Here is a 57,671-nt window from a genome sequence, read left to right on the forward strand (position 1 = left end):
GCCATTTGCAGACGCTCCCAGCCATAATCGGAAAGGATTACTCCCCGTGATCGTTTCGTGCTTTGAACCTGTTGAGCCATTGGTATAGAGTAGCCGAGTGCTGATTGCTAGTTACCGTACACACATACTTATGGTATACGTTCAATCAATTTTTACCGCTCTCCTGACTGCCAAAATGGGCTGTGCTTAATCTTTGTTCAAGTTATACAAATCTCAGACAACTGCCTGCCTGTAAACTCATCTCAGAGCCGTGTGGCGTAAGTTGGGAACTTGCATGCTGATTTCTGAGTATGGTTCATCAACTTGTGAATAGTATGGCTAGCTTAGCGATTCAGGATTGGTTTTACCGAGTGTTTCTACTGTATTCTTCTAGGTGACTAGTACTACACTCGTCTAACCGTATTTTCGGAACCGCCAACTTAAAAGATAGAAAAGTTAACGCTTAGCTCGGTTTAGCCTTTTAGATGCTGTAACAGCGCTCGGTAACGCCGCAGTAACGGTTTATCAACGCTCGGTTGTTTAGATTCAATTTAGGTTGAACAACTCACCTACGCCAACACAATTCAAGGAGAAATTTTTCCCATGGCAATCCAAGAACGTGAACCCAACAATACAATGGCAACCGCCCAAAATCTTTTCGGTTTACTGCCCACGGGCGGTACAAGATCCGTCACCAAAACCATTGAAGGCAGCGTCAGTGGTTCTGATACCGATTTTTTCCGGTTTCTCCCTGGTAATCAAGCCACCTCCAAAATTACCATTACGCTGACTGGAACAAATAGCAATTTCTTCCTGTACCGCGATGCCAATCACAATGGTCAAATTGATCCAGGTGAATTTATTGATGGCACCTTTGGCCGAACATCAAAAACCATTACGTTAGACGGATCTGGTGATAATATCTATCACGTGCAGGTATCTAAAAGCGGCAGCGCTGCTAATTATAAACTTGACATCACTGCCACTCCGGGTCTGGGATCTGAAAGAGAACCCAATAATAGCCCCAGTCAAGCTCAAGATATCGGTCGTTTGAATGGTTTCCGCAACTTTGGTGGTTCAGTCAGTTCTAGCGATCGGATTGATTACTACCGCTTCCGTCTAGATACAAATCGTGATGTCTCGCTTAGCTTGAATGTTAAGTCAAGCACAACGAATGCGGGTCTAAAACTGTATCGAGATGCCAACAGCAACGGCAGACTAGAAGCCAATGAACTGGTTGCCACTGGAACAGGAAGCAACGACTTAATTAGAAAACAGCTTGGCACTGGTGACTATTTTGTTGAAGTAGCCCAGGTGAGTGGCAGCGTTGATTACCGCCTTAATATGTCAGCCCTCGCTTAACCAATTGGTTCTCCTGAGTTGATCCGAGTGGGATTTGGATTAAATCCCTGAATCCCACTTTACTGATCTTCCCACTGAGGCTGAAGGGTACATCTCTACAAACGCTATACAAACCGCGACAAAGTTTGATTTCTAGTTTTACAGAAAAATTTACTTTTTCATCCACCAGAATCTTTGAGAGTCATATGCTTACGCTTTGCCAACCCGATGTTCAGGCGATGACCATTACAGAAATGCTGGCCCGCTTGAAGCAGTACCAACTGTTGCCGCAATTTCAGCAAGAGCTGATTATCGATGCTGCAATTGCCGAGATCGACTGCACCCCCGATGAGATCGCAGCTGCTCATCAGCAGTTGATCGCCAAATACCAATTAACCTCAGATGCCGCCAAGGATCAGTTCTGTCAACAGCGTGGTTTAACGGCTGAAGATTTAGATGCGCTGCTAACTCGTCTCTGTCGAATCGAGAAGTTCAAGCAACAAACCTGGGGCCACAAACTCGAATCCTATTTCCTACAGCGCAAACCAACGCTAGACCGCGTCATTTATTCGATCCTCCAGGTAGAAGATGCCGACCTCGCCCAAGAGCTATATTTCCGGCTGCAAGATGACGAGCAATCCTTTGCTGAACTGGCTCGTCACTACGCTCCCGAAACTGCGAACAGCTTGGTGGGTCCGGTTGAGCTAGGGGCAATCCATCCCGACCTCGCCTATCTACTCAGCCTCAGCTATCCTGGTCAGCTCTGGCACCCGATCCCGATTGGCGAAACGCTCGTAATTCTCCGCCTAGAGCAGTTGCTGCCTGCCCGTCTCGATCAAGCAATGCGGCAGCGGTTACTGCAAGAGTTGTTCGACCAGTGGGTGGGGAGTGGGGGTGAGGGGTGGGGGGTGGGGAGTGAGGGGGTGAGGGGGTGAGGGGTGGAGGGGTGAGATTGTCACTGCGACTATCTAGAGCGGCTTAATCCCACTGTTTACTGTTTACAAACTCTGATAACGAACAAAATTTCGGTAGAATTTTCTCCGAGTCTGTTCAGAGCTTTGTGTCAATTCCCACCCGCGAATCAATTGTTAATCGGGGAAGTCTGCTTACACAGACTCAGCAAGAGGTTTAGCGCACTACCCTGCGGGAACGCCAGTGTATAGTGGACTTACTTCATTAGCCCGCGATGCATCTGCGGGCAGGTCAGGCAACAAAGCAACACAGAACCATTTACAGATCCTTTTCTCCACCCCCTCACTCCCCACCCCCCACTCCCCACCCCCTCACCCCTTCACCTCTATGTCTCAACAAATAGGGCGACTCGCCGAAACCCTGGTTGCTAACTGGTTGAAACAACAAAATTGGCAAATCTTGGCGCAGCGGTGGCATTGTCGTTGGGGTGAATTGGATCTAGTAGCGTTCACAGAAACGCCCCAGCCCTGGATTGCCTTTGTTGAGGTCAAGGCGCGGAGTTCCGGCAACTGGGATGCAGATGGCCTCTTAGCTATTACTCCGGCCAAACAAGAAAAACTGCTGCGGGCGGCGCAATTGTTTCTGTCTACCTACCCAGAGCAGGCCGAACTGCCCTGTCGGTTTGATGTTGCGATTGTGCATTACCAACAGGTCTATGACCAACCGCAATCCTCTCCTATGACTTCACCTCCCACAGTTGAGCTAGGGCAACCTCTGCCAATGGGTCAGTACTGCCTGATGCTCCAGGATTACATTGTGGCGGCCTTTGAGTGACTGGAGAAAAGCGAATCATGATCAGAATGAAAAATCAGCATGAGAAAAGGGCGCGATAATTGCGCCCTCCGTTCACCACCCAAACTTAAAAATCTTCTAGACTAGCATCCTAGGCCAGCGTTTCGGGGCAATAGCCCAAGCCTTGGACAAACTGTTTGCGGAATTCCTCGATTTCGGTGCGATCGGGAGTTCCGTGGGAAACGACTGCCACCTGATATCGACGCATCACTTCCACAGGAGACTGTCCGGTTTCCAAGCCCCACAGCGCCATCTGAACTCGAACTTCAGGCTCGTAAGGAATTCCCAGCTCATTCAGGAAGGCTCGAAAATCCCCAGCTTCTTGAGGATCAAGAGCACGGTTAAATTTCACCTTCACAACCCAACCATCAATTTGGTGGATAACTGTAATGAAGCGGACCGGAAGCCAGGGCATTGCATGGAAGTGCTCAACAATCCTCAACGTCAGACTGGCATTCGCGAGGTAATACAAATACTCCATGGGATAAACAATCCTGGCAAATGCTACACTTTCATCTTCGCGGGATTCCCCAGTTTCTACTAGGGGAAATGCCCCCGACCTGATATGGGGAATATACCCAATTTGGCCCAACTCTTGGATTAAGCCAACCCAGCAGAATCCAGCAGAATCAGGTCGAGATTAATGCTTTGCAGCGCCTACCCTAGGTCTAGTAGATTAAAAGCTGGTTTCCTCACTCATTCGCATGACTCGACCCGACTTCCTGCCTGCTCCACCCACCGTTAACCCCGATCTGCTGCTAGAGTCCTACGACTACAGCCTGCCAGAGGACCGAATTGCCCAAAACCCTGTGGTCCCCAGGGACAGTTCCCGCCTGCTCGTGGTCAAAGCCGCACCAGACTACGAGCATCGCATTTTCCGCGAGCTGCCTGAGTTACTGCATCCAGGCGATTTGCTGGTGATGAACGACACGCGGGTCATTCCGGCTCGACTGTATGGCCGCAAATCCAACGGCACGCCCGTAGAAGTGTTGCTGCTGGAAGAACAAACACCGAATCAATGGCTGGGGCTGGTGAAACCCGGAAAGCGCCTGAAGCCCGGAGCCACCATCGAGTTTGGTACAGCAGATCGCCCTCTCCTGACGGCTACAGTAATCGCTGTTGATCAATCCACAGGCGGACGGCTGCTCCAGTTTGATTTGCCAGCCGAGCAGTCGATTTTGCCGCTGCTGTCCCAATTCGGCCAGGTGCCGCTACCGCCCTACATCACCGAATCAGAAGCCGACCCAGAGCAATATCAAACCGTGTATGCCAATCGGCCTGGGTCAGCCGCCGCTCCTACCGCTGGCCTCCACTTTACGCCCGACTTGCTAGAGCGCCTGAGGCAGCAAGGGATTCAGCAGACGTTTGTCACCCTGCATGTGGGCGTGGGCACCTTTCGCCCCGTAGAAGCCACCGATATCACCCAACACCAAATGCATGGCGAATGGGTGGAAGTACCCGCCGCAACCGTAGATCAGATTAATCAAACCAAAGCGCAGGGCGGACGCATCATTGCTGTCGGCACCACATCAGTTCGTTCGCTGGAAGGAACCGCTGCAATTCACGGCACGCTCCAACCCTACTGCGGCAAAACCAACCTCTACATCTATCCCGGCTACCAATGGCAAGTTGTGGATGGCCTGATCACCAATTTTCACCTACCCAAATCCAGCCTGATGATGCTAGTGAGTGCCCTAATCGGACGACAGCGGCTGCTAGATTTGTACCAGATTGCGATCCAGGACCAGTACCGCTTTTACTCATTCGGCGACGCGATGCTGATTCTGCCAGAAGCAGTTCAATAACCGACATTAGGTATGACCATTACGGGCAAACGATTTGGCAGTCAATCAACCCCCAACCCCCAACCCCCAACTCCTGACCACTATCGCTTCAGCCAAATCGCCCGCATTCCAGCCGTCTTTGCGCCCTCATAGTCTTCCTGCAAACTGTCGCCAATATGCCAAGCTTGGTCTGGGGAACAGTTGTGCTTCGACAGGGCCACCTGAAAAATCAGCGGATCGGGTTTGGCGGCTCCTACTTCGGTCGAGATGGTGATCGAAGCAAAGTAGGGGGTGAGGCCCAATGCTTTTAAGACCGCGTGAATGCGCGTGTCGAAGTTGGAGAGTACACCCAAATCAACACCTTGATTACACCAATAATTTAAAAACGGAATTGTATCGGGATAGATAAACCAAGGTTCGGGACTAGCGAAATAGGCATAGAGTTCAGCAAAGAAGGCGGAAAAGTCGCTGAATTGATCGTAGATGCCAGCGCGCTGAAACGTGTCACGGGCAATTGCTTCCCACCATTCGTATTCCTTGCGGGGAATCTGCTCGACGGGCACACCGGGAAACGCCATCGGAAACGGCATACTTTTGAAGCTTTGGTAGAATGCCCGATCCAGCGCCTTGGCATCTGCGTCTACCCCAAACCGGCGCGTCACATTCAGGTACATTGCGCCGACGCTTTGCTGCACGCCGAACAAGGTACCAACAGCGTCAAGAAAAATCACCTGGGGAACAGTCCGGCTCATGACGAAAGCAATTCACGAATCGGTTGGGCAATCCAGTTTAGCCCAACTTTGATCTGGTGGTCGAGGGTCGGCATGCGGTAGAGGTAGATCAGGCGACGGGCAATATGGGCAGCCGGTCCTTCGAGCTTGAGACCAAAGCCAGCCAGAGTGGCGTTATCGGTACCCAGGGTCATCATTTCGCCCAATGCCTGATAGCGGAAGGGCAGCAGGGGACGGCCGGTAATCGCAGCCCAGAGGTTCCAACCGGCATACTCGGCTTGCTGAAAGGCGGCTTGAGCAGTGGCCGGTACGCGCTGACCTTCGGCATCCTGACATTCGGCCAGATCGCCCACGGCAAACAGCTCAGGGTGATCCACGACTTGCAGCATCGGGTTGACCAGCACCTGACCGCGGGCATTATGGGGCAACGGCAGTTCTTGCACCACTTTCGCCACTTGGGTTCCTACGGTCCACAGCACAATCTCCACCGGAATTGTATCCACCTGGTTGCGATAGTCGAGCGAAATCGAATCGGCGGTGATGGCCTGCACCTTGGTTTCTAGATCGATCCAGACCTTACGGTCGCTCAGAGCCTTGGCAGCCGTCGTGCGGTTGAATTCTGGCGAGTTGCGCAAAATCTGGTCGGTAGCTTCCACGATCCGGATTCGGCCCCGTTCGCCCAAGCGGTCGGCCAGTTTGCAGGCCAGCTCCACGCCGCTATAGCCGCCGCCCACAATTGCAACGCGGATTTTGTCGGCATTACCAGCTTCCAGCGTCCGCAGTTTTTCTTCGAGTCGGTAGGCATCAGCAATCGTGCGAAACGGAATCGCGTAGTCGGCTACACCGGGAACCGTATCCAGTGGCGTCTCACCACCCATTGCCAGCACCAAATAGTCGTAGGACAGGGCGGGCTGGTCTTTTAACTGCACCTGCTTGGCCTCTAGCTCAATGCTTGCCACCTCGGCCTGACAAAACCGAATGCTGGTATTGGCTAACAGCTCGGTGTAGGGCGGCGCAATTTCCCAGGTTTCCAGTTCGCCGGTCAGCAGTTCGTAGAGCAAAGGCGAAAACAAAAACCGATCGCGCTGATCCACCAGAGTGATTTCTGGTTGGGACTGCTCCCACGGAAATTGGATCAACTTCAGAGCCGTGTAGAGACCTCCAAAGCCGCCACCAAGAATACAGATACGGGGGTGTTGAGTCATTGTTCTGAGTGCGTTCTGAATGGTTGTTAAGAAGCGGCAACACTTTACAGAATAACAAGCAGGTTGAGAGTTGGGGGCAGCGTTCGGCAGCGAGGAAAGTGATGACAGTTTTGAGTTTTGAGTTTTGGTGGTGTAGCCTGTGCGCTTGGCGATAGCTTGCCGTTAGGCATAGCACGTAGTTTTGAGGAGGCAGAGGCTATTTGAGCGTCTTGCTTACCTCTCCAATCATCCTCTTACTAATTCAAAACTTAAAACTCAAAACTCAAAACTCAAAATTTATAAACTTCCCGCATAATAGGGGGGCAAATTAGTGATTGGCGACCATGCTTTTGCAAGAACAACCGCAACTGGCATCGGTATTGGGCCTGCCGGTGCATTTACTCAATAGCTACAGCGATTGGCTGCTTGACCGAGTCCAACAGCAACAGGGTGTTCATGTAGTAACGCTGAATGCCGAAATGGCGATGCAGGCTGAGCAAAATCCAGCTCTCGCCACCGTGATCCGCAATGCGGAATTGGTGATTCCCGATGGCGCGGGAGTGGCGCTCTATCTAAAACTGCGGGGGGTACCTGTGCAGCGCTGTCCGGGCATCGAGCTAGCTGAAGCTTTGCTAAAAAAGGCATCTACGCTGTCTCCGCCCTGCTCTGTCTTTTTCTATGGAGCTAAACCAGAAGTGATTGAAGCTGCCGCTGCCGCGTGGCAGAAGCGCCTACCCGGATTAAAAATCGTTGGAATGCAGCACGGCTACATCTCTGCCCAAGAGCAACTCCAACTCCGCCAACGGTTGAGCGCCCTGCAGCCGCAAATTATCCTAGTCGGGCTGGGTGTGCCGCGCCAGGAGCTGTGGATCGCCGAGCATCGCCACCTCTGCCCTCAGGCGAGCTGGATTGGCGTGGGCGGCAGTTTCGACATTTGGGCTGGCACTAAAACTCGTGCTCCGGGCTGGTTGCGCAACAATAATTTGGAATGGGTTTACCGTCTGTATCAAGAACCCTGGCGCTGGCGACGCATGTTAGCCCTGCCCAAGTTTGCTTGGCGTTCGCTGATCTCCTGGAACCATTAGATTCCCAAGCGGTTGCTGGACTGCCAATGGTTTTCTTCTCGGCAGGTTTAATTTTTCATCAATGGATATTCTAGAAGAGAGCGAGTACAATAAGCCTGCATAACAAAGCTCTGATAACGATCTGCTGGCTATCCAGTCACATGGGCCGGACTTGCGCCCGTTCATAGATTCCCTTGATTGAGATTCCCTTAATTCACTATGCGCCCTGTTACGCCAGATCGGTCTTCCATTCCTCCGTTCGGTCACCCTGCTTCCCACCTCGGTGCAACTGAAGCGACATCGGCTCATGTTGCTAATCCTGTCTCAGCTAGCGTCATGGTTGAGCTAGAGCAGGTGAGTAAGGTGTATCCCAATGGCTGCCGTGCCCTCAATCAGGTGAATTTGCGCGTGCAGGAAGGGGACTTTTTATTTGTCACTGGGCCTTCTGGGTCAGGTAAATCGACGCTGCTGAAGCTGCTTTATGGGGAAGAACAGCCCAGCGAGGGAGAAGTCAGGGTCAACAATACCTTGGTGTCTGGTCTGAAGGGCAATGCCTTGGCCCAACTGCGGCGGCAGATCGGAATCGTATTTCAAGATTACAAGCTGATTCCCAGACGCACTGTGGCTGAGAACGTTGCCTTTGTGCTGTGGGCGCAGGGCTTTACCCGCAAGGAAATCCACCGTCGCCTGATGCCAACGCTGCGCATGGTGGGGCTGCAAAACAAAGCCAACTGTTTTCCCGATCAGCTATCGGGTGGCGAACAGCAGCGGGTCAGCATTGCCCGTGCCGTAGTCGGAACGCCGCGAATTTTGCTGGCCGACGAACCGACCGGCAACCTCGACCCCGACAACTCGATGCAGGTGATCAACATTCTGCGCCGTCTTCATACCGTTGGCATCACGGTGATTATTACCACCCATGATGAGCATCTGGTGCGTCAGTCTAGCTATCCGGTCGTGCAGATCCGCGAAGGGCGCTTGTTTCGGGTGCGCGGGTGAGCAATGCCCAACCCGTCTAAGAGGCTACCGTGTACACAGATCTCGATCGCGACGCAATGTAAGGGTTTAATCCCCCTCAATCCCCCTAAACCCCTACAGGGATGCGCCTTCGTAGGATAAGGGGGACTTCAATCCCTGGTTGGTAGGTGCTGCGCCCAGGCTTCGCCTACGGTTCCCCCCTTTTGTAAGGGAGGCTAGGGGGGATCTTCGACTTGTGTGTACACGGTAGCTAAGAGGAGGGAGTTGCGCCGCTTTCCACTGGAGTCGTTTCTTCGGGAAGGGCCAGTAGGGGTGGCACTGTTTTAGAAGTCCGGATACGGTCAGCCGTGCCTTTGATGAAGCTGGCGATGGGTACGGCAATGAACAGACCGAGGGCACCCTTCAGCTTAAAGCCGATAAACACCGAGATGAGCATCCAGACTGGGTTGAGTCCCGTCATTTCACCCACAATTCGGGGACCAATCACATTCTCGCTAATCTGATTCACGATCAGGCATACAACTAAGACCTTGGCCCCCAGCCAAACGCTTTGCAGCGACGCCAGCAGACTCACGGTGATGATGCCAAGGGTACCGCCAAAGGGAACCAAACTCGCTGCGCCAATCGTAAACCCAAATAGCAGCGCCAAGGGCACACCCATAATAAACAGAGCAATCGTCTGCACGCTAGCTAGAATGGCTGCAAGCGTCGCCTGCCCAGCAATGTAGCGCTCAAAGTTATCCGGCAAATATTCCCGCACTTGCAGATTCCAGGACGCCGGGAGCCAACCTAACACACCGTTCCACAACTCCTGCCCCCGCAGCACTAGAAACACCGACAGCACCACGGTCAAAAACACATTCACAATGCTGCCAATCGTATTGAAAATCAGATTGACTAACTGGCGCGTAAACGAACGCAGGGCAATCGTCAGCCGGTCTACCGATTGGGTAATGGCGCTGCTGACATCAATCGGCAACTGCTGCGCCTTTGCCCAGGTCTCCACCGTTTTTACCTGCTGTTTACCGGATTCGATCCAGTCTGGCAGTCGGGTCAGCAGTTCATTAGCCTGTTGGATAATCAGCGGCCCCAGCACCAAGACCAGCAGCACTAGTAGCAGCAGAAACAAGAGGAACACGAGTCCTATGGCAATGCCGCGCTTGGCACCGAGCTGCTCTAGAAACCGAATCGGATAGTCGAGTAGAAACGCAATCAGCGTCGCGGTGATCAAAATACTGACCAGCGGCTCTAGCTTGTCAACCAACAGCAGCAGCAGCCAGCCGTTGAGAAAAATCAGTGGAAACGCCAAACCAACGCCATACCAGCGGGGCAGCTTGTTAGCAAACTGGAACATAGGCACCCAAGCGCACGAGCAGAATTATGCCCCTAGGATGCCACAGACCAGCCAATTCTGGTAGGGGTGAAGCATTTGATGCAAAGGCTTCCCTGGAGGCGGATTGGATTGGCGCAAATGCCTGGATGTACGGGTGAAGCATTTGATTCAAAGCTTTTCCTGCATGCGGGGTTGATTGGTACAAATGCCTGGATGTACGGGTGAAGCATTTGATTCAAAGCTTTTCCTGCATGCGGGGTTGATTGGTACAAATGCCTGGATGTACGGGTGAAGCATTTGATTCAAAGCTTTTCCTGCATGCGGGGTTGATTGGTACAAATGCCTGGATGTACGGGTGAAGCATTTGATTCAAAGCTTTTCCTGCATGCGGGGTTGATTGGTACAAATGCTTCACCCCTACTCGATTTCATCAATGGCGGCCTCGGCTTTTTGGACGCCTTCCTGATTGTTTTGTTGCTGATACAGCTCGCGGGCTTGTTGATAGGATTTCAGCGCTTCCCGGTTCCGCTCACGAGATTGTAAAGCGACACCAAGCTGGAAATGGGCATCGGCATCTTGGGGGTCCAGTTCCACCAGCTTGCGGTAGGCGACGATGGCCCGCAGGTAATCTTGCTCTTCCAGGTAAAGTTCACCTAACTCCAAGTGGGCTTCCCTCAGACTGGGCTGTACGGCTACGGCTTTTTCGTATTGCGCCCGGGCGGCGGCGGCATTACCCTGCGCTCGATAGACATCGCCAATTTGCAGGTGAATCGTGCCATTGCGGGGTTCTAGTTCAGCCGCTCGCTTGAGAGCATCCATGCCGGCGGCCACATCGCCTAAGTTCAGTAAGGCCACCCCCAGGTTTAACTGCACTGTGCTGCGGCGCGGCTCTAGCTGGTTGGCTCGCTGCAAGGCTTCTAGCGCTTCTTGATACTGTCCTTGCTGGAGGTAGGCGGAACCAATCGATTCGTAAATTCGCCCATTGTTGGGGCTAGAGGCCAGCACCTGACGATAGGCAGCAATTGCGCCATCGTAATCGCCTAATCGGGACAGCACGATGCCCAACCCCAGATAGGCTTCCACATCGTTGCGGCGTAGTTGGGTGGTGCGGCGGTAGGCGTCAGCAGCTCCTTGATAGTCGCCCAAGTTGGCTTTGCAGAATCCCAGCGCGTAGTAAAAATCCGGATTGCTAGCATCGATGGCAATCGCCTGCTGGTAGGCTTCAACTGCCGCCTCGAAGTTGTTCTGCCGAGCCTGCAAAAACCCTAAAGCCGAATAGATACGGGCATTGTCTGGCGCGAGCCGAACTGCTTCTTGGTAAACCGCAATTGCATCGGGGACTTTACCAGCCTGAACCAGATCGCGGCCTTGTTCCAGCAGCTGATTCAGCCGGTCGTCATTCGTGGCGGGAAGTTGTTGCGGCGGTAAGGTTTGGGCAGAGACAACCGGGGCCACAAACAGCGTTCCGGCCCAAATCAAGCTGGCTGCTAATACAATGTTTTTACCCACGGTCAGTCGTAGGAATGCTAATCTCATTGAGTATTTTGGCGCGTGTGAGAACAATAGATGATTCTAGCAACAACCGATGTCATTCAAGGCGCAATTGTGGAAGCTCACCTCGGAGTGGTGACGGCTGAAGTCGTTTACGGTTCCAATGCTCTGCGGGATTTCTTTGCCGGAATTCGCGACATTATCGGCGGACGCACGGGCAGCTATGAGCGCGTGTTTGAACGGGGCCATCGGGATGCTCTGGCCGAACTGGAACAGCGAGCCAAATCTCTGGGAGCCAATGCCGTGGTCGGTATCAAAATGGATACGGGCAGCATCAATGTGGGCGACACGGGCACCCTACTGCTGATCACAGCCACCGGCACCGCAGTCCGCTTACGTAGTTAACCGCAGTGGGGCTGACTTGAGCGGGATTTGACTGGAAATGTTACCCACATCACCAGCCGCTACGACCCTAATTTGCGATTCCATCTCAATTTGTCAGCAAGGATCTGTCTTTAGCAAGACTAAGGAAGGGGGGGGACTTAGGCAAGATGAAGCCAGTAACCCTTACTCCAGAGACGCCCTCGGTGCAAAGCCGGGGGTTTTTTTATATACAGCACCCCTATTTGATCAGCTGCCTACATCAAGCCCATCACGTCTCGATAGCGGGGTTCTACAGCCTGCATGGTCTGCGAATGGCGCGAAGTTTGCCATTGACTGCGCTCGAACAGTTCCTGCTTCAACTGAGCCACATCGATTGTGGTCACCTCCCCATTGGCAACGACTTGCCGCCCATCCACCCAGACGCTATCTACGGCTTGGGCCGGTCGCCCCAAAATCAACAGCCCAATCGGATCGGTGCGGGGCAACAGCGACAAGCTGGTCAAGTCATAAAGCACCAGATCGGCCTTTTTCCCTACCGTTAAGGTTCCTAATTCGTCAGCCCGGTTGAGGCCAGTGGCTCCGCCCAACGAGGCCATTTCCACCGCTTGGCGAGGCGTGATCCAGTGGCGGTAGTCGAAATCGGTGACGTTGTGCAGAATTGAGCCAATTTTGATCGCTTCTAGCAGATCCTGTGAGTCGTTACTGGCCGAACCATCACAGCCAAAGGCCACATTCACCCCCGCCTGCCGATACTTCAGAAGCGGAGCAATCCCACTGCCCAGCCGCAAGTTGCTGAGGGGATTGTGCACCACCGTCGATTGGGTTTCGGCCAGAATTGCGATATCGGCATCCTCTAGCCAAACGCAATGAGCCAAGGAAGTACGAGGGCCGAGGAAGCCAAGCCGCTTTAGATGTTCGACTCCAGAGCAGCCGTATTTTTCCTGGGCCACTAATTGCTGTGCTTTGGTTTCCAGCAGATGGGCGTGGCGGCAGAGGTTATAGCGGTCGCTCAGCTCAATGCAGCCAGTAAACAGGGCATCGGAGCACAACTGAATGCCGGTCGGAGCCACCAGGATGTTGATTCGCTCATCGGGGCGGTGAAACTGCTCGACGCTGGCCTCTACCAGATCAAGCGTGGCCTGGGTAGTACGAAAATAGGTTTCGTGGTTCGTCTCGTCTCGGTCTGGCAGCCCAGCAGTAAAGGCTTCATCCTGAATCAGGGGTGCGACAAAGGCTCGAATTCCAACCTCCTGGTAGGCTCGTACTGCCGCCGCAATCGTTTCCGTTTCTTTGCCAGGAATCAGCACTAGATGATCTACGACACTAGTTCCACCCGTCAGCAAGGTTTCAACCGCCGTTCCCAGAGCGCTCAGGTAAATCTGCTCTGGTTCGAGGGGCGTAAAATCGTAGAGTTCGGCCAGCCACAGTTCTAATGGCACCGGTGGAATCATGCCGCGCTGCCACATTTCCGAGGAGTGGGTATGGGCATTGACAAACCCAGGCAACAGCAGCTTATTGTGACCATCTACAAGTTTGCCAATCGGTTCTAGGTGGTCCGCAATTGCCCGGATCCGATTGGCTTCGATTTGCACATCAACCGTTGCATAGCCTTGTTCAACCGGAATCAGTACGTTTTGAATGGTGTAGTTCATGAAGTTTTGAGTTTTGAGTTTTAAGTTTTGAGTTCTGAATTTTGAGTTCTACAGCAGCTAGCTACAAAACTTCTCTCAAAGACGCCACGCCCCAGCATAAGCACAAGACTGTCCCGAACTGACTAAACTCAAAACTTAGAACTTAGAATTTAGAATTTAGAACTTATATCGAGCCGTAGCGTTGACTACTGAAGCAAATAGCTGATGCCGCAACAGTGGACTTGGCGCAGAATCACAGAACAGAATCACATTACAACCGAAGATTACAACAAAAGAAGATCGATTGAGTACCAGCCTTTTTTTCCTATGAACGTACCCCTAAAACCGCTCGGAGTCTCCCCCAACGCTTGGGCTGTGAATGCCGAGATGGCTGACATCACCCGTCCGTCGCTGCCACCCCGCCCGATTTTGCTGCCTACCGAAACCAAAACCCTCCGGCTCGACTTGGCTAAGGCCGCCTTAGTTATCATTGACATGCAGAATGACTTTTGCCATCCCGATGGTTGGCTGGCCCATATCGGCGTCGATGTCACCCCAGCCCGCGCCCCGATCGAACCCCTGAAAACGCTGCTGCCAGTTTTGCGAGCCGTTGACCTGCCGATTATTTGGCTCAACTGGGGCAACCGGCCAGATTTGCTCAACATTGGAGCAGGCTTGCGGCATGTCTACAATTCTACGGGTGACGGAGTTGGGTTAGGCGATCCGCTGCCCAAAAATGGTGCTCCGGTACTGATCAAAGGTAGCTGGGCTGCTGCCGTAGTGGATGAATTGACGATCGAACCCAGCGATATCCGGGTCGATAAGTACCGCATGAGTGGCTTTTGGGACACGCCCCTAGACAGCATCTTGCGCAACCTGGGCAGAACCACACTGTTCTTCGCTGGCGTCAATGCCGATCAATGCGTGATGACAACACTGCAAGACGCCAACTTTCTCGGCTACGACTGCATCTTACTGAGCGACTGCACCGCCACCACCTCCCCCGACTATTGCCTCAAAGCCACCTTCTACAACGTCAACCAATGCTTTGGCTTTGTCAGCCGCTCTCAAAATTTAATTCAACAGTTGAATTAAATTTTGAGTTTTGAGTTTTGAGTTTTAAGTTTTGAGTTGAAATACAAAATTCAGGATGGTTGTCACCATACCATGGCTCTACCTACAACCTAACTCAGACTTCACTCACCAACTCAAAACTCAAAACTCAAAACTCAAAACTTGATTAAACCTGGAGTATGCTATGAACCCCACTTGTGTGATTCCGGTGGTTAAAACCCCTAAAGATTATCAAGCTTATCGGATTAGTCCTCACGATACGAATCGGTTAGCGATTGTGTTTGATCCAAATACGGCAAACATCTCGTTAACGTACTGTGTAGAAATTTTTGATGTGGGCGGCAAAACTCCGCCGAATCGGCACCAGTTGGCGGTGGAAATGTTTTTTGTGCTTAAAGGCGAAGGCTTGGCTACCTGTGACGGTAAGACGGTCCCGATTCAGGCTGGAGACAGCATTTTGGTACCGGCGACGGGCACCCACGTGATCGAGAATACGGGCAAGAATCGCCTTTATGCGCTGTGCATCATGGTGCCGAACGAAGACTTTGCCGAACTGATCCGGAGTGGCACTCCGGTGGAGCTAGACGAAGAAGACCTGGCCGTGCTGCGGCGCTCGGATGGTTTGCTGGCGAAATGAAATGATCAAGTTTGGTCTTGGCCCTTCGGTTAACGTTTGATAAGGGGTTTTGTCCCGTCTGCCGTTTGCCGGTTTCAAGCGCTTAGAATTGAGGCGCACAAATTTGGTTGGCCGGTTATGGTAACATCCCCTCCGCAATTTTCGGATATCAGCAATCACTGGGCAGAAATCCCGATTCGTCGGCTAGCGTTGCGCAATTTGATCAGCGGCTATCCAGACCAGACCTTTCGCCCGGATGGTACCATTACCCGCGCCGAATTTGCCGTGCTGATGGCGAATGCCTTTCCCAACGCCAAACCGGTCCGACCGGCAGTGAGCTTTGTCGATGTACCCAGCAGCTATTGGGCCTATAAGCCTGTGACCTGGGCCTATGAGCGTGGCTTCTTTTCCGGCTATCCAGACGGCACCTTTCAGCCCATCCAGCCGATTTCGCGGGTGCAGGCGATTATCGTGTTGGCAACAGCTCTGAGCCTCCAGCCTGCCAGCAACACCGAAGAAATCCTGAGGACCTATTTTGACGACCAAGCCCAAATCCCCGACTGGACGCGCTGGGCAGTGGCAGCGGCAGTGGTTTCCGATCGGATGATTATCAACTATCCGACGGTGCGCTTGCTCCGACCCACCCAAAATATTACTCGCGGTGAAGTCGCGGCGATGCTCTGTCGGGTGCTGCAAATTACGGATGCGATCCCAGCCCAATACGCCACCTGGTATACCGGCATTTATGATATCAAGGGCACGGTGACTGTTCCGTTTGAGCGTTGGCGGGGGTCGGGACGGCTGATGCGCGATATTCAGGTGCTGCTCACGCCGTTTCGCCTGTTTCCACCGGGCAACTGGGTCAGTGGCCGCTACGATTGGCAAACCGAACAGGCATTGATTCAGTTTTGCGCCTTCTACGGGCTGAACACGATGAATGTCGGCGTGTTTGACGAGCCGTTTGCCTCGGCGCTGCTGAATGCCGATCCGGTCGAGTTTCTGCTAGCCCAAGCCACGGACCGCCAAAAAGTCTACAACGATTACCTGGCTAGAGAAGCCGGGTTTGATGCCAGCAAATTAGCTTTTCTGGATCGGGGCTATACCTCGTCGCCCTATGCGGGTGAGATCGGTCAGTTTCCGGCTCGACTCCAGCAAAAGCCGGACGGACAAAACACGGCTTCTTTGGGCGCGACGGCGGTGCAAACCGGCACCAACCAAACCGTTAGTTTCAAAGCATTTCCGGCCCTGGCTACGATTCCCGCCATCGACGCTAACGGCCTCAGCTTTTTGCATTCGGACATTCAGCAAGCTTGCGTCTGTGTCGGTAGCGTTGTGAATGGCGACATCTGGACTCGCTGGTTCGGCAAAAATGCCCTTAAACCGGCTCAGCAGTGGAGCGCTACCAAGATCATTCAACTGCTGACGCTAGTCGCCAAAGCCAATGGGAGAGCGCCTGCTGCTAATATCCGCGATTGCTTGGTGACACCCAGAGGCAGCTTAAACGGCAATGGTTTTTACGATCTGGCGGTCGATCTGGTCAGCTATCGGTCCTTGGTGGGCAGCTCGAATTCGGTAGCGGCCATGTTCAAGCAGTTCTTTACGCCCACTGAACTGGACGGTTGGCTAAAGCAGATGACGGGCAACGGAGCGCTGGAATTTCGAGGCCGCTATGGAGAAGAACCGCTGCTGTCTGCGCCTAGCCTAGTGCACCAGCCCACAAAGCAAACCCTTCTAAATTCGCCCAATATCAGCCATGTCGGCAATAACTTTGTCTCTACCTATGACCTGACGCGCATGGTGGCCATGTTAGGATGGCATCTGCATTTGCCGGCGGCTACACGGATTCCCAGCGCCCAGTGGAACAGTTTGGAAACAATTGTGCGGGCAATGGGCACCGATCCGGCACGCTACATCGATGTGGCGATTGAGACTTTGGGGCTGGCGTCTGCGATCGAAGCACCTGTGATTATCTCGAAGCTGGGGTTTGGTCGCAGCGAGACGCGCAATCGTACTGAACTCAGCTATGTGGCTTTCTTTCAGTTCATCGACAAACGCCCCCGCAGAAAAGGCAAACCGGGCATCCTGCGGACCATCAGCATGGCATTATTGGGAGCACAAGCAGCCGGTGATGCCAATGCCGAAGCTCGCCAAATCGACGCTCGCATGGCCGCTGAAGTAACCGAAATTATTCGTCGTGTCGTCACCCAAGAATTAATTTAAACGTTGGTTGATGTGATTCAGTAGGGGCGGTCGCGTAGCGGTGCTTTGCGCCCAGCATTTGCTGATCAATCTGTCTACTTGCGTTCTAGGCTATTGGGCAACTGCTTTGCTCTTACAACAATAGACCTCTTGCAAATTAAGTCAAAAGGAGTTGGAGGGAGCCGTTGATGGGCTTTAGCAGTTGTCTTTGACCTTCAAATTAGAGAAAAATCAGGACACTCACAACTACCGTTCTAATGATGAATTAGAAAATACCTCAAGACCTCCCCGCTGAACAGTTTAAGCGTCGCTTTGGAGTGCAACCAGGCGCTTTCAAGCAGCTCGTCAAAACCCTCAAACTTTTGTGTAGACCCACGGTCAAACCATTTTTTTCAGCTTGAAAGTGCGCCAGCGCATCCATAAATCCCTATTGCTGCTAAAAAACTGTTCTGCCCTAATAGCCTTTATGCCGCTGCTCACTTTGCTATTACGTAACAACATAACGAACTGCACTAATAAATTGGTTCCAATTTATTAGTGCATCTTGAAGTATGCAAATATAGTCATTTGTGTTGTAGACGATGGCAGTATCTTGAGCACTGCTACCGAACCAATTGTTATACAAAAGCGAGTAGCCCGTTATACTTCCATAGATTCCAAAAGTATCTTTTTCTGATAGTCTAAAGTCTGTAATCCTAGCGTAGCCAATTCCATAATAGTCACCATCATATAGACCAGCTTGAGGATCGTACCTGAAGTAAAACCTATCTGCGCCGCTTCCTCCAGTTAGGACATCAAACTCAGAACCAGGACCAAACCCAATTAAAGCATCATTACCATTTCCACCAATCAGCGTGTCTGTTCCACTGCCGCCAACGAGTGTGTCATTGTTGCTACCTCCTCTAAGCTGATCATTACCTAATCCGCCATTTAGATAATCACTGCCATCATAACCGAGTAAAGTGTCATTACCACTATTTCCATATAGAGTGTCATTACCCGTGTGCGGACCACTATTAGGGTTAATGATCGCTGTAATAGGAACTTTTTTTGCCGCTGCTGCTACTTCATCCCATCTATAAAGATTTAGATCTGAGGAAGGATAAATGTAAAGAGGAAGGAGAACACCCAAATTAGTTGTTGTCAATGAATCAATATAATCTACTTCTTGTTGCCAGTAGGATGGGAGGCTATCCCATGGGTTACCATCAGTTCCATCATTAGTAATATAGACATAGCCAATGTTTCGCCTAACAGCAAGGTTGATATAGCTCTGCATTGTTCCTATATCAGGCACAGAATGCATTAGGCTAGAAAATCGATTTGAACTATAGTTGATACCGTCGCCATCGGTATTGGTGACATAAGTATCTGGAGTGTAGTTCTCCCAATCTGAACGATTCTCGAAGATGACTATGTTATTGGCAGCAGACAAATATCCTTTATCGGTTCGATTACCGGGATTAAGAACAATAGTTGATAGTTTAGATCCTGCGTTGACTAAGCCAGTAATATATTGGGATAAACCTTGGTAGTAAGGTAAATTGTTGGCACTAGAGGCAGCTTCGTCGAAAAAAATCCCATTAACATTGTAGAAGTTGTTGTATAAATCGATCTCATCTCTAACCTCTTCAGCATCTCTTTGACCATACTTTGTGGAGACATAGCCGAGGACAGTAACACCAGCAGCTCGCAAGTCCTGGATACCACGCACATAGTCAGGATTGGGAGAACTGCCCCCTTTTATAAGATCATCTCCATTTGTGCCGTATAGCGTTTCATCTTTATAAGTACCAACAACAGTTGCCATAATTAGTCTCCTAGGCTCGCCAAATCGAGATTTATAGATCAATCTGATTGCAGTAAATCAAATTAGAATTTTTTCATAGCGAAACCGTAATACCTATTAGATATCAAGTATGAATATTTGCTCTCAATTGCTTTGCTATTGAGTTTGAGGATAGATTTAGCATTTAATAAAATCCACTCATAAATCTGTAATAGTCAACCATTGCCTTTAGAGAGCATCAGAAAATAAATTTCGGTGCTTAGCCATTAGCAGCTTCGCTAATTTCTAATCTGTGAGGCGAACCCTATAGAAGTCACCAAGACCACTTTTTCTAACAAAATATTCCCAACGTCCTTCGTCACAATTATGGTCGCGCAACAGCTTAAACTCTCTTCGAAGAACACAACCGCGAACATCTCCCGACCATTCACTGCCGTCTGGACTACGTCCGTAATAGTGAAAGCTGCCACCATCGTGATGAAATCTTGAGCAATTTCCTTGTTCAATGTGTCGCCAACCTTGTACCCACCAATCATTACCATCAAAGAACATATACGCAATTTCTACTCTGCCAGATGTTGAATAGTTACATAGTTCAAAAACCCTTGCATCAGCATTTTTCGCAAAGGCAACTATTGTAACCAATGAGCAAATTAATGAACTAGTAAACATGGACAGCGAGCGGACCAGTTTTGAGGACAGCATAGTAGTGTTTACCCAGCAACAGAACTACCAAGGCTTTGCAAAGATGAACTTAATTTACATTCCAATAGTTTCAACCTACGAAATGAGCTTCAGTTTAAGCCATCCGATCGACACAGAGGGTAAGAAGAAGTAACTAAATTCGGTAATAAGAGGTAATACTCCAACGCTCAAACGCTCACGTTATTTTGCTCTAATTGTCGGGTAATTTCCATTTGGACTAGGAGGTCTAACAAGATTTGGGTTAATAGGTCTGGCAAGCTCTCTAGGTCCATCTGTATGCGAACATTCCCCAGTTCTCCTATCACAATGATATTCTGAACAAACATTTCGACCATTTGCAACAGTGCATTTTGTACAGACGAAACCTCCAACTCCCAAATTTTCGCACGCATATCCGGCAGCCCGAAGCCGACTTATCGTTAAACCTGGTGCAGTTCGGGGTAGGGCTGAAACTTCTACGATTGTCAAACTAGTTATTACTAAAGTTGAAAGAAATCCAAAACTTGCAAAAGCAACAGTAGTAAAGATCTTAATCGGTGGCTGTTTGGAGTGTGTAGGTGAGTGAGAACTAGCTTGTCTTACTACATCAGTATTCATGCTAATAACCCTCTCAATGAAGAATAAAAAGCAGAATAGTGCACAACTTAGCTGCCTATGAAGGTACTTCTCTGGAATCTGTGGTTGCCAAAGTATTCGTCATAGACAGTGAATATAGAGGCTAGTTGCGGTGACAGGGACGAACTCATTTCCAGAACCCGTCATGCAATGAGCCTGCAATCGCGGCATAGCAATAGCTCTAATTTGATGGATCCTGGTATGATAGCGTTCTTCTCCGATGTTTTCTCAGTTAACTCGGACTCTCGATACTTTGCCATCCAAACCATTATTATTAGCGTAGGAGACGATGACATACTCATCATCATAGGAGCGCTCGAACGTATTGACGGTGTACTCAGAGGAACTGCGCCTCACTTCAATAACGCAAAAGTCATCTGACCTTTGCCCCTCTGGGTGATCAAAGACTTCAATGAAGCATCCTTGTCGCACATTTAAAAGCTTTACAGACCTAGCCTCGTCGTTCTGACGAAGATGGAAGTCTTGTCCTGGACTGTCATCAATAGTGTGAACGATATTTTGGCTACCGCCGTTTCCTTCGTAGAAGACGATCTGACCCATAATCTCCTTGATTACCTCCTCGTTTACCCTTCTATTTCGTAGAAGTAAATATTAGGGAACGTTTGATCTGTTAATAAGAAGCGAATTAAGCAACAGTAATGTCCAAACTTTCCATATAAGCCTCTCTTCCACAATCAAGATCTATTAACCAATTAAGTTTTAACTTGCAAGATAAGCTTTACAAGATAACCCCCAGCATAAGCTATCCGCTCGCTATCCAGGGTAAGAAAAAGTAATCAAATCTGGTAATAAAAGGTAATCAAAGAGTCAATCATGAGCTAGTAAAATATGGCAATAGTAGGTTTAACGTCTGTAAAATCGGCAAAAACCTACAAATATGACTATTCAAGAAGCCTTACTAATCCTGGATAGAGTTTTAAACCGCAGCCTGAGTAATGCTCAGGAACAAGTGTTTCGCCTTTCCTGGGAAGGAAAGACCTATGCAGAGATTGCGGCAACCACTCGCTACGATACCTACTACATTAAAAACGTCGGTGCCGAACTATGGAAATTACTTTCAGAGGCTTTTGATGAGAACGTTACGAAAAGTAACTTCCAATCTGTCTTGAAACGGTATGAGCAGCGCGTTTTCCTTCAGTTGTCTCAACAACGGGAATTAACTGCGGCAGTTGAGCCAAAACCAGCTAAAAATCTGGAGTTCAACGATCGCCAAGACTGGGGAGAAGCCGTTGACGTGTCTGATTTCTATGGACGCACTGAAGAACTGGCGACCCTAGAGCAATGGATTACAGGTGATGGCTGCCGTTTAGTGGCGCTGCTGGGCATGGGGGGCATCGGAAAGACCGCGCTAGCTGTCAAGTTAGCTGAACGAATTCAAGCGCAGTTTGAGTTTGTGGTCTGGAAATCGCTGCGAAATGCTCCGCCGATCGAAGAGCTTTTGGCAAACGTGATTCAGTTTTTGTCCCATCAGCAGGAAACCAGATTTTCCCTCACAGCTAGTGGTCTGGTTTCGCAACTGATGACCTATCTGCGTGCCTCACGCTGTTTGTTGATTCTGGATAATGTCGAGTCAATTTTGCAGGATGGAGAACGCGCAGGCAACTATCGAGCAGGCTATGAGGAATATAGCCAACTGATTCGACGGATTGCCGAAGTGCCCCACCAAAGCTGCTTGCTGCTGACGGGACGCGAACAACCCAGAGAACTTGCCATTTTGGAGGGAAGAGCCGTTCGTACTTTACAACTGCGAGGATTGAGACAAGTAGCAGCTCAAGGACTTTTACAAACAAAAGCCAACTTCTCCGGCTCAGAAGAAGAATGGAAAGCACTAATTGAACATTATGCTGGAAATCCCCTGGCATTAAAAATGGTTGCCTCAGCAATTCAAGGTTTTTTTGAAAACAACATTTCTAAATTTCTAGAATTTCTCAACCAGGGAACCTTACTGTTCGATGATATTCGGACACTGCTAGAGCGACAGTTCAATCGCCTCTCTGAATTGGAGCAGGAAGTAATGTACTGGCTGGCGATCAACCGAGAACCTGTATCCTTTTTAGAATTACAGACTGATCTCGTCAGGCCAATGGCTCGTAGCGAATTGCTAGAGAGTTTGGCTTCTTTGGAACGGCGATCGTTGATTGAACGCAATGCGATTGGCTTTACTCAACAACCCGTCATCATGGAATATATGACAGAACGGTTCATTGAAATGATTAGCGAAGAAGTTCTAAATAAAAATATTAAACTATTCATGAATTATTCGCTGATTAAAGCTACTGCAAAAGACTACATCAGAGTTAGCCAGATTCGCGTCATTCTGGAACCGATCGCAGGTAAACTCCGCACTACCTTTTCTCAGGAAAAACTCGCCACACACCTGAAGCAGATTTTATTGAAGCTGCGGCAAGAATTCTCTGATTCAGCGGGATACGGCGGTGGTAATTTGATCAATCTTTGCCATTATCTTCAAATTAACTTAGCAGATAATGACTTTTCCCATTTAGCCATTTGGCAAGCAGACCTGCGGCAAGTCAGTTTACACCATGTCAATTTTGCCTATACGCATTTGGCGAAATCGGTCTTTGCTGAAACCTTAGGCATTGTTTTCTCAGTGGCTTTCAGCCCGGATGGACAGCAGTTGGCAATCGGGGATGCAGATGGAGTCATTCACCTCCGACACGTGGTGGATGGCAAACCGCTGCTGACTATAAAAGGGCACACCAGTTGGACATTCTCTCTAGAGTGGAGTCCAGATGGTCAAACATTGGCTAGTGGCAGTGCAGATCATACGGTGAAATTGTGGGATGCTCATAGTGGTCAATGTCTGGCTATGTTTCAGGGACATACCGACCGGATCTGGTCGATCGCCTGGAGTCCAGATGGTCAGACGTTGGCTAGTGGAAGCGACGACCAAACTGTCCGCTTGTGGAACATTCAGGAAGGTCAGTGCAAGGTATTCCAAGGGCATGTCGGTCCGGTCCGGGGTGTGGCTTGGAGTCCTGACGGCAAAACCCTGGCTAGCTGTAGCCATGACTCCACTATCCGCATTTGGGATGTCCAAAGCGGCCAGTGCCTCAAGGTATTGCTGGGCCATGTGGGACAGATTCTTTCGGTCAGCTATGCGCCAAACTCAGGTCTCAGCGGATCTGCGGGTCAAACACTAGCCAGTAGTGGTTATGACCACACCGTGAGACTATGGGATGTGCGTGAAGGCCGATGCCTTAAAGTGTTACAGGGGCATATCAATGAGATCTGGTCAATCACGTGGAGTCCAGATGGTCAAATTCTGGCGAGTGGTGGTGCTGATCATACTGTCAGACTATGGGAGGTTAGTGAGGGCCAGTGTTTCAACCTATTGCGTCACATCACTCGGTTATTTTCGATCCGTTTTAGCCCGGATGGTCAAACCCTGGCTAGCGGTGGTTACGATCAAGCTGTCCGACTATGGCATGTTCATACAGGCCAATGTCTCAATGGGTTATACGGACACAGCAGCCAGTTGTTTTCAGTCAGTTTTAGTCCTAACGGTCAGATGCTAGCCGGTGGGGGCGGGGATCAAACCGTTAAGCTGTGGAACATACAGGATGGCCGCTGCTTCAACGTTTTACAGGGTCATAGCCATTGGATATTCTCGGTGGCTTGGAGTCCAGATAGTCAACAGTTAGCCATTAGCGGCCAAAACTGCACAGTCAAAGTATGGAATGTGCGCGAAGGTTACTGTCTCAAGGTATTACCTGGTCATACTGGACAAGTCTGGTCTGTGGCCTGGAGCCCAGATGGTGCGACTTTAGCGAGCAGCAGCGAAGACCAAACTATCAGAATATGGGATGCCCAAAGCAGGCAGTGCCTCAACACCTTGTCCGGTCACACTGACGAGGTCTGGTCTATTGCATGGAGTCCGGATGGTCAGACCTTAGCGAGTGGTTGTCTTGATACCACAGTGAATATTTGGAATCTTCAAACTGTACGTTGCTTGAAAGTATTGCGAGGACATACCAGTTGGGTTTGTTCCGTGAGCTTCAGTCCTGATGGTTCTACCTTAGCTAGCGGTAGTCATGACCACACGATAAGGTTATGGGATGTCCGAAGCGGGGAGTGTTTCAACGTTTTGGCAGAACACACCAGTCAAGTTTGGTCTGTGGTCTGGCATCCTAACGGAAAAACTCTGGCGAGTAGCAGTGATGATCATACGATCAGGCTCTGGAATGTTCAGGATGGTCGGTGTTGTAAGATTCTGCAAGGTCACACCAGTTGGGTATCCTCTGTTAGTTTCAGTCCGGATGGTCAAACCTTGGTGAGTAGTTCTCGCGATGAGACTATTAAGTTTTGGGATACTAAGACGGGTGAGTGTTTGAGAACACTGAGAGCCGACAGGATCTACGAAGGAATGAATATCACTGGAGTGACGGGTTTAACGGATGCCCAGAAGGTAACATTGAGAACACTGGGAGCAGTAGAAAGTTGAATCTCCAGCAGCTAGATGCACGAGAGCGATCGGTTGTAGTCTTTGTTTAGCAAAGCGGAATCAGTAATCCACCCCGAAGCAGGGACAGTAGAGTTACTGGATGCCAGACAGAGGCAGCATTGTCCCATCAGTCCAAAATCTTGGTTTCAATCCTACGAGCACTGGTTGCCGATCCAGAAGTTTTGTTTCTCGACGAACCCTTCTCAGCGCTGGATTTTGAAACAACCTCGTTTGTACGCTGGATCTACTTCTGATGCGATACTTGAGTCACACCAACCACTGCCAGCAGAATTAAGCCACCTCCCAATTCCTGGGAAATCACCAATCGTTCTCCCCTAACACAACTTCCCCCCACTCCTACTCATTCTGCGTTAGCATCTTAGATAAGACTTATTTTCGGTCGTGTAATTCGCTTTACAAGTGTCTCTCCGGATCTAATTCTCTACACTCATGATCCTGGAGAATTTCTATGTCGATTTATGTTGGCAATCTATCCCATGAAGTTACCCAAGATGACTTGAGCCAAGCTTTTGCAGAGTATGGCACGGTCAGGCGGGTTCAGCTACCAGCGGATCGGGAGACAGGTCGGCTGCGTGGATTTGGTTTTGTTGAGATGGAAACCGACGCAGAAGAAACTGCTGCAATTGAAGCGCTTGATGGCGCTGAATGGATGGGACGTGATCTCAAGGTTAATAAGGCGAGACCTCGTGAAGAAAGAGGTTCTTCCGGTAGTTCGGGGAACAGGAGCAGTTCTTCTCGCCGTTATTAAACTCGGAGACTAAAGCAATCACTCCTTGAGTGCTCAAGGCTAAAGCTGATAAGAAGCTGCTTTGTTGGAAGTGGCTTCCTTTACGGCCCTACTTTATTCAATTAGTGAGGAAATTAAATGACTCAAGTTATTCCTGGTGAGAATGAAGGAATTGAGTCAGCGCTGCGTCGATTCAAGCGAGAGGTTTCCAAAGCAGAAATTTTTCCAGATATGAAGAAACATCGTCATTTTGAAACGCCGATCGAAAAACGGAAGCGCAAAGCAATTGCTAAACATAAGCAACGTAAGAGAAAGTTCCGCTATTGATTCGGAGACAGATTTTCAGTGCAATCGACCCATAATTCCTAGGAGCCTTTTAACGATGAATACTAACGAACTTTGTAGCCGATACGCAGCAGGACAAAGGGATTTCAGAAACCTGAACCTGATGGCAGCAAATCTAAGAAACATGAACTTAAGAGGTGCCAATCTCAGTGGTGCCAATTTAACGAGGGCAAATCTGACGAGAACAAACTTAAGCTATGCCAATCTCACTGGAGCAACCCTGACCGGGGCAAATTTAACCGAAACAAATTTGTCTCGAGCAAATCTAATCAATGCAAACTTAAGTGATACCAGCTTGGTTAGTGCTAATCTAAGCCAGGCCGAATTGCGTAGAGTCATGACAACAAATGGCATGAATCCGAGTACGTGCTAATCGCTTTAAAGATTCTCTACCTTAACGTCAGTTCAAAAAGTCATTAATGAGCTGTATTTTGGATTAGGATTATGTTCTGACGTTACAGCCTTTTTCAGTCTAGTGAGGGGCACTGCCCCTGCGTGGGGTCGAAGCCCCCACACCCCCTGTACCTCACATGAGTGAAAAACGCTGTATATGTTTCAACCCATCTTACAAAACTCACAACTGTAGACGGACACCCGCAGCAAGATACCCAACTACAGTAAAAGTATATTCAATGGAATTTGCATGACTTTTAATCATGACTTTTAATATCGTTGACGCTGACCACAAGAGCGGACAGCCATTCGTGTTCAACTGGATCAGCTTTGCGTTTTTTGCGGCAGTTCACACTCTAGCTTTATTGGCACCCTGGTTTTTCTCCTGGTCAGCACTGGGAGTCACTCTCTTCCTGCACTGGCTATTTGGCAGTATTGGCATTTGTCTGGGATATCATCGGCTACTAACCCATCGCAGTTTGCACGTTCCCAAGGGGCTAGAATATGCGATTGCGCTACTGGGTACCCTTGCATTACAAGGGGGTCCAATCTTCTGGGTCGCAGGGCATCGTCGCCATCACACCTATACCGAAGACATTGACAAAGATCCCTACTCTGCAAAACGGGGCTTTTGGTGGAGCCACATGGGTTGGCTACTTTACAAACGACCAGAGTTTTTTGAGTATGAATCAAATCGGAAATTTGCACCCGACCTAGCAAAAGATTCATTCTACCGTTGGCTCGATCGCTATTACCTACTGCTGCAAATTCCGCTGGGAATTGTGCTGTATCTGCTTGGAGGCTGGTCATTTGTTATCTATGGAGTCTTCCTGAGAGCCGTTCTACTCTGGCATAGCACCTGGTTGATCAACTCTGCAAGCCACATCACGGGCTACCGCAGCCATGACTCGGACGACAATTCTCGAAACCTCTGGTGGGCAGCGATTCTTACCTATGGAGAAGGCTGGCACAACAACCATCATGCTTATCCCAATGTGGCAAAAGCAGGCTGGAAATGGTGGGAGATTGATATGACCTGGTGGGTAATCGTGAGCTTAAGGCAAATGGGTTTAGCACGAAGAATTGTTTTACCGCCATCTGCCTAATCAAGTTATTTGTCCTGTTGCAATGCTCAGTTCTGTTTAGAGGTTCAAATCGGGAAGCCTATTGTTCTCTGAATAACTGTATGTTTTTGATGGACAAAAACTTGCCGGCAAGACACAACTTTAAAGTGAGACATGGAAGTCCATGTTTGAATTCTTAACATTTCAACATTTAGACCAGGAGTCAAACCTCCTGGTCAGTTAAGGCAGCTTTAAACCCTCTAAACCGATTTGTACTAGACATTTTAGTATATGAAGCCAGATTTCTGGGTGAAAGTGTTGTCCCGCTGATTCGAAAAGTAAGGTATATTGCTGAAGATAGGCACAAATTGATCCAATTTTTGTGACTTCAACCTGTCCTGCAATGAATCTTGCCGAGCACATAAAGGTCAAGGTTGAAGCCTATCAAATCAAGCCAATTGACCTTGACCAATTCGTTGCTAAAGTCGGGAACCTTCTGTCAAAAACTACACAACCACTTACTATTCCTGATTGGCTGGCAGGACTGGACATGGGTAAAACACCCTGTTGCTGTGAGGGAGTAGGGCAAAGGCGAGCGCTGGAAACACGATGAAACTGGGTTAGAGTTGAGAGTCCTATTGATCGTTAATCTATAATTTAGTACTACTGTCTATGCGAGTGTTGTTACTGTATCCCCTCTTTCCTAAATCCTTTTGGTCCTTTGATAAAGCTCTGGAATTGATCGGACGCAAAGTTTCCCTGCCACCACTCAGTTTGATCACCGTGGCAGCTATCCTACCTCAAACCTGGGAATTTCGATTAGTTGATCGCAATGTTGGATATGAAAGTGAAGCAGATTGGTATTGGGCAGACTTGCTGATCATTTCTGGCATGATTGTCCAGAAAGATGACATGCTCTACTTGATTGAAAAGGCAAAACAGCGAGGCAAGCAAGTTGCGGTTGGCGGTCCCTATGTCACGTCTGTGCCTGAAGCTGCCCAGGAAGCCGGAGCCGATTTCTTGGTGTTGGACGAAGGCGAAATTACCTTACCGTTATTGGTAGAAGCATTGGAGCGAGGCGATACTTCAGGGATATTTCGAGCGAATGGAGAGAAGCCAGATGTCACCACCACACCTGTTCCTCGATTTGACCTGCTGAACCTGAAAGCATACAGCGATATGTCCGTCCAGTTCTCGCGCGGTTGCCCTTACCAATGCGAATTTTGCGACATCATTGTGCTGTACGGACGCAAGCCACGCACGAAAACTCCGGCTCAACTTTTAGCAGAGTTACAAACGCTGTATGACTTAGGCTGGCGGCGATCGATCTTTGTCGTAGACGATAATTTCATTGGGAACAAGCGGAATGCTAAACTGCTGCTGCGAGAACTGATCCCCTGGATGGCAGAACGCGGTTATCCCTTCAGTCTTTCAACAGAAGCCTCCGTTGATCTGGCACAAGATCAAGAATTATTGGATTTGATGATTGCAGCCAATTTTACGGCGGTGTTTTTGGGCATTGAAACCCCAGATACTGATAGTCTGTCATTGACCCAAAAGCACCAAAACACTCGTAATTCTCTGATAGAAGCCGTTCAAACGATCAATCAGGCCGGATTGCGGGTGATGGCGGGGTTTATCATTGGGTTCGATGGTGAAAAATCAGGCGCAGGCGATCGCATCATTGAGTTTGTGGAAGCGACCGCAATTCCACAAGCTCTGTTCAGTATGTTGCAAGCCTTGCCCAACACCGCATTGTCACAGCGTTTGCAAAAAGAAGGACGTTTATTGGAAACGGGGAGTGAAGCCAATATTCATCAGACGACGCTGATTAATTTTGTTCCAACCCGCCCCTTAGAAGAGATAGCCCATGAATATATCCAATGTTTTTGGGAGTTGTATGAACCCGATCGCTATTTAGCACGAGTCTATCGTCATTTCATCAACATGAAGCCTCGGCCACACAAGCGAAAATTTAAACTGCCAGGATTAGCAGACCTGCGGGCACTATTCATCATTTGTTGGCGACAAGGGCTGAAGCGCAATACCCGTTGGCAATTTTGGCAGCAGCTATTCTCAATTATTCGCTGCAATCCACGCGTGTTTGAACATTATTTGACCAATTGTGCTCACTTAGAACATTTTGTAGATTATCGACAGATTGTACGGAATGAAATTGAAAATCAATTAGCTGATTATCTACTCACTAACTCAAAAACATCCGAATTAGTGAGCAATTACTCAACCTAAAAAGCCGTTTACAGCCTTTTCCAGGCTAGTGAAGTACGAAAAACGGGGTGCCAGCGCCCCTGGGTGGAGGCGAAGCTCACACACCCCCTATACCTCACATGAGTGAAAAACGCTGTAATATCAAGTCGGATGGAAAAACCACACTCTTGTAAGGGTAAAGCATTTGCGTCAGAAGCTCTGTAGCTATGCCTTGGATTCATTTCGTAAATGCTTCGCCCTTACTGATGGCATTGTCTCATCAGTCCAAAATCTTTGTATCCCAGGTCACAATTTCATCGCCCTTGGTGTAGCACGATCAAGGGGAATAGTCAGTTATTTACTTCGTTTGCATAGACAATGCGGATTCTGTTAGTAGAGGATGATAGTCAGTTGACAGAATCTCTGACAGAAGCGCTGGTAGTACAACGATATTTGGTGGATGCGGTCAGAGATGGAGAAGCCGCTTGGGAGCGGATTCAAGCCTGGACCTATGATCTCATTTTGCTGGATGTAACACTGCCCAAATTAGATGGCATCCAGCTCTGTCAGTTATTGCGCAATCATGGCTGTGCGGCTCCAGTGTTGATGCTAACCGCCCGCGACACGAGTTTAGACAAAATTATTGGTCTGGATGCCGGGGCAGATGCCTATATGGTGAAGCCGTTTAATTTACAGGAACTGCTGGCCCAGATTCGAGCGTTGCTACGTCGCGGACAGTCGGGAGCCAGCCCGATTTTAAGCTGGGGGGAACTGTCGTTAGACCCCAGTAGTTATGAGGTGATGTATGGACGATCACCGATCCGCCTGACGCCAAAAGAATTTGCCCTGATGGAAGCCCTACTACGCTACGGCAAGCGAGTCCTGAGCCGAGCTACAATCATCGAACAAATCTGGACATGGCAAGAATCACCAGAAGAAGACACGATCAAGACTTATATCAAGAACTTACGGGCAAAACTTAAAGATGCTGGTGCGCCCAAAGATTTGATTGAGACCGTTCATGGCGTTGGCTATCGGTTGAAGCCGTTGGAGTACTTGCAAAAGCACTGATGCAAAGCATCGCTCATAGAACTTGAGTTCCCTAGCCATCCGTAGGGGATGATCGCCTTGCGGTATCTCAGGAAAATAGGCCACGAACACCAGTAGATCTGGTTATACCATCTTCCTTTGATTGGACTACAGATCACCAAGCTCAACCGGCTAGATTGGGCAGGGTCCGTAACTCAAAACTCAAAACTCAAAACTCAAAACTAAGAACTGGTATTAATGCACGCACATATACAGCAAATAAAGAAACCCTGACATTCTCCCCGGTTTCTTCACCAAAGTATCCCCAAAATCTATGCGTCAAATCTATAGGCTGAGTCCATCAGTTGCGTAGAGATTCTCGCCAGAATCAACCGCACTGTAGAAAAGGATGAAACAAATTCTGTATCTTACGATGCAATTTTAATGTTAATTCGATCCTTTGTAAAGGAGAAGCTATGAAGATTCGTAGACGCCAGTTTTTTCATCTGAGTGCTGGAGCCGCGTTAGCGATTGTTGCCCATGGCTGTAGTCAATCTCAAGCAGAAGCTCCTCAGCCTTCAGGAACTACTAATTCGGCCACAGAAAACCCAGGAAAAATCTCGATTGGGTTCTGGCCGGTTGCCTCCGGGTTGCCCCTATTTGTGGCCGACAAGCGGGGGTACTTCAAAGATGCGGGTTTGGACGTAGAAGTCGTCAAGTTCGCTTCACCTAATCAGGTTGCAGAAGCCTTGATCGCGGGACGGTTGCAGGGCACGGGGAATGGCGTAGCGAGTGGAGTCTTGGGGTTATCGGAAATTACCTCACCAGGTTTGTTCAAGATCATCGCGGCCAACCCCAGTAACGTTGACTATAAGCTGGACCAGGTGATTGTGGCGAAAAATAGCTCCATCCAGTCAGTTGCGGATTTGAAAGGCAAGAAGTTTGCGACGGGTCCGGGAGCGCAAAATCTGGCAATTGCCGAGGCGATTTTGGCGGCAGCTGGCGTCACTAACCCTCAGGTGCAGCAGCTCGAAGTGCGGCAGCATGTGGCCGCGATTGAGTCCGGCCAGATTGATGCAGCCTACACCCTAGAGCCGACCGGCACCGTGGGTGAAATGAAAGGCATCACCCGCACGCTTGAAAATGGAGTCGTCTCCAAATATATTTTGGGCGATCCAAAAGCCCCCTGGTTTGGTGGCTCGGCAGTCCTCAGCAGTAAATTCATTCAGCAGTATCCAGCGACGACCAAGACCTATATTGAAGCCTATCGTCGCGCCATCGAGGATATCCGTAACAAGCCAGATGAGATGCGGCAGTATATGGTCGGGTATACGGCAATTGAGGGTGATCTAGTACAAAAGGTGCCGCTGGTGGCCTACACGATGTATGACGAATTTAAGCCGGAAGATATCGGCTATTTCCAGAAATTCTTTGATTTCATGACCGATACCAAAGTATTCACCAAATCGGTAGACGTAGCTAGCTTGCTGTACAAACCAGCCTGATTCCACTGCAATTGTCTTCTTAGCGTCACTATTTCTAGCACCGTGATTTCTGGCGTTCTTATTTCTGGCGTCCTTATCTGGAGTGATTATGTATGATGATCGACTCAGTTAGCAGTCCAACCGTTGCCCCACCGGAGCATTTCATTTCCGTGCAGGGGCTGTGCAAATCGTTTGCTGGACAGCCACTCTACGAAGATTTCAACCTTGATTTGCCGAATAATCAGCTCGTTTCGATTTTTGGCCCCAATGGATGCGGTAAATCGACGTTGATCAATATGATTAGCGGCCTGATTCCCTGTGATCGCGGTGAGATTCAGATTCATGGCAAGCCGATTCGCCGCGCCCGGATTGGCTATGTGTTTCAAAACTATCGGGATTCTATGTTTCCCTGGATGAGTGCCTACGACAATATTGCCTATCCGCTGCGAGTAAAAGGCGTTTCGGAGCGGGAATGCCGGGAGCGAGTCGAGCGCCTGATCCACACTTTCAATATTCGCCTTGACTTGAAGCGCTATCCCTACAGTTTCTCCGGCGGTCAGCAGCAGTTGGTTTCCATCCTACGAGCACTGGTTGCCGATCCAGAAGTTTTGTTTCTCGACGAACCTTTCTCAGCGCTGGATTTTGAAACAACCCTGTTTGTGCGCGACAAGCTTCAGGAAATCTTTATGGCTACCTCGATCCCGATGCTGATGGTGGTTCACAACCTAGAAGAAGCCGTGTTCTTAGCAGATACCATCCTGCTGCTGAGCAAACGCCCGACGCGATTGGTGGAGGCCGTGCCATTCACCGTGCCCCGCCCCCGTACCCCCGAAACCCTCACCTCTGCTGAATTTATAGAAGCCAGCCGTCACTGTTTGGAAATCTTTCGTCAGGAGATGCGGAAATGACTACTAGCGTTCGTTTCTCAAAAAATCAGGTTCAGTTTTCGCTGGCCCGCACAATTGATCGGTTTTTGCCGTTAATTGGTGTGTTGGTGCTGTTTGGCGTTTGGTGGTTGATTGCGGTCTCTGGCTTCGTTAATCCGGTGCTATTGCCGACGCCGATTGCCACCCTGGGTACTCTGCTCAGCGGCATGGCAACAGGAGCAATGTTGCCCGATTTCTTTGCCACCGTGCTGCGAACCTTTAGTGCGTTCCTGATGGCAGCTGCGGTTGGGGTACCAATCGGAGTAGCGCTGGGCAGTTCCGAAAAGATTTATCGTAGCGTGGAATTTCTGATTGATTTTTTCCGTTCCACTCCTGCGAGCGCCTTGATTCCCCTGTTTATTCTCTTCTTTGGGGTGAGCGATTTCTCCAAAGTCGTAATTGCCGCCTTCAGTGCATTTTTGCTGATTGTATTCAACAGTGCCTACGGAGTAATTAATGCCAAGCAATCGCGAATTCTAGCTGCCAAGGTAATGGGGGCCAACCGTTGGCGAGTTTTCAAAGATGTTCTGCTACTGGAAAGTTTGCCTCAAACCTTTATTGGTTTGCGCAGCGGCATCAGTATTTCCCTCGTGATTGTGATTGTGGCAGAAATGTTTATCGGTACTGAACAGGGGTTAGGCAAACGAATTATTGACGCCCAACAGATTCTCAATGTCAAAGATATGTATGCCTCGATTCTGGTGACTGGGATTCTGGGCTATTGTCTTAATATGCTGTTCTTGGTAATCGAGAAGCGCTTCATTCATTGGAGCGGAAAGTAGGTTGTTCACTCTAACGGCAATCGTACCGTCACCGTAGTTCCCTGATTCTCCTGGCTCTCGATAGCCCATTCACCCCGATGTAATTCCACACAGGTTTTCACAATCGCCAGTCCCAAGCCGGTTCCGCTCACTTCACCCACATTGCTACCCCGATAAAAGGTTTCCCAAATCCGGGGTTGATCCGCAGCCGGAATCCCGATGCCGTGATCGCGAACCTGAAATGTGACCGTGTTGGCATCACAGGCCAGGTTGAATTGAATTGGCATGTTGGCGGGTGAATATTTAGCCGCATTCGAGAGCAGATTGGTCAGGAGCGATTGCAGCAGTTTTTTGTCTAGAAATGCTTTGGTGGTTTGAACGGTGCTGAGCAATTGGATCGGTTGATTCAAACTGGGCTGCATTTCATCTACAATCTGTTGACAAAATCGTTCTAGATCTAATAGCTCCGGATGAAACTCTAACTTTCCGACTTCGGCTCGCGTCAGCATTAACAAATCTGTAATTTGCTGACTCATCTGCTTTGCAGTTGCATGGATACGCTGGACATTGCTCTGCTTCTGTACGTCTGACAGTTCAGTGTAGTTGAGCTGCAATAATTCACTTGAGAGTAAAATCGTGCTGAGGGGCGTCCGCAGTTCATGGGAGGCCATTGAGAAAAAGCGAAACTTCAAATCGTTCAGGGTGCGAGTCTGTTCTAGTTCGCGTTTTAAGCGGTACAGGAATAATCCTAAGCCGCTGGTGAGCAATAAGCCGCCCAAAAGAGTGGCGATTGCACCATATTGCATCTCAACGGGATAGCTAGCGGCTGGTGAAAACACAACTGCCCATTGCCGGTTGCCGATGGTGAGAACCTGGGTACAGTCGGCTGGAACAGAACAGAGAGCATATCTGGTTAGATCAAATCCGGAATTTTCTAGAGTAGTCACCTGTTTACGAGCGGCTTCATAACGTCCCAGAAATTGTTCTGCCGGGTTGGCGCTCTGGTCGTAGACCATGAAGTCAATCTCATATTGCAGATTTTTTAACGCTTCTTCAACGACATCGGAAACACGAAATACACCCAGCATGAACCCTGTTGAGTATTGATATCGCAGCTCTGGTGAATCGGGCAGTTGATGATCTCGGTAAAGTGGCAGAAACACTAGGAAGCCAAACTGATCTCGCTGTTCCTGCACCAAGCGAATCCGTCCTGTAACCGTAATTTCGCCTGTCTTCCTCGCCTGGGCAATGGCACTAGCTCGAGTTGGATCCGAGTTCAGATCATAGCCAAAGGCAGAGCGATTTTCTGCCAGCGGTTCCACATAGGTGACAGGCACATAATAGGGGCGTTGTCCGGCTCTGACCAGTTTTCCCGTTTTGGCCAATTCGGTAATTTGAAACGAGGGATAGCCCTCTGCTCGAATGGCTGCTTCATAGGCAGGGCGATCGGTTTGTTGCACGATTGGTACCCACTCTAAGGCTTGAATGCCGGGGTAGGTCTGAAGCGGGCGCTCTACAAACTCGGCAAAGGCTTGCCGGTCCACTTGCGAGTTAGCCACAGCATAGTAATCACCCAAAAATACCAGAGCGTCGGTATATCGCGTCAGGCTGCGCTGCAAAGCAGTACCCAAATTTTCGATCTGTCGCTGAAAGCGGAGTTGCCGAGCCGCCAGTTCCCCTCTGCTCACCAGGATCGCGGCCAGGATGGATAACCCTACCCCCAGACTGAGCACCAAACTCAAGGCCGGATAGCGATTCAAAACAGCGTTTGGCATTTAGGTGCATCTAGACCGGATCACAGCGAATTTCGACCAAGAAGCCATCCGGATCGTAAAAGTAGATGCCTCGACCGGTTGGGCGGCTTACCGGGCCATGATCGATCGGGATTTGGTTTTGGCGCAGGACATCGACAGCCTGATCAAACAACGCTGGATCAATATCAAAGGCTAAGTGTCCCGCACGGGTGAATTCTTTGCCTGGATCGGGGTCAGGCGGTTCGAGCTGCGGCTTCCAAAACAGGTCAATCACGGTGCCGTCGGGTGTGACGAAATTGGCCGCTTCGCCTGCTTCAAACAATGCCTTCAGAGTCTCTGGGACTTCTTCGCCCTGCAATTCCCGCAGTCCTAAAATTTGGCCATAGAAGTGACGGGATGCGTTCATGTCATGAACATGTAAGGCAATGTGATGCACTCGACGCAGCATTCCTGGCCGCAGGGCTGATTGAGCTGTGATCAATTGCTCTGCCATAAGCTACTCTCCAATCGTTACAAGTCAGTAGAGCGAGTGACCGGGTTGTTTACCATACACCAATATTCATACATCAACATTACTGAAGTCATTGCTAAAAAAATTACCAAGGCCATTACAGTTATTTTCAACTGCTCTACTCAAGTCAGAATGACAAAATTTCATCATCGAGCGAGGCGCGCAGAAACAGCAGGCACCCATTGCGAGTCACTGGCCGATGTTCTGTTCCCGCCTGCGAACAGACGCGATCACCTTGACCGTACATCTGACCGTCAATCTCCAGATCGCCTTCCAACACAATAATTTCTTCAGGCTGAGCGTGCCGATGATTGGGAAACTGCACTGCTCCAACCGCCCGGACAAAACACTGCACTTCTCGTGTATCTGGATCCTGCAACAGCGTGCCTATTTTCGTCTGGGGTGCGAGGTCATAGGGTCGCCATTGGATTGCTTCTGCCTTTTGCCGCAACTCTTCGATGACTGTAGGAGTAAGGGGAGAAACTGGCGACGGCAGTGGCTCAGCGGCAATCCGCTGCAGCAGCCGCTCCTTCAAATCAGCCGCCATTGGAACCGCAGGGGCACTGTAGGCCAGAGCCGCAACAGTTGTTTGGAAGCGGGCCAATTCGTCTGCCCAAGCAGTTGAGCTTGCTAGTTCTGTCTCAATCCAAGCACCTTCAGCTTCTACCAGCCCATCCAGGGCGTAGAGCGCCGCCTGCTCGGATATCTCTTGCCGTTCCATAGGTCTTGCTCGATTCGTAGTTTCATTCTAGCCTGCGAATTCTAAATTTTTCGTTTCCCTGGCTTCACCCCTGACTCCAAAGTCCAGCGTTTGCGCTTCAGGACCATGCCTCTAACCGATCTCGCAGCTTGGTCAATCCCAACCGAATTCGCGTCTTGACGGTTCCCAGTGAAAGTCCGGTGGCAGCCGCAATTTCGCTGTGGCTCAGCCCACTATAGTAGGCCAATTCAATGGCTTGCCGCTGTTCTACCGGAAGCTGCTCTAAGGCGGCCAGCACCTGGGTGCGTCTTTCTCCAATTAGGGCATCCTCAACTGGATCTACGGTGTGTTGGTTAAATTGGATCTGTGCAGCCTCGACAGAAGCCATTGTTTTCTTACTAACTCGTTGCAGCGAGCGCAATCGGTCGAGAATGCGACTGCGGGCCAGCATAAATAGCCAGGTGTCAACTCGTCCCTTCTCCGGCTTGTATTGACTGGCAATTCGCCAAACTTGGGCAAACACATCCAAAACAACTTCTTCTGATTCTTCGACCGAGTTCAGGCTTTTATAGGCAACGGCATAAATCACCCGCGCATAGCGATCGTATAACTCAGACAGAGCAATTTGGTCTTGCTGAGCAATTCGTTCAATGATGGCGGATTCCGGACTGGATGGGGCTGCCATTACAGAGGGACGTTTGTTCATCCCGAAAAGACGTACCCTATTATCCCTTAGTCTCTACAAGTTTAAGCGGCACATACATGATAAGAATTTCAAAAGCAACCCTCTATAGATAGATTTTTATGATTTACTCGTTGTTAATAGTTGGTTATGAACGAACTGCTCTATCCCGGAGGCCAGGTTGCGACAACTTGAGCCACGATAATTTTGATGATTGTACTGGTTGGAAACACGATCGCATAACCCAGTACCTTGTCATTGGACTGGTTGGAATCTGCCAGTCATGGTTTCGCCAAGCGGAGTGCTGCATTATGCCATTGCTGTCCTCCCAACAGCAGCCACCAAATGCTCACCGCAGCCCAGTGAATCACCGTAATCGTCCATAACGAACCGGTACAGCGATAGGCGATTGTGCAGGCCAAGCCCAGTAGCGCCACTAGTACCAGCAAAATCGGACTGGTGGCAGCTTTTGAACGTCTGAGCCTAGCAGACAGCAGATGATAGACCATATAGATCCCCAAGGCTAACAGCGCCCAGCTCCACCAGGTAAATGTAGAAACCCACGGCTTAGGATAGGGAATCAACAAAACCCGGAATACATACTCCTTCAATAGAGCAGGAACAAATAGAAAGCGAATTAGTGTAAGTAGCGATTGATGCCAGGGTAAAGGGCTAGGTTGCCAAGAGAGGAAAGGGGTTGCGGAACTGAGCGGTGAAGCAATGTAGGCGGTTTGGGTAATGGCAAAAGCTAGCATACCGAATCCCAGCAAAACAGCTAGTGTGATCAACCAATCAATGGCAGTAGGAATGGTCACGCCGCCAAAGGTGCGATTAATCAAAACTGAAAAAATGGGAATTTGGGTGAAGGGCAACTTCCAACCACCCATCGCCAGCGTTGCTTCCAACGGCTCAATGCCCGGATCGTTGCCGCCAATTTGGTTGGGGCGCAGAAACCACAGCTTAGCACTGTTAGTCAGAAACAACATGCTCAGCTCATCGTGGGCCTGACGAGGTAAGGCTGTGCGCCAGCTAATCAGTCCGGTCAGCAGATTGCGAATCTGGAAATCATCGATGCTGATAAATTGCTCATCTTCCGAGCGCACTCCCATTAGCACTTCGGCATTCTGAGACCAATCCCAGCGCACCACGCCCATGGGCGTCAAATGATTTGCTAAGTCGGTCCCCAATTTCACCAGCCGTCGAAATCGTTGAGTTGTCGGATCGTTGGGATTGGCTCGCATCCATTCCATCACCTGGGGGTTGGCTTCAATCGTTTGACGAAAGCGCTGCATGGCTAAAAATAACCCTTGGGCTGAATCCTGGACGCAAGAGGTGGCCGACGTGATCGTAGAATCACCGCTGCCGTCGCCAATCCGATAGCGCGCACCGATCAGGCTGAGTTCGCCCAGCAACTCATTAAAAAACGACAGCCGCGTGCCGCCGAAGTTGTAGTCTTCGGTGAGCGTATCCAGCTTGATTAGCACATCTGAAACCGGGCGAGTGCCTGCTTTGCCGCGTATCAAATTGCCCATATAGTTGCGCCAGGTATTGGCACCGGAGATGGTTCCATCTGAGCCGTTACCATAGACCTGGAGGTAATCAATGTCGAAGATCAAATCATTCGTGAAGGGGTCACGCACAACTCGCCCCAAGCCAAAGGAGAAGTGGCCTGCGTAGGTTCCTAAAATCAAAGATTCATGAGCTGCATGATTACCACCCCGTCCACCAAACAAGTGCATCACCAGCACCCGCTCGCCCTCTTGCCAGTCTACTAGAGCATCACCTGAGCGGTTCACCGTTGGATCGACCAATACCGTCTGAATCGTTCCCTTGCGCGTCTCTACGGTTTCCCAGTTGCGGAAGTTGATGTAATCCAGTCCTCTGCGAAACCCTAGTACCGTCTGCTGCGGCTGAAGCTGCACCATCGAGCGGGGCTGCATAGCCTGTACGGTAAAAACGCCTGCCTGATCGAGTGCTCCTGAGATATACCAACCAGCCTCGCCTGTCGGAGATTGGGCCAGATCGCGGGTCGTCATGTTGTAGACGCCATCTTTGTCTTGGGGCTGCTGCGGAATCCGAATGATTTCTTCAGCCCCATCAAATTGGCGAGAAACTGGGTTGTAGTGACGTACCCGCATCCAATCGCTGGTACAGGGTGGACTGCCTGGACATTGGGTTGGCAAGGCCGCGTTGTCCGGCAGCACTGGCTCAACAAATTGGACCAACCCGTAGTAGCGTCCGGTTTCCTGCACGGGTTCGCGGACGATTCGCAGGGTAGGTGAATTATTGGGTAAATTTAAAGATGAATGATTTGATAAATCATCTATTGATATCTCCATATCCTCTCGCTGAACGTCACCTCGCAACACAACCGTGACATCATCGAAAGGACGCGCACCCGCCAGCGATTGCAGTGGGCCGACCCGATCACGCCCATTTAACCGGACCGGATGAAGGATGCCCGCTTCCAGCGTTTTTTGTACTTCTGGCGCGAATCGCACATCGCGTGAGGCTTTGTTGACATAGGCTTGCGCTAGGGGCGTTGGCTGCCAAGCTAATCGCACAACTTGTCCCACCCAATTGCTGGCGTCGGCAGGTGCCACCTCCACCTCCATCCAGACCCAATCGGTTTCCTGTGTGCTCTGGGCCATCTGCTGATACTGCTCCACGGTGGGCAAAATCAACCGCCCCACCCACTCACCCACAGGACGATAGGATGCTGGCGGCTGAGCCATAATCGGGTAATAGCTGGGTTGATTGAAGGGAGCCGTCACTGTGGAAGCATACTGTGACGGATATAGGTGCGGTTGCCCAGCGTGCAACGAGCCATGCAGAAGAGTGGTTGCGACTGCGCTGATCACCAGCAGGACAATCCATTTTAAGGTTCGCTGTAGAGTTGCGTTTATAGGTTGCTGTGATGCCATAGGGTTGCCCTAGATCCAAATTTCCTGCTGATCCAGCAAAGGAAAATAACAAGGATTTTAACTTGCAGGCGATGGATCGGCGCGCCTCGGTAAATTTAAACCAAAGGTGAATTTAAACCAAAAAAGGGAAGGCATGAGGCGGTTCTCGTTTGCCTTCCGCGGAATCGGGTTCTTTAGCAAGAAAGACTAAGAAATTTGTCGGGATGCTCTGAATTAGGAAATGGAGAGGAACAAGTTGAGAGCTGTCACCAAGAAAGAAACCCTTTGCCCCCAAGGTTTCAATCTTTCCTCAGTTATAGCCATAGACTTACTTCTCTCCGTTCTTACGGCTTGACCATTGCAAATTGAATTAATGTTATGCTGACAAATTCCTCATACCTTCAGCACCCAGTCCGTGCGCGTATCGGCACTGACAAACGATGCAGGCACGTAATCAATCCCAACGCCCAAGGAAATAAAGGCTGCTCGAATGGCGGTAGCGTGGGCCGATTCAGTAGAACCAATGCTGGCTCCGGCACTGATCAAGGCTGGGGTTTTGAGGCTGGCAACTTCAGTGGTGTAGGCAATGGCCGCATCGGTTTCCAGCGCTAGCGCTAGCTTAGCAATATTGACATCGGAGTCGAGGTTGCCTTCGCCCCGCTGAATGTAAGCTGACAAATCATAGCTATCTTCTGCCATCACGGGCGTTGCGCCTAAACTGCGGACAGCCTCGGCCAAGGCGTCACGGTGCGCCATATGATCGGTCATATTCCGTTTTGCCAGGGCTAGCACCGCCCGTCCCACCTCGGTGTCGCTGAGCTTTGTGGCGGCAAACTGATAGGCCCAAATTGCTTGATGCTCATAGTACAGCGCATTGTTGAGAATTTTGGCATCGTTGGCTTGGTCCGCTGTACTGGCCCGACTCGGACGGGCTAAGGCCGAGAGTCCAATCGCACTCGATAGACCTGCCACCGCACCGCCAACCAAAACACCGCGACGAGAAAGGGATTTACGGCAAGGCAAAATCAGGCCACTTGAGCCATCGCTGTTGTGTCTCATTGAGGTCTCCTAAGGATCGATGTGAGATGTGAATAGAGAATAGATTTAGGAATCCAGCCAAAGAAGAAAAAACAGCGCTGCTTGACTTCGGCTTCCTTGCTATTAATACGCAGCAGGTTTGAGAGTGGATTGAGCAGTGGACTGATTCATTGGCAAATTGCCAGCGCATCTGGAATACAGCACATCTGGAATACAGGGCATCTGGAATTAGGTAATCGGGGATGGGTAGTGGTTAAATGGGTGAAGATTTGTCGCGCTAACTGTGGGAGACACTGTGTCTAACGCCAAAAAAACCGGGCGCTCGCTGGCGGGGATTGCTGGCATTGTGGCCGTCGCAACGCTGTTGAGCAAGGTATTTGGGCTGTTTCGTCAGCAGGCGATTGCAGCGGCATTTGGGGTCGGGGTGGCTGCCGATGCCTACAACTACGCCTATGTGATTCCCGGCTTCTTGCTGATTTTGCTGGGCGGCATCAACGGTCCCTTTCATAGCGCCATTGTTAGCGTCTTGTCGAAGCGCAAGCAGGAAGAAGTCGCCCCGCTGATCGAAACCATTACGACGCTGGTGGTCAGTGTTTTGCTGGTAGTGACGGTGCTGCTGATTCTGTTTGCCGAGCCGCTGATTGACATTGTCGCTCCCGGGCTTGGTCAAACCCCGGTCGGACAGGAGACTCGCGCCATTGCGATTCAGCAGTTTCGGATTATGGCTCCGATGGCGGTGCTGGCTGGCTTGATCGGAATTGGCTTCGGGGCGCTGAATGCGGCAGATCACTACTGGCTGCCGTCGGTGAGTCCATTGTTTTCTAGCCTAACAGTGCTGATCGGCTTGGGGATTTTGGCCGCGCAGCTTGGTCCCCAGATGACGGCACCAGAGTATGCTCTGATTGGTGGCATGGTGTTGGCCTGGAGCACGTTGGCAGGAGCTGTTTTGCAGTGGCTCGTACAGCTACCAGCCCAGTGGCGAGCCGGTTTAGGCAGGTTGCGACCGCGGTTTAACATTCACCAGCCCGGCGTCCGCGAGGTGATGCGGATTATGGGACCCGCCACCCTGTCTTCCGGCATGCTGCAAATCAATGTCTATACTGATTTGTTTTTTGCCTCCTTTATTCCCCAGGCTGCGGCTGCTTTGGGCTACGCCAATCTGCTGGTCCAAACGCCGCTGGGGATCATTTCCAACGTGATTTTGGTGCCGCTGTTACCGCTGTTGTCGCGTCTGGCCACTCCCGACAATTGGACCGACTTCAAACTGCGAATCCGGCAAGGGCTGCTGCTGACGGCCCTAACCATGCTGCCGCTCAGTGCCCTATTCATTGCGCTGGCCTTTCCGATTGTGCGGGTGGTCTACGAACGGTTTGCCTTTGACCAAGAGGCGTCGCTGATTGTGACTCAGGTGCTGATCGCCTATGCAATCGGCATGTTCTTTTACTTGGGGCGCGATGTCATGGTGCGGGTTTTCTATGCCCTGGGGGATGGCGATACCCCGTTTCGCATCAGCGTCGTCAATATTTTTCTCAATGCCCTGCTGGATTTTCTGTTGATCAAAGCATTCGGAGCGGCTGGTCTGGTGCTAGCTACCGTGGGCGTGAACATTATCTCGATGGGCTGGCTGATGCTGGTGCTGGATCGCAAGATCAACGGTTTGCCGTGGCGCGAGTGGGCAGGGCCGTTGGTGCAGTTGACGCTGAGCAGCGTGATTGCAGGACTGGTCTGCTGGGCCACCCGCTGGGGGTTGGAAGTGTGGCTAGGCACAGAAGGACTGCTGGTTCAGCTGATTCAACTGAGCGTAGCGGGGGCCGTTGGTTTGGGCGTGTTTGCGGTTTTGGCGGCTCGTACTGACCTACCCGAAGTCGATCAACTCGTAGCCCGACTCCGACAGCGATTTGGCCGCTAGGTAGCTTCAGGCGGCTCAAACAAAAATCAGGCAGATGGCGACGTGGCTGCCAACTACCTGATTCCCAAATTTATAGAGCTTTAGTTACATAAGTTAGGACACGGGCATTTTTGTGGGGGCGCGGAGCGCCCCCACAAAAATGCCCTAACCAAACTGTGCTATATCTAGAACGGGCTGGTTGGACTGGTTGGACTGGCTTGTGCCTGTAGCTCTGCGGTCCGGACCGAAATCTGCTGGGTTCCGTTGCCTCGTCTGATCGTGACCCGCAGAGATTTACCCACACCGCTCCGGTCTACTAGGTTTTGCAATTGCTCGGCATCGGTAATAGTTTGACCATCGATTTGGGTGATCACATCCCCGCGACGAATTCCGGCATTGGCGGCAGGCGAGTTGGGTACTACGCCCATCACCAGCACCCCAGAAACCTCCGGCAGCATCACGGTTGCATTCGGGTCGCTGTTGTTCTGCTTGGCTAGGTCAGGCGTCAGCGTCATAATTTGCACACCCAGGTATGGATGGGAGACTTTCTCTCCGCGTGCTAATAGGGGCATAACTTCTTTGGCTTTGTTGATCGGAATGGCAAACCCAATTCCAGAAGCGTTAGCCCGAATGGCGGTATTAATGCCGATCACCTCACCGTCTTCGTTCAGCAGTGGTCCGCCGGAGTTGCCCGGATTGATGGCCGCATCGGTTTGAATAAAGTCCAGCCGCTTGTCGGGAATGCCAGCTCTGGCGCTAGAGCGATTTAACGTACTGACAATGCCTAACGTTACCGTGTTGTCTAGACCAAATGGATTGCCCACCGCAATGGCCCAGTCTCCTACCCGCACCTGATCGGAATCGCCTAGGGGCGCAACCGGCAGCCCACCCGCTCTTACCTGCACCACAGCCAGATCGGTGACTTCATCCACCCCGCGCACCACTCCATCCAAGCGGCGACCATCCTTCAAAATCACCGTCACCCGGTCGGCATCAGCCACCACATGGGCGTTGGTCAGAATCGTACCATCGCTGTTGACGATAAAGCCAGAACCTTGCCCCTGCAAGCGTTCCTCAAACGGCCCCTGAGGCATCATGCCATCGCCAAAGCCAAAGAAACGGCGGAAAAACGGATCGCTGAAGAAGGGATCGGGTTGGCGTGTGATCGTGCGTTCCGTATTGATTTGCACTACCGCTGACCCCACCTTCTCCACCGCTGCTGCCACAAAACTGCCTCGCCGAGGCACCGCTTGCGCAATCATCTGATTCGTACCGCTGGCCTGCGTCTGACCTATGAGAGGTCGTGCCCAACTCGGAGATACCGAAACCGAAAACGCCAGCAACACACCTAAAACAACCGAAAGTACGCGCGTGATCATCCGTCGTAGACCCAAAAAGACTGAAAGGACACCTGCAAACCTATTTGGCAGCACGTTTAGCAACATAATAGGTCACCGGAAGGTTCGCTCGACTCGGCGGCCTGCTTCAGTACAGTTAGAATCCCAGCTAGGACCCTAGCTAAAATCCCCAAATCCTCGCAAAGCAACCGTGCTCAACAGGCTTGCAGTTTCATTCTAAAAACGGACAATTCCCTGCTGACAAGGGGAATCCAGTTCGGTTAGCCCACCTTGTTCTGTTCCAGCGCCAATCAGTCCGATTCAACCTCTGGAATTGTTAAGGCCAACTGATAGATCTGGCGACGCGAAAGCGACGTTTGCTGCGCCAACTGACGGCTAGCCTGAGAACGAGATACGCCCTGCTGAATCAACTGCTGCAGTTCTGCCAACAAAGCCGATTCAGAAAGTTGCGGTTGAGCGGCTTGGTATCCGGCCAAAACTAGAGTAAATTCGCCCTGCGGTTCGCGGGTTTGATGATAGGCCACAGCTTCCGCCAGAGTGCCACGCCAAAACTGTTCATGCAGCTTGGTCAGTTCTCTAGCTAGGACAATCGAGCGCTCAGTTCCCATGACCGCAATGAGATCGTGCAAGGTTTGCCTCAGCCGATGGGGAGCTTCATAAACAACAATCGTGCGCGGCTCGGTTCGCAGTTGTTCTAACCGATCCTGCCGCTCTTGGCCCTTGGTCGGTAAAAAACCTTCAAACACAAACCGTTCGGTTGGTAAGCCAGCCGAACTCAAGGCTGTGGTTACGGCACTGGCTCCCGGAATCGGCACCACGGGAATGCCCACCTCTACACAAGCTTGCACCAGTTCAGAGCCAGGATCGGAAATCCCCGGCATGCCGGCATCAGTAACCAGAGCAATACTGCGCTTTTGCTGTAGCCGTTGCAGCAATTCGGGCAGCCGGCTCCGTCGATTGTGATCGTGATAGCTGATCTGGGGCGTCGTGATTTGAAAATGCTGGAGTAGTTTCCCGGTATGGCGCGTATCTTCAGCCGCAATTAGGTCTACCTGTCGCAGCGTATCAATGGCTCGGAAGGTCATATCCTCCAGGTTGCCAATCGGCGTGCCAACAATGTAGAGCGTTCCGGCCTGAATTTCCATATCAGCTTCTTGGGGCAGCAAACACCCATACTCTAGCACTCACAAGGGTCTGCGCTTTTTGAATTAGTGGCTTGGCTGATCTGAGCCTGGTGATTGTAGCCAATTGTGTCGCGTTGGTCCAATCAGGAGAATTCAAGCAAATCAACCCAATCCGGAACTCGGCTTAGATTAATCAATCAGCAGCTCAAGCCACTAGAGCATGTAGCAAATTTAACTGGATACTGCGGATAATACGGTCGGGCTTCTAAAAACCTTGCAAATAGGTAAAGCCTTAATAAAGCTCCCGTAAAACGGGTTGGTCAGTTGGAATAACGGATCATACTACTCAGTAGGAGGGTTCGATTAAGACCTATGGTAACAATCGAGTTCTGACTACTGACTACTGACTATCTGATTGACCGACTGTCTGATTGACCGATTAATAAACAAATTTGCACTGCTTTCGCCTGACACGCTAACCATGACGACTCACTCCAAGGCCTATTTGATTTTCTCCTCCGTGGCTGGATTCTCTTCTAATTCGGCTTCTTCGATGTCGGCTGATGTCCATCCTTCAGTTTACAGTCGTACTAAACGCTGCCTTGATATTTTGGGTGCGCTCGTAGGTTTAACTTTAACGGCTTTAATTTTCCTGCCGATCGCCATTGCCATTTATTTGGATAATCCTGGTCCCATCCTGTATAGCCAAACTCGCTGCGGTTGGCGCGGGCAGCAGTTTCGCATCTGGAAGTTTCGCTCGATGGTGGTGAATGCGGAACAGCTCAAGCATACGGTGCAAAATCAGGCCAACGGCCATGTGTTCAAGAACGACAATGATCCTCGGATCACGCGGGTAGGACGGTTTCTGCGGCGCACCAGCTTGGATGAACTGCCCCAATTCTGGAATGTGCTGCTGGGTGATATGAGCCTGGTAGGAACTCGCCCTCCGACTGTCGATGAGGTGAAGAAGTACAACAATCGGCATTGGCAGCGCTTAGAGGTCAAGCCCGGTATTACCGGTGAATGGCAGGCAAATGGACGCTCCAGCATCAGTGATTTTGAACAAATTGTGGATATGGATTTGCGCTACATGTACAACTGGTCAATCGCCTATGATGTAAAACTAATCTTGAAGACGATTCAGGTTGTATTGCATCGCAAAGGCGCGTGTTAGATGGCAACAGGGCTGTTTGTTGGGTTAGTAACGCTCGATTTCATCTACCTGACGACAGCCCTACCCCAACCCAATCAAAAGTTGGTTGCGCTGGATTACCTACTCGCGGCCGGAGGCCCCGCCACAAACGCCGCCATCACCTTTCAGCATTTATCGAATCAGTATTTATCGAATTTATCTAACCCAACTCTATCCAACCCATATTCCTTCAACTCAGCGCGACTGATGGGTGTGATTGGCTGCCACCCCGTCAGTCGATTTGTTTTAGCCGAACTACAGCAACGGCAGCTGCAAATCCTCGACCTCCAGCCCAATCGCTCCGAACCGCTGCCCACCTCTTCCATCTTGGTGACTCACTCAACCGGCGAACGGGCTGTTATTTCCATCAATGCAGTTCAGGCTCAAGCCTCAGCTGCTCAAATTCCTGCTGAAGCACTCAAGGCCGTCGATGTTGTTTTGATCGATGGACATCAAATGGCTGTGGCTGAGGAAATTGCCCATCAAGCTAAGGCGTTGTCAATTCCAGTTGTGATTGATGGCGGCAGTTGGAAATCCGGATTTGAGTTGGTATTGCCTTATGCCGACTATGCAATCTGCTCGGCCAACTTTCGTCCACCCCACTGCCACACCCCAAGGGACACCCTGCACTACCTCGAATCTTTAGAAATTCCCCATATCGCCATTACTCGGGGCGAACAGCCGATTCTTTTTAGGAGTCAAGGCAAGAGCGGCGAGGTTGCCGTAGCGAAAATTGCCGCCGCCGATACGCTGGGGGCTGGAGATATTTTCCACGGTGCTTTTTGCCACTTCATTTTGCAAACTGGCTTTGTTGCGGCCCTTCAGGCCGCCAGCCAAATTGCAACTCGCGCCTGTCAGTCCTTCGGAACCCGGCGATGGATGGAGACAGACGGGCAACAGCCTAATGAATAACTTACTGCTGCCGAGAGAGACGAGCGCGAATCTGCTCCAGATGACTGCGGCTATCAACTGGCAAGCGGGGCAAAGGCAAATCCAGATTCGGCCAGGTAGGCAAGTCAAAACACGGACAAGGACCCGACTGCACGCCTAAACTCAACATCGGTACGGGCATACTGCAACGAGCGCACCCAGCCATTTCCCATTTTTCGGAGAGCAGTTCACCAATAGTTTGAATCGTTCCGTCTAAATAGCAATTGCTACCTCCTGACACCAGGATTCGCTGCCAGCACGCTTCAAATTCTGGACTATAGTGATCGCCTTCAACCACGGGTTGCGGTAACACCGACTCCCCCTGATCGAAGATCAATGGCTTACCTAGCTGAAACCAGTAGGCGAGATATTGTTTAACTTGTTCGGGGGATGCCATGGTGCTGTTGTCGTACTGTAAGGAATAAAGAAAAGCAAGCTGTAACGAAATTGTAAAGAAATGCCTGTTTAGCGCGGAGTTAGTACTCAAGTTATCTTCATGCTATCGAGTTCTGCCTCTATCCCCAGGTTTAAAATCTTGAGCAAACCTTAAGGTTCGTAAGGAAAGGTGAGCAAAGGTTCATGTTTGCTAAGCTCATGTCTGCTAGATTCAGGTTTGCTCGGCTTGGGTTAATCCGATTCATCCAGTTTGTCTTAATGCGGCAGTGGTGTCCCCAACTGGCTGAGGTTGAGCACATGCCCACCCGCAACTAGGTAAACCGGATTTGCCAACGCTCCGATCTGCCGAGTTAACTTGCCCAAGCGGTCACGGAAAGTGCGTCCGATTGGATAGGCGGGCACCACGCCCCAGCCAGTTTCTTCCGCAACAAAGATGACTTGAGCCACAGTTTGAGCCAGACTGTCCAGTAGCTCTTGTGCGGTCTGTTCCCAAGTCGATTCGTCCTGCTCCAGCCAATTCGCCAACCAAGTGCCGAGCGAGTCAACTAACAGGCACTCAGAGGCTTCAGCTTGACGCAGAGTTGCTGCTAGGTCTAGCGGCACATGCAGAGTTTTCCAATCGGCGGGACGGCGCTGCTGATGTTGCCTAATCCGAGCCTGCCATTCTAGATCGTCGGGATCGAGCTGGGCTGTGGCCACATAGGTGACGAATCTACTCGATTGAGCCGCCAGCGCTTCAGCCCATTCACTTTTGCCTGAGCGAGCCGCGCCGGTCACCAAAATCAGCGATGACCGGGTTGAGTGACCCGCAGGATTGGCTTCGTGATTGGCTCTATCAGTCTTTTTGCCAGCATCTTCAGGATTCATAGAATCAAATCGGATCAAATTTGTTATGAAAAGTCATAATCTAACAACGCCAAGCTAGGGGGAACCAGATAGAATACCCCCATCTGGATGCATCGGAGTTCTACAGAGTTCTACCCGATATTTTCACTTGTCGTGTTATAGACTCACTAAGCTTGCTAGGGAAATGAGGCTGCTATGAAAACCGGACTAAAACGAATTGAAGCAACATTAGGTCAGTTGAATGCCCAAACTCCCCCCCAGGGCTACCTAGAATCAGATCCGCTAGAACAAGGTGAGCTAGCCGACCGCTCCAGGTCTTTCCTTGTCTCTGATGCAGATCCCGTCCAATCTACCTCTGCTAAGAAGGCCAAAACTACGATTCAGCCGTTTCCCTTTCCTCAGGAACCCCAACTGCCAGTAGAATCACGCTCAGTAGAACCACGAGTTAAAAATGCTGGTCCGATGCCGGCAGCCAAACCTAAACCAGCACACAGTAGCAGTAAATCAAGTGGCAACAGATCAGGGAGCAACAGAGCGGGGGGCAACAAATCAGATCATGGCAACAAGCCTAATGGCAACAAGTCGGGTGCTAAAGCTAAGAAAGTTGCGGTGCCCCACCCCGTTGCAGAAACCGTCCAGCCCTTTCCTGCCGAGCAGAACTGCCCTGACACGCCTGCGTTACCCAAACCCAAACCACCGAGTTTCAGCAGCCATCGTCATGCGGTAAACCCCAATTTGGCTTTGGGATTGATCAAAGAAGTTGAAACTGTAGTGATGAGGTGGCAGCTTGATCTAGAGCAAACCGTTCTAGAAATTCAAGCCCTTTATCTGGAAGGACCGATTGTCGAAGGCTGGCTGGAATCTCACGCTTATGATCTACCTCCCGTGACGCCAGCTCCGGGCATGGCCACCCTGCGCCACGCGGAACCCGACCAACTGCTGGAGTATATCGAAGAGATTTGCCGTACCCCCCAAACCCTAGACCTAGAGGAAGCACCACGTACCGGATACCGCCTCTGCGGACTTGATGCCGATGGGCAACTCTGGTCTCGCCCCTGCCCACCTCAGCAGGTTCCTTACGTCAGCTTGGCGATTGCCCGCTATCAAAAGCTTCGCATCCTCTTCGCCAAAAAACAGAATCTAGAAAGCCGGCTGAATCAACTCGTGCAAAATTTGACCCTGCTACATGGGCAAATGCAGGAGCAAGCTTGAAGAAGTTTTGAGTTTTGAGTTTTGAGTTTTGAGTTAGAGAGTGAAAAGAAGTTTTGAGTTTGAAAAAGTTTTGAGGTGTGGTGTTGAGCTAGTTTTGGGCTGGGTCTTGCTAAAAGCCTTGTAAAACTAACTTGTAAACTGAGAATTGCCATGGCTAACCTCGGCCATTGACACTCATTACCCCCTCCTAACTCAAAACTCAAAACTCAAAACTCAAAACTCAAAACTTAAAACTCCCCACCAGCGCGGGTTGAGTTTGTCGGGGAGAAAATCGTCCGAGGGCGCTGTAGCTCGCTAAGCCCAAATATTCACGGACCAGCAGAAACGCCTCTTTACGGGGAGGAAGTTGGGCTGGCAGGGAATTGGTGTGGGGAATCACCCGGAACCCTAGGCTGCGAAAGGTTAGGTAGGAGCGCAGCATGTGGGGCGGGTCAGTGACTAGCACTATTTGCTGAACGGCGGGCTGTAATCGGGCAGCAGTAAACCGGGCATTCTCTTCGGTGGTGCGAGAGCAAGGTTCCCCATCGACAGCTTGGGAGGGGAGACCCATTTGCGACAGCAGGCTGACAATGGGTTGGGCATCCCCCCAGCCACTGGCAAACACCAACGGTGCTCGTCCGGCTCGCCATAATTCTGCCGCTACCTCGGTTCGTTCTAGGCGCATCTCAGAACCCCGACCCAAAACCACAATTGCATCCGCTGCTTCACCAGAATCGCTAGGTAAAAAGGCTTGCAGTGCCCGATTGCCCAACTGAATTCCGAGTGGGGAGCAGAGTAAGCCGTACAGCAATAGCAAAACCATACCCAACCCGCTAATTTGCCGTTTCCACGGTAAGGCTTTTACGAACCAGGGCAGCAGAATCAGTGAAGCTAGAACTGGCAGAACCAGGCTAGGATTGGTGACTCCATTAAATAGCTGCCACGTCAAGAAGGCCCATCCACCTGCTGGACTGTCGCCACAGGATGCGGGATCTACCATCGCAATCATTGCAGTCAAGCCATCCATATTGATCTCGTAAGGGTCTGTATCGTTTAAATCCGCAGTTAATTATTCAACCGTAGATTCCCAGGACAGGATTCGGTTCCGCTGCCAGTATAACCGAGCGAGCTAACCCAGCCATTTGTCGAGATCAAGGTCGGATGAAGGCAGAATTGCCAAAAACTACCCTTGCTGTCCCGACCATCCCGCACAATAGAGAAAGAAAAAGTTCTGGAATGCTAGGTTTATGGACTCGGCTGTCTCGTCTACTATCACCCGTCCGGCCTCACGCCATAGCGGCGATGATTTTGCGATTACCTTTGCGCCCCTCTCGCTAGATGACGTATACCGGCGAGCGGATGATCCAGCCAATGGAGCCGTGGTGGTAATGAGCGGCATGGTGCGGGACAACACAGACGGTAAAGCAGTCGTGGCGTTGGAGTATCAAGCCTATGAGCCAATGGCAATCGCGGTGTTTCAACAAATTGCGGCTGAGATTCGCCAAACCTGGCCGGATGTGACGCATGTAGTGATTCACCACCGCACCGGAAAACTGCAAATTGGCGAAATAAGCGTGTTAGTCGCGGTGGGTTGTCCCCACCGTTCGGAAGCTTTTGCGGCCTGTAAGTATGCCATTGACACCTTGAAGCACCAAGCCCCGATCTGGAAAAAAGAGCACTGGGCCGATGGTTCAACGAGCTGGGTCAGTATTGGGGCCTGTGAACAGGCTGGGGAGAATTGCTGAGCCATACCAGAATTGGAACGAGTGCGATCTCAAGTCAGGTGAACCATGACTACTGCAACTGTACCGTCAACCTCTGATCAGCGCATTGTGTTATCTGGGCGCACTTGGGAGCAGTTTAAGCTGATTCAGCAAGGCTTTGAAGACTCACCGGGTATGCGACTCGCTTATTACGAAGGCACGATTGAAATTGTTATGCCGGGACGTGAACATGAGGTTTTCAAATCTTTGATTGGCTTTCTGCTGGAGCTTTTTTTTGTGGAGAGAGGTATTGAATTTGAGCCAACCGGGGCGATGACGCAAGAGCGAGAGCGGGTCGTTTCAGCTCAGGCGGATGAGTCTTACTGTATTGGCACCTCTAAACCAACGCCCGATTTGGTGATTGAAGTGGTGTTTACAAGCGGTGGGGCAGCTAAATTGCAGCGCTATCAGGCTTTAGGCGTTCCTGAGGTATGGTTTTGGCAAGATGGCTTGTTCAGCCTGTATCGTTTGCGCACAGGCGGATATGAGCGAATTGAACGCAGCGAAATTCCCGAATTGGCTACGCTGGATCTGGCACTGCTAACTCGTTGTATGCTGATCGGTGAAACGTCTAGATTAGAAGCGATTCGCGAGTTTCGTCAGGCGATTCGTCAGGGCTAGAATCGGGCGAATTCTGCAAAAGACCGTAGCCCTAATCGAATTTCGCTGGTACGCTTAACACTAAAGCCGAGCGTAAGCGAGCCGTTGCCATGCAGATTCTTCACGGCACCTGGATTCCGGAGGCAGACGACACCTTTACCCAGAATGGAGCTTTCTATTTGTGGGTAGAAACGACCGAGCGGCACCGATTTCGCCAACCGAGTCAGCGGCATCCGCACCAATTAGTAGCAACCGATCTGGCAGAACTGCTGACCCAAGAACTGGGCATTCAGCCGCCGAATTATCGCAAGCTAGAGGATTTTATTTCACCCCAATATTTTCTGCTGCCTACGGTAGACAATCAGCCGCTGCCTTCGCTAGAGCTTTCTCGCTATTTGGAACTAGAGTTACCAGAAAGCTTTGAGTTGCAGTATTGGCAAATTGACTGCTACAAAACCGTGGCTGCAGCCAAAACAGGCGGCTATGTGAATTCGGTGGTGAGTTTGCTGAACGATCTGCATTTTCTAGCACTGCACAATTTAGCCGAGATTCAGTTGGGAACCGATCTGCTGTTTTGGTTTCACTACACGCAAGCGCTGAAGCGAATCATTTACCGAGATCAATATATTCCGGCCCTGAAGTATCGCCAGCTGGAGCCGACCGCAGATCCGCAAAAATCCCAAACCAAAACTCGGTCAAAAAAACCAACCGAAACCCAAACCCAAACCCAAACCCAAACCAAGCAAAAGGCAGCCGCTTCAACTCGCTCCACGCGTCGCAGTTCGACAACTTCTGAACCTGCTAGCGAGACTCGCCGCAAGCGCTCGGCTGGACTGGCAAAACGCCGCACGGCAGCATCCCAAACGATTGATGTGACGGCAGTGGATATAACAAAAGAGAATAAATCAGTACCTAAGCAACAGTTCGAGATTTATCCGGGCTGGGAATTTATCGGTGAAGCTTACGAGGATATGATTCGACAATATGTCGAGTATATGCCATTGATATGCGCGGCTGGATTTGCTGAACCGTTAGAAACACCCGAATTTTACGACCGCGAATCCCTGCTGCGTCATTTCTCAGAATGTTTACTCACCGATATCCTCACCCATACTTCCATTACCCAAGCGTTTGAGAAGACAATCGCCGATTCGCTGCTGGCAGACTGTCTGCGTTCCACTGGCCCTTGGACCTCTGAACTGCGGCTAGAGCAATATCGGCAGTGGCAGGCATGGCGCGATCGGATTGGGCGAACTCAGTCGGATCTGTCGTTTTATCTCTGTTTCCAGCTTCAAGATCCGGCCAAATCAGAAGATCCTTGGGAACTTCAGTTTCAGGTTGTGCCCAAGCAGGATCCGTCGTTGCGAGTGGCGCTGCAAGACTATTGGCGTATGGGTTCCAAACAACAGCAGCAAGTTAAAAAACAAATGGGTGAACAGTTTGAACAACATTTGCTGATGAACTTGGGATACGCAGCGCGAATTTATCCGGCTCTATGGCGCGGACTAGAAACCGATCAGCCGGTTGGAATTGCACTGAACTTAGAAGCCGCGTTTGAATTTTTGCGGGAATCGGCCTGGGTGTTGGAGAATGCGGGCTACAAAGTGATTGTTCCAGCTTGGTGGACCCCGCAAGGACGCCAGCGTGCCAAAGTGCGCCTTAAGGCCAAGGGTAAATCCCTCACGGGTGGCGAAGATAAAACGAAAAAGTATTTTGCTTACGAGAATTTAGTGCAGTATGAATATGAGCTGGCAATCGGCGACGAACAAGTTAGCGAACAAGAATGGCAACAGCTTGTGAATACCAAGACACCCTTGGTGAAGTTTCGTGGTCAATGGATGGAGCTAGACCAGGACAAAATGCGCCAAATGCTAGAGTTCTGGAAAACTCACCAGCAAGAGCACCCTGAACTGAGCCTATTGGAGTTTCTGAAGCTGACCGCTGCCAACGAGGATAGTTTAGTCTTAGACGTAGACCGCCATAGTAGCTTGGCAGAGATGCTGGCGAAGCTGAGGGACAAAAGCCAGCTCCAGCCAGTCGATAATCCGCAGCATCTGCGGGGCGCGCTGCGCGAGTATCAGAAACGGGGCGTCTCCTGGCTGCAATTCCTAGAGCAACTGGGGTTGAATGGCTGTCTGGCCGATGATATGGGCTTGGGTAAAACGATTCAGGTGATTGCGCGGTTATTGCAAGAGCGGGAACAGCAGCCTCAAAGAAAATCGCTTCCGCCGACTTTGTTGATTGCCCCAACTTCGGTGGTGGGCAATTGGTACCACGAAATCCAACGGTTTGCCCCCGAACTGCGGGCACTCATTCACCACGGTAACCAGCGGGCTAAAACTGAGGCCGAGTTTCAGCAAGCTTGCTCTCGACAGGATCTGGTGATTACCTCGTTTGCGATTGCTCGGAAGGATATCAAACTGCTGAGCGAGATCCAGTGGCAGCGGATTGTTCTAGACGAAGCTCAGAACATCAAAAATCCCAAGGCCGATTTAACCAAATCCATTCTGAAGCTGACGGCTCCGCACAAATTGGCCCTCACCGGCACCCCAATCGAAAACCGGCTGCTGGATTTGTGGTCGATTTTCAATTTTCTAAATCCAGGCTATTTGGGCAATCAAACTCAGTTTCGCCGCGGCTTTGAGCTGCCGATCCAGAAGCACAACGATCCCCGCGCTTCAGTTACGCTGAAAAAGTTGGTGGAGCCGTTTATTTTGCGTCGGGTCAAAACCGACCAGTCGATTATCAAAGATTTGCCGGATAAAGTGGAGCAAAAGCTGTATTGCAACTTGACCAAAGAGCAGGCGTCTCTTTATGCCGCAGTGGTCAAAGATATAGAGGAACAAATCAAGACGATAGAAGGTATTCAGCGCAAAGGTTTGATTCTGGCAACACTGACTAAATTGAAGCAAATTTGCAACCATCCGATGCAGTTTTTGCAGGACGGTAGTGATTTCCTCCCAGAACGTTCCCACAAGCTCACCCGCCTCACCGAAATGATACAGGAAGTGATTGACGAAGGCGAAAGTATGCTGATTTTCACCCAATTCAATGAACTGGGCGAAGCGCTATCCAAATATTTGCGCCATATCTGTCACTACAATACCTACTACCTGCATGGCGGCACGGTGCGCAGCAAACGCGAACAGATGATCCGCGAGTTTCAAGATCCGGAAACTGAACCCTCGGTGTTTGTGCTGTCGCTCAAGGCGGGTGGTGTCGGTATCACACTCACCAAAGCCAACCATGTGTTCCACTTTGACCGCTGGTGGAATCCGGCTGTGGAAGATCAGGCCACCGACCGGGCTTTTCGGATCGGTCAGAAAAAGAACGTGTTTGTGCATAAGTTTGTGGCGATGGGAACATTGGAAGAACGCATCGATGAAATGATCGAAGATAAGAAAAAGCTGGCGGGGTCGATTGTCGGCGCGGATGAATCTTGGTTAACCGAATTGAATAACGAAGCGTTTAGGAAATTAATTGCCTTGAATAAGAGTGCGATTATGGAGTAGGGAGTAGGGAGTAGGGAGTAGGGAGCCTATGAATTCTTTGCTGATCGAGAAGTTAATCAGGCATCCCGAATTGATTTCGGATGATGCAGAGCAGCAATACATCATCAGCGGCGTCAGCTGGCAAACCTACGAAGCGCTGTTGTCAGATTTGGGAGATGACTTTCCGGGGCTGCGGGTTCACTATTTGGAGGGAACGCTAGAGATTACGATGCCGGGGCGCAGACATGAAGTGAGTAAGGACAACATCAGCCGGTTACTCGGAGTTTATTTTGAAGAAAGCCGCACTCGGTTCTATGGCCTTGGCTCAACCACATTCAGGCAAGAAGCGAAACGCCGAGGCGCGGAACCGGATGCTTCATTTTGCATTGGCACAGATAAAGCTTTTCCTGACATTGCCATCGAAGTCGTGCAAACCCACAGCGGCATCAATAAATTGAGTATTTATCAAGGCTTGGGTGTACCAGAAGTCTGGTTTTGGGAAAACGGCCAGTTTCAGCTTTATCGCCTGCGGTCAGAGGGCTACGAGCCGATTGACCAGAGCGAATTTTTGCCTGATTTAGACCTGGCTTTACTGGCAGCCTATGTTCAACATCCAGAGCCACTGGATGCAGTTCTAGAATTTCGAGCGGCTTTACGAAAACCCTGATCGAACGCCAGCCCAAATGCACAAATAGGAGCATCAGCCATGAGCAAATTTAGCCGAACTTGGTGGGGCCAAAAATTTATCGCTGCGCTGGAAGAGTTCAACGATGCGGGACGGTTGAGTCGGGGCCGCTCCTATGCCAACAACGGCAAGATTACCAGCTTTACGATCAAAAACAACCTGGTTACGGCTAAGGTGCGAGGGTCGGTCAATCCCTATTTCGGCGTCTACACTGAACCGCTCTACACCACCACGATAGAATTCCAGCCGATCAGTGCTGCCAAGTGGGCTGCGGCTATTTCCCTAATTGCCTCCAAAGCCAGCCTGATCTCACGCCTACTGCTGAACGAAATCCCCGACACCATCGACGATAGTTTCGCCACTCTGGGGTTAAACCTGTTGCCCCACAGCTACAAAGACTTCAAATCCGACTGCTCTTGTCCCGACTGGAGCAATCCCTGCAAACACATTGCTGGTGTCTATTATCTGGTTGCTGCCGAACTGGACCGGGATCCATTTTTGCTGTTTGAACTG

At 50.5% G+C, this 57,671-nt stretch carries 50 protein-coding genes (2 of these 50 cut by a window edge); 29 read left to right on the forward strand and 21 right to left on the reverse strand.

All coding sequences use genetic code 11. From position 1 onward, the window contains the following. Positions 1 to 80, reverse strand: partial view of a BTAD domain-containing putative transcriptional regulator gene (locus HJG54_RS06465; RefSeq protein ID WP_316434012.1) — the 5' end (the start) only. Its footprint begins 4,345 nt before the window's first position; 80 of the gene's 4,425 nt are visible here — the first part of the coding sequence; its start codon is at positions 78 to 80; its stop codon lies beyond the left edge, outside the window. A 502-nt stretch (positions 81 to 582) separates the two neighbouring features. On the opposite strand from HJG54_RS06465, the gene HJG54_RS06470 reads away from it, so the two are divergent. The 3 genes from HJG54_RS06470 to HJG54_RS06480 all read left to right on the forward strand — a co-directional run bounded on the left by HJG54_RS06470 (position 583) and on the right by HJG54_RS06480 (position 3,066). Beyond that, positions 583 to 1,341, forward strand: coding sequence for a hypothetical protein (locus HJG54_RS06470; protein WP_316434013.1), 759 nt, complete (start codon positions 583 to 585; stop codon positions 1,339 to 1,341). A gap of 185 nt (positions 1,342 to 1,526) precedes the next feature. Continuing rightward, positions 1,527 to 2,255 carry a peptidylprolyl isomerase gene (locus tag HJG54_RS06475; RefSeq protein ID WP_316434015.1) on the forward strand — a complete coding sequence of 243 codons (729 nt, stop codon included), beginning with the start codon at positions 1,527 to 1,529 and terminating at the stop codon, positions 2,253 to 2,255. A 364-nt stretch (positions 2,256 to 2,619) separates the two neighbouring features. After that, positions 2,620 to 3,066: a YraN family protein gene (locus tag HJG54_RS06480; protein WP_316434016.1), complete on the forward strand. Its 447-nt coding sequence runs from the start codon at positions 2,620 to 2,622 to the stop codon at positions 3,064 to 3,066. Between the two features lie 109 nt (positions 3,067 to 3,175). Here the strand turns inward: HJG54_RS06480 and HJG54_RS06485 are convergent, their stop codons facing one another. Beyond that, a complete protein-coding gene (locus HJG54_RS06485) occupies positions 3,176 to 3,565 on the reverse strand; it encodes a hypothetical protein (protein WP_036008442.1) in 390 nt (129 codons plus the stop codon). Between the two features lie 223 nt (positions 3,566 to 3,788). On the opposite strand from HJG54_RS06485, the gene queA reads away from it, so the two are divergent. After that, positions 3,789 to 4,889: a tRNA preQ1(34) S-adenosylmethionine ribosyltransferase-isomerase QueA gene (queA, locus tag HJG54_RS06490; RefSeq protein WP_316434017.1), complete on the forward strand. Its 1,101-nt coding sequence runs from the start codon at positions 3,789 to 3,791 to the stop codon at positions 4,887 to 4,889. An 80-nt stretch (positions 4,890 to 4,969) separates the two neighbouring features. Here the strand turns inward: queA and HJG54_RS06495 are convergent, their stop codons facing one another. Beyond that, the gene (locus HJG54_RS06495; protein ID WP_316434019.1) at positions 4,970 to 5,620 is read right to left on the reverse strand and encodes an HAD-IA family hydrolase; all 651 of its coding nucleotides are present in this window, start codon (positions 5,618 to 5,620) and stop codon (positions 4,970 to 4,972) included. Then, on the reverse strand, positions 5,617 to 6,804 hold the full coding sequence (locus HJG54_RS06500; RefSeq protein WP_316434020.1) for an NAD(P)/FAD-dependent oxidoreductase: 1,188 nt from the start codon (positions 6,802 to 6,804) through the stop codon (positions 5,617 to 5,619). Before HJG54_RS06500 ends, HJG54_RS06495 begins: the two co-directional genes overlap by 4 nt. A gap of 323 nt (positions 6,805 to 7,127) precedes the next feature. Between HJG54_RS06500 and HJG54_RS06505 the strand changes: the two genes are divergently transcribed. Both HJG54_RS06505 and ftsE read left to right on the forward strand, forming a co-directional pair. Then, positions 7,128 to 7,868 (forward strand): WecB/TagA/CpsF family glycosyltransferase, encoded by a 741-nt coding sequence (locus HJG54_RS06505; RefSeq protein ID WP_316434021.1) that lies wholly within the window; start codon positions 7,128 to 7,130, stop codon positions 7,866 to 7,868. A 198-nt stretch (positions 7,869 to 8,066) separates the two neighbouring features. Next, on the forward strand, positions 8,067 to 8,846 hold the full coding sequence (gene ftsE / locus HJG54_RS06510; protein ID WP_316434022.1) for a cell division ATP-binding protein FtsE: 780 nt from the start codon (positions 8,067 to 8,069) through the stop codon (positions 8,844 to 8,846). A 229-nt stretch (positions 8,847 to 9,075) separates the two neighbouring features. Here ftsE and HJG54_RS06515 read toward each other — a convergent pair whose 3' ends face one another. Together HJG54_RS06515 and HJG54_RS06520 are read right to left on the reverse strand one after the other, a co-directional pair. Beyond that, positions 9,076 to 10,179, reverse strand: a complete 1,104-nt coding sequence (locus tag HJG54_RS06515; RefSeq protein WP_036002994.1) for an AI-2E family transporter — start codon at positions 10,177 to 10,179, stop codon at positions 9,076 to 9,078. A 396-nt stretch (positions 10,180 to 10,575) separates the two neighbouring features. Next, a complete protein-coding gene (locus HJG54_RS06520) occupies positions 10,576 to 11,694 on the reverse strand; it encodes a tetratricopeptide repeat protein (RefSeq protein ID WP_316434023.1) in 1,119 nt (372 codons plus the stop codon). Positions 11,695 to 11,724: 30 nt separating this feature from the next. Between HJG54_RS06520 and HJG54_RS06525 the strand changes: the two genes are divergently transcribed. Then, positions 11,725 to 12,054: a YbjQ family protein gene (locus HJG54_RS06525; RefSeq protein ID WP_036002997.1), complete on the forward strand. Its 330-nt coding sequence runs from the start codon at positions 11,725 to 11,727 to the stop codon at positions 12,052 to 12,054. Positions 12,055 to 12,287: 233 nt separating this feature from the next. Here the strand turns inward: HJG54_RS06525 and HJG54_RS06530 are convergent, their stop codons facing one another. Beyond that, the gene (locus HJG54_RS06530; protein ID WP_316434024.1) at positions 12,288 to 13,685 is read right to left on the reverse strand and encodes an amidohydrolase; all 1,398 of its coding nucleotides are present in this window, start codon (positions 13,683 to 13,685) and stop codon (positions 12,288 to 12,290) included. A gap of 306 nt (positions 13,686 to 13,991) precedes the next feature. Here HJG54_RS06530 and HJG54_RS06535 point away from each other — a divergent pair, with 306 nt between their 5' ends. From HJG54_RS06535 to HJG54_RS06545, 3 genes are all read left to right on the forward strand, one after another. After that, complete coding sequence (locus tag HJG54_RS06535; protein ID WP_316434025.1) at positions 13,992 to 14,759, forward strand: cysteine hydrolase family protein; 768 nt, start codon at positions 13,992 to 13,994, stop codon at positions 14,757 to 14,759. Between the two features lie 163 nt (positions 14,760 to 14,922). Then, the gene (locus tag HJG54_RS06540; protein WP_316434027.1) at positions 14,923 to 15,375 is read left to right on the forward strand and encodes a cupin domain-containing protein; all 453 of its coding nucleotides are present in this window, start codon (positions 14,923 to 14,925) and stop codon (positions 15,373 to 15,375) included. A gap of 117 nt (positions 15,376 to 15,492) precedes the next feature. Then, the gene (locus HJG54_RS06545) at positions 15,493 to 17,574 is read left to right on the forward strand and encodes an S-layer homology domain-containing protein (protein WP_316434028.1); all 2,082 of its coding nucleotides are present in this window, start codon (positions 15,493 to 15,495) and stop codon (positions 17,572 to 17,574) included. A gap of 466 nt (positions 17,575 to 18,040) precedes the next feature. Here the strand turns inward: HJG54_RS06545 and HJG54_RS06550 are convergent, their stop codons facing one another. The 3 genes from HJG54_RS06550 to HJG54_RS06560 form a co-directional block, all read right to left on the reverse strand. Next, entirely contained in the window at positions 18,041 to 19,363 is a 1,323-nt protein-coding gene (locus HJG54_RS06550) for a spherulation-specific family 4 protein (RefSeq protein ID WP_316434030.1), read from the reverse strand. A 264-nt stretch (positions 19,364 to 19,627) separates the two neighbouring features. Beyond that, entirely contained in the window at positions 19,628 to 20,047 is a 420-nt protein-coding gene (locus HJG54_RS06555; RefSeq protein ID WP_316434032.1) for a DUF1036 domain-containing protein, read from the reverse strand. Positions 20,048 to 20,890: 843 nt separating this feature from the next. Next, positions 20,891 to 21,223, reverse strand: coding sequence for a hypothetical protein (locus HJG54_RS06560; protein WP_316434033.1), 333 nt, complete (start codon positions 21,221 to 21,223; stop codon positions 20,891 to 20,893). Between the two features lie 337 nt (positions 21,224 to 21,560). On the opposite strand from HJG54_RS06560, the gene HJG54_RS06565 reads away from it, so the two are divergent. The 10 genes from HJG54_RS06565 (at position 21,561) to HJG54_RS06610 (ending at position 34,127) form a co-directional block, all read left to right on the forward strand. Further along, positions 21,561 to 25,148: an NACHT and WD40 repeat domain-containing protein gene (locus HJG54_RS06565; RefSeq protein ID WP_316434034.1), complete on the forward strand. Its 3,588-nt coding sequence runs from the start codon at positions 21,561 to 21,563 to the stop codon at positions 25,146 to 25,148. 469 nt (positions 25,149 to 25,617) lie between these two features. Further along, on the forward strand, positions 25,618 to 25,917 hold the full coding sequence (locus HJG54_RS06570) for an RNA recognition motif domain-containing protein (RefSeq protein ID WP_316434036.1): 300 nt from the start codon (positions 25,618 to 25,620) through the stop codon (positions 25,915 to 25,917). A gap of 117 nt (positions 25,918 to 26,034) precedes the next feature. Continuing rightward, a complete protein-coding gene (rpsU, locus tag HJG54_RS06575; protein WP_316434037.1) occupies positions 26,035 to 26,223 on the forward strand; it encodes a 30S ribosomal protein S21 in 189 nt (62 codons plus the stop codon). 55 nt (positions 26,224 to 26,278) lie between these two features. Next, complete coding sequence (locus tag HJG54_RS06580; RefSeq protein ID WP_316434038.1) at positions 26,279 to 26,614, forward strand: pentapeptide repeat-containing protein; 336 nt, start codon at positions 26,279 to 26,281, stop codon at positions 26,612 to 26,614. A 283-nt stretch (positions 26,615 to 26,897) separates the two neighbouring features. Further along, positions 26,898 to 27,740, forward strand: a complete 843-nt coding sequence (locus HJG54_RS06585) for an acyl-CoA desaturase (RefSeq protein ID WP_316434040.1) — start codon at positions 26,898 to 26,900, stop codon at positions 27,738 to 27,740. 630 nt (positions 27,741 to 28,370) lie between these two features. Then, complete coding sequence (locus HJG54_RS06590; RefSeq protein WP_316434041.1) at positions 28,371 to 29,948, forward strand: B12-binding domain-containing radical SAM protein; 1,578 nt, start codon at positions 28,371 to 28,373, stop codon at positions 29,946 to 29,948. Between the two features lie 336 nt (positions 29,949 to 30,284). Further along, entirely contained in the window at positions 30,285 to 30,977 is a 693-nt protein-coding gene (locus tag HJG54_RS06595; protein WP_036003006.1) for a response regulator transcription factor, read from the forward strand. A 434-nt stretch (positions 30,978 to 31,411) separates the two neighbouring features. Beyond that, positions 31,412 to 32,440 (forward strand): ABC transporter substrate-binding protein, encoded by a 1,029-nt coding sequence (locus HJG54_RS06600; RefSeq protein ID WP_316434043.1) that lies wholly within the window; start codon positions 31,412 to 31,414, stop codon positions 32,438 to 32,440. Positions 32,441 to 32,532: 92 nt separating this feature from the next. Next, positions 32,533 to 33,327, forward strand: a complete 795-nt coding sequence (locus tag HJG54_RS06605; protein WP_316434045.1) for an ABC transporter ATP-binding protein — start codon at positions 32,533 to 32,535, stop codon at positions 33,325 to 33,327. Beyond that, entirely contained in the window at positions 33,324 to 34,127 is an 804-nt protein-coding gene (locus HJG54_RS06610; protein ID WP_316434046.1) for an ABC transporter permease, read from the forward strand. The genes HJG54_RS06605 and HJG54_RS06610 overlap by 4 nt, the downstream gene beginning before the upstream one ends. A gap of 5 nt (positions 34,128 to 34,132) precedes the next feature. On the opposite strand, the gene HJG54_RS06615 is transcribed toward HJG54_RS06610, so the two are convergent. From HJG54_RS06615 to HJG54_RS06640, 6 genes are all read right to left on the reverse strand, one after another. After that, positions 34,133 to 35,881, reverse strand: coding sequence for a CHASE domain-containing protein (locus HJG54_RS06615; protein ID WP_316434047.1), 1,749 nt, complete (start codon positions 35,879 to 35,881; stop codon positions 34,133 to 34,135). A gap of 10 nt (positions 35,882 to 35,891) precedes the next feature. After that, positions 35,892 to 36,353 carry a VOC family protein gene (locus HJG54_RS06620; protein WP_316434048.1) on the reverse strand — a complete coding sequence of 154 codons (462 nt, stop codon included), beginning with the start codon at positions 36,351 to 36,353 and terminating at the stop codon, positions 35,892 to 35,894. A 145-nt stretch (positions 36,354 to 36,498) separates the two neighbouring features. Beyond that, positions 36,499 to 37,092, reverse strand: a complete 594-nt coding sequence (locus tag HJG54_RS06625; RefSeq protein WP_316434049.1) for a cupin domain-containing protein — start codon at positions 37,090 to 37,092, stop codon at positions 36,499 to 36,501. A gap of 97 nt (positions 37,093 to 37,189) precedes the next feature. Next, complete coding sequence (locus HJG54_RS06630) at positions 37,190 to 37,777, reverse strand: sigma-70 family RNA polymerase sigma factor (RefSeq protein WP_316434051.1); 588 nt, start codon at positions 37,775 to 37,777, stop codon at positions 37,190 to 37,192. A 257-nt stretch (positions 37,778 to 38,034) separates the two neighbouring features. Continuing rightward, positions 38,035 to 40,677 carry a type II CAAX prenyl endopeptidase Rce1 family protein gene (locus HJG54_RS06635; RefSeq protein WP_316434052.1) on the reverse strand — a complete coding sequence of 881 codons (2,643 nt, stop codon included), beginning with the start codon at positions 40,675 to 40,677 and terminating at the stop codon, positions 38,035 to 38,037. A gap of 372 nt (positions 40,678 to 41,049) precedes the next feature. After that, the gene (locus HJG54_RS06640) at positions 41,050 to 41,715 is read right to left on the reverse strand and encodes a ferritin-like domain-containing protein (protein ID WP_316434053.1); all 666 of its coding nucleotides are present in this window, start codon (positions 41,713 to 41,715) and stop codon (positions 41,050 to 41,052) included. 274 nt (positions 41,716 to 41,989) lie between these two features. Between HJG54_RS06640 and murJ the strand changes: the two genes are divergently transcribed. Then, positions 41,990 to 43,603 (forward strand): murein biosynthesis integral membrane protein MurJ, encoded by a 1,614-nt coding sequence (murJ, locus tag HJG54_RS06645; protein ID WP_316434054.1) that lies wholly within the window; start codon positions 41,990 to 41,992, stop codon positions 43,601 to 43,603. Between the two features lie 164 nt (positions 43,604 to 43,767). Here murJ and HJG54_RS06650 read toward each other — a convergent pair whose 3' ends face one another. Both HJG54_RS06650 and rsmI read right to left on the reverse strand, forming a co-directional pair. Next, a complete protein-coding gene (locus tag HJG54_RS06650; RefSeq protein ID WP_316434055.1) occupies positions 43,768 to 44,961 on the reverse strand; it encodes an HhoA/HhoB/HtrA family serine endopeptidase in 1,194 nt (397 codons plus the stop codon). A gap of 269 nt (positions 44,962 to 45,230) precedes the next feature. Then, complete coding sequence (rsmI, locus tag HJG54_RS06655; protein ID WP_316434056.1) at positions 45,231 to 46,106, reverse strand: 16S rRNA (cytidine(1402)-2'-O)-methyltransferase; 876 nt, start codon at positions 46,104 to 46,106, stop codon at positions 45,231 to 45,233. 373 nt (positions 46,107 to 46,479) lie between these two features. Here rsmI and HJG54_RS06660 point away from each other — a divergent pair, with 373 nt between their 5' ends. Continuing rightward, positions 46,480 to 47,238, forward strand: a complete 759-nt coding sequence (locus HJG54_RS06660) for a sugar transferase (protein WP_316434058.1) — start codon at positions 46,480 to 46,482, stop codon at positions 47,236 to 47,238. Continuing rightward, positions 47,239 to 48,168, forward strand: a complete 930-nt coding sequence (locus HJG54_RS06665; protein ID WP_316434059.1) for a PfkB family carbohydrate kinase — start codon at positions 47,239 to 47,241, stop codon at positions 48,166 to 48,168. It begins immediately after the preceding gene. A 1-nt stretch (position 48,169) separates the two neighbouring features. Here the strand turns inward: HJG54_RS06665 and HJG54_RS06670 are convergent, their stop codons facing one another. Together HJG54_RS06670 and cobU are read right to left on the reverse strand one after the other, a co-directional pair. Next, positions 48,170 to 48,583 (reverse strand): hypothetical protein, encoded by a 414-nt coding sequence (locus HJG54_RS06670; RefSeq protein WP_316434060.1) that lies wholly within the window; start codon positions 48,581 to 48,583, stop codon positions 48,170 to 48,172. Positions 48,584 to 48,837: 254 nt separating this feature from the next. Beyond that, the gene (gene cobU / locus HJG54_RS06675) at positions 48,838 to 49,449 is read right to left on the reverse strand and encodes a bifunctional adenosylcobinamide kinase/adenosylcobinamide-phosphate guanylyltransferase (protein ID WP_316434061.1); all 612 of its coding nucleotides are present in this window, start codon (positions 49,447 to 49,449) and stop codon (positions 48,838 to 48,840) included. A 174-nt stretch (positions 49,450 to 49,623) separates the two neighbouring features. Between cobU and HJG54_RS06680 the strand changes: the two genes are divergently transcribed. Further along, complete coding sequence (locus tag HJG54_RS06680) at positions 49,624 to 50,640, forward strand: hypothetical protein (RefSeq protein WP_316434062.1); 1,017 nt, start codon at positions 49,624 to 49,626, stop codon at positions 50,638 to 50,640. 220 nt (positions 50,641 to 50,860) lie between these two features. Here the strand turns inward: HJG54_RS06680 and HJG54_RS06685 are convergent, their stop codons facing one another. Further along, positions 50,861 to 51,646 (reverse strand): YdcF family protein, encoded by a 786-nt coding sequence (locus HJG54_RS06685; protein ID WP_316434063.1) that lies wholly within the window; start codon positions 51,644 to 51,646, stop codon positions 50,861 to 50,863. A gap of 220 nt (positions 51,647 to 51,866) precedes the next feature. Between HJG54_RS06685 and HJG54_RS06690 the strand changes: the two genes are divergently transcribed. The 5 genes from HJG54_RS06690 to HJG54_RS06710 form a co-directional block, all read left to right on the forward strand. Next, the gene (locus tag HJG54_RS06690; RefSeq protein ID WP_316434064.1) at positions 51,867 to 52,364 is read left to right on the forward strand and encodes a molybdenum cofactor biosynthesis protein MoaE; all 498 of its coding nucleotides are present in this window, start codon (positions 51,867 to 51,869) and stop codon (positions 52,362 to 52,364) included. 45 nt (positions 52,365 to 52,409) lie between these two features. Beyond that, the gene (locus HJG54_RS06695) at positions 52,410 to 53,003 is read left to right on the forward strand and encodes a Uma2 family endonuclease (RefSeq protein ID WP_316434065.1); all 594 of its coding nucleotides are present in this window, start codon (positions 52,410 to 52,412) and stop codon (positions 53,001 to 53,003) included. Positions 53,004 to 53,092: 89 nt separating this feature from the next. Next, positions 53,093 to 56,494 carry a DEAD/DEAH box helicase gene (locus HJG54_RS06700; RefSeq protein WP_316434066.1) on the forward strand — a complete coding sequence of 1,134 codons (3,402 nt, stop codon included), beginning with the start codon at positions 53,093 to 53,095 and terminating at the stop codon, positions 56,492 to 56,494. Positions 56,495 to 56,522: 28 nt separating this feature from the next. Then, a complete protein-coding gene (locus HJG54_RS06705; protein ID WP_316434067.1) occupies positions 56,523 to 57,140 on the forward strand; it encodes a Uma2 family endonuclease in 618 nt (205 codons plus the stop codon). Positions 57,141 to 57,179: 39 nt separating this feature from the next. Continuing rightward, positions 57,180 to 57,671, forward strand: the 5' portion of a protein-coding gene (locus tag HJG54_RS06710; RefSeq protein WP_316434069.1) for an SWIM zinc finger family protein. The gene runs 342 nt beyond the window's last position; 492 of the gene's 834 nt are visible here — the first part of the coding sequence; it begins with the start codon at positions 57,180 to 57,182; its stop codon lies off the right edge, out of view.

It is taken from the genome of Leptolyngbya sp. NK1-12 (genome assembly GCF_032598965.1).
Taxonomy (GTDB): domain Bacteria; phylum Cyanobacteriota; class Cyanobacteriia; order Elainellales; family Elainellaceae; genus Elainella.

Coding starts and splice junctions, on each gene's coding strand:
- HJG54_RS06495 (WP_316434019.1), bottom strand. CDS start 5,620: ATGAGCCGGACTGTTCCCCAGGTGATTTTTCTTGACGCTGTTGGTACC.
- HJG54_RS06625 (WP_316434049.1), bottom strand. CDS start 37,092: ATGGAACGGCAAGAGATATCCGAGCAGGCGGCGCTCTACGCCCTGGAT.
- HJG54_RS06470 (WP_316434013.1), top strand. CDS start 583: ATGGCAATCCAAGAACGTGAACCCAACAATACAATGGCAACCGCCCAA.
- rpsU (WP_316434037.1), top strand. CDS start 26,035: ATGACTCAAGTTATTCCTGGTGAGAATGAAGGAATTGAGTCAGCGCTG.
- HJG54_RS06610 (WP_316434046.1), top strand. CDS start 33,324: ATGACTACTAGCGTTCGTTTCTCAAAAAATCAGGTTCAGTTTTCGCTG.
- HJG54_RS06615 (WP_316434047.1), bottom strand. CDS start 35,881: ATGCCAAACGCTGTTTTGAATCGCTATCCGGCCTTGAGTTTGGTGCTC.
- HJG54_RS06665 (WP_316434059.1), top strand. CDS start 47,239: ATGGCAACAGGGCTGTTTGTTGGGTTAGTAACGCTCGATTTCATCTAC.
- HJG54_RS06485 (WP_036008442.1), bottom strand. CDS start 3,565: ATGGAGTATTTGTATTACCTCGCGAATGCCAGTCTGACGTTGAGGATT.
- HJG54_RS06505 (WP_316434021.1), top strand. CDS start 7,128: ATGCTTTTGCAAGAACAACCGCAACTGGCATCGGTATTGGGCCTGCCG.
- HJG54_RS06515 (WP_036002994.1), bottom strand. CDS start 10,179: ATGTTCCAGTTTGCTAACAAGCTGCCCCGCTGGTATGGCGTTGGTTTG.
- HJG54_RS06695 (WP_316434065.1), top strand. CDS start 52,410: ATGACTACTGCAACTGTACCGTCAACCTCTGATCAGCGCATTGTGTTA.
- HJG54_RS06545 (WP_316434028.1), top strand. CDS start 15,493: ATGGTAACATCCCCTCCGCAATTTTCGGATATCAGCAATCACTGGGCA.
- HJG54_RS06475 (WP_316434015.1), top strand. CDS start 1,527: ATGCTTACGCTTTGCCAACCCGATGTTCAGGCGATGACCATTACAGAA.
- HJG54_RS06670 (WP_316434060.1), bottom strand. CDS start 48,583: ATGGCATCCCCCGAACAAGTTAAACAATATCTCGCCTACTGGTTTCAG.
- HJG54_RS06680 (WP_316434062.1), top strand. CDS start 49,624: ATGAAAACCGGACTAAAACGAATTGAAGCAACATTAGGTCAGTTGAAT.
- HJG54_RS06650 (WP_316434055.1), bottom strand. CDS start 44,961: ATGATCACGCGCGTACTTTCGGTTGTTTTAGGTGTGTTGCTGGCGTTT.
- HJG54_RS06620 (WP_316434048.1), bottom strand. CDS start 36,353: ATGGCAGAGCAATTGATCACAGCTCAATCAGCCCTGCGGCCAGGAATG.
- HJG54_RS06600 (WP_316434043.1), top strand. CDS start 31,412: ATGAAGATTCGTAGACGCCAGTTTTTTCATCTGAGTGCTGGAGCCGCG.
- queA (WP_316434017.1), top strand. CDS start 3,789: ATGACTCGACCCGACTTCCTGCCTGCTCCACCCACCGTTAACCCCGAT.
- HJG54_RS06580 (WP_316434038.1), top strand. CDS start 26,279: ATGAATACTAACGAACTTTGTAGCCGATACGCAGCAGGACAAAGGGAT.
- HJG54_RS06630 (WP_316434051.1), bottom strand. CDS start 37,777: ATGAACAAACGTCCCTCTGTAATGGCAGCCCCATCCAGTCCGGAATCC.
- cobU (WP_316434061.1), bottom strand. CDS start 49,449: ATGAATCCTGAAGATGCTGGCAAAAAGACTGATAGAGCCAATCACGAA.
- HJG54_RS06540 (WP_316434027.1), top strand. CDS start 14,923: ATGAACCCCACTTGTGTGATTCCGGTGGTTAAAACCCCTAAAGATTAT.
- HJG54_RS06525 (WP_036002997.1), top strand. CDS start 11,725: ATGATTCTAGCAACAACCGATGTCATTCAAGGCGCAATTGTGGAAGCT.
- HJG54_RS06595 (WP_036003006.1), top strand. CDS start 30,285: ATGCGGATTCTGTTAGTAGAGGATGATAGTCAGTTGACAGAATCTCTG.
- HJG54_RS06565 (WP_316434034.1), top strand. CDS start 21,561: ATGACTATTCAAGAAGCCTTACTAATCCTGGATAGAGTTTTAAACCGC.
- HJG54_RS06480 (WP_316434016.1), top strand. CDS start 2,620: ATGTCTCAACAAATAGGGCGACTCGCCGAAACCCTGGTTGCTAACTGG.
- HJG54_RS06690 (WP_316434064.1), top strand. CDS start 51,867: ATGGACTCGGCTGTCTCGTCTACTATCACCCGTCCGGCCTCACGCCAT.
- HJG54_RS06530 (WP_316434024.1), bottom strand. CDS start 13,685: ATGAACTACACCATTCAAAACGTACTGATTCCGGTTGAACAAGGCTAT.
- HJG54_RS06700 (WP_316434066.1), top strand. CDS start 53,093: ATGCAGATTCTTCACGGCACCTGGATTCCGGAGGCAGACGACACCTTT.
- HJG54_RS06535 (WP_316434025.1), top strand. CDS start 13,992: ATGAACGTACCCCTAAAACCGCTCGGAGTCTCCCCCAACGCTTGGGCT.
- HJG54_RS06590 (WP_316434041.1), top strand. CDS start 28,371: ATGCGAGTGTTGTTACTGTATCCCCTCTTTCCTAAATCCTTTTGGTCC.
- HJG54_RS06585 (WP_316434040.1), top strand. CDS start 26,898: ATGACTTTTAATATCGTTGACGCTGACCACAAGAGCGGACAGCCATTC.
- HJG54_RS06520 (WP_316434023.1), bottom strand. CDS start 11,694: ATGAGATTAGCATTCCTACGACTGACCGTGGGTAAAAACATTGTATTA.
- HJG54_RS06555 (WP_316434032.1), bottom strand. CDS start 20,047: ATGCTGTCCTCAAAACTGGTCCGCTCGCTGTCCATGTTTACTAGTTCA.
- HJG54_RS06560 (WP_316434033.1), bottom strand. CDS start 21,223: ATGGGTCAGATCGTCTTCTACGAAGGAAACGGCGGTAGCCAAAATATC.
- HJG54_RS06640 (WP_316434053.1), bottom strand. CDS start 41,715: ATGAGACACAACAGCGATGGCTCAAGTGGCCTGATTTTGCCTTGCCGT.
- HJG54_RS06605 (WP_316434045.1), top strand. CDS start 32,533: ATGATGATCGACTCAGTTAGCAGTCCAACCGTTGCCCCACCGGAGCAT.
- HJG54_RS06635 (WP_316434052.1), bottom strand. CDS start 40,677: ATGGCATCACAGCAACCTATAAACGCAACTCTACAGCGAACCTTAAAA.
- HJG54_RS06685 (WP_316434063.1), bottom strand. CDS start 51,646: ATGGATGGCTTGACTGCAATGATTGCGATGGTAGATCCCGCATCCTGT.
- HJG54_RS06550 (WP_316434030.1), bottom strand. CDS start 19,363: ATGGCAACTGTTGTTGGTACTTATAAAGATGAAACGCTATACGGCACA.
- HJG54_RS06500 (WP_316434020.1), bottom strand. CDS start 6,804: ATGACTCAACACCCCCGTATCTGTATTCTTGGTGGCGGCTTTGGAGGT.
- ftsE (WP_316434022.1), top strand. CDS start 8,067: ATGCGCCCTGTTACGCCAGATCGGTCTTCCATTCCTCCGTTCGGTCAC.
- HJG54_RS06570 (WP_316434036.1), top strand. CDS start 25,618: ATGTCGATTTATGTTGGCAATCTATCCCATGAAGTTACCCAAGATGAC.
- HJG54_RS06705 (WP_316434067.1), top strand. CDS start 56,523: ATGAATTCTTTGCTGATCGAGAAGTTAATCAGGCATCCCGAATTGATT.